Annotated in this window: 40 protein-coding genes and 1 tRNA gene; 31 read left to right on the top strand and 10 right to left on the bottom strand. The window is 72.1% G+C overall.

Annotated elements, in window-relative coordinates; genetic code table 11:
• Positions 1-474: 474 nt before the first annotated feature.
• Entirely contained in the window at positions 475-1,401 is a 927-nt protein-coding gene (locus Voc01_RS51170; protein ID WP_203935090.1) for a hypothetical protein, read from the bottom strand.
• Positions 1,402-1,772: 371 nt separating this feature from the next.
• On the opposite strand from Voc01_RS51170, the gene Voc01_RS51165 reads away from it, so the two are divergent.
• From Voc01_RS51165 to Voc01_RS51155, 3 genes are all read left to right on the top strand, one after another.
• On the top strand, positions 1,773-4,385 hold the full coding sequence (locus Voc01_RS51165; protein WP_203935089.1) for a valine--tRNA ligase: 2,613 nt from the start codon (positions 1,773-1,775) through the stop codon (positions 4,383-4,385).
• A gap of 144 nt (positions 4,386-4,529) precedes the next feature.
• Positions 4,530-5,822 (top strand): bifunctional folylpolyglutamate synthase/dihydrofolate synthase, encoded by a 1,293-nt coding sequence (locus Voc01_RS51160; RefSeq protein ID WP_203935094.1) that lies wholly within the window; start codon positions 4,530-4,532, stop codon positions 5,820-5,822.
• Between the two features lie 34 nt (positions 5,823-5,856).
• The gene (locus Voc01_RS51155) at positions 5,857-6,216 is read left to right on the top strand and encodes a DUF4233 domain-containing protein (protein WP_239161088.1); all 360 of its coding nucleotides are present in this window, start codon (positions 5,857-5,859) and stop codon (positions 6,214-6,216) included.
• 31 nt (positions 6,217-6,247) lie between these two features.
• Here Voc01_RS51155 and Voc01_RS51150 read toward each other — a convergent pair whose 3' ends face one another.
• Positions 6,248-8,740: a VOC family protein gene (locus tag Voc01_RS51150; protein ID WP_203935088.1), complete on the bottom strand. Its 2,493-nt coding sequence runs from the start codon at positions 8,738-8,740 to the stop codon at positions 6,248-6,250.
• A 339-nt stretch (positions 8,741-9,079) separates the two neighbouring features.
• On the opposite strand from Voc01_RS51150, the gene ileS reads away from it, so the two are divergent.
• Positions 9,080-12,193: an isoleucine--tRNA ligase gene (gene ileS, locus Voc01_RS51145; protein WP_203935087.1), complete on the top strand. Its 3,114-nt coding sequence runs from the start codon at positions 9,080-9,082 to the stop codon at positions 12,191-12,193.
• A gap of 34 nt (positions 12,194-12,227) precedes the next feature.
• On the opposite strand, the gene Voc01_RS51140 is transcribed toward ileS, so the two are convergent.
• Both Voc01_RS51140 and Voc01_RS51135 read right to left on the bottom strand, forming a co-directional pair.
• Positions 12,228-14,957: an Hsp70 family protein gene (locus tag Voc01_RS51140; RefSeq protein ID WP_203935086.1), complete on the bottom strand. Its 2,730-nt coding sequence runs from the start codon at positions 14,955-14,957 to the stop codon at positions 12,228-12,230.
• A 58-nt stretch (positions 14,958-15,015) separates the two neighbouring features.
• Positions 15,016-15,711, bottom strand: coding sequence for a lysophospholipid acyltransferase family protein (locus Voc01_RS51135; RefSeq protein WP_203935085.1), 696 nt, complete (start codon positions 15,709-15,711; stop codon positions 15,016-15,018).
• A gap of 40 nt (positions 15,712-15,751) precedes the next feature.
• Between Voc01_RS51135 and Voc01_RS51130 the strand changes: the two genes are divergently transcribed.
• The 7 genes from Voc01_RS51130 to Voc01_RS51100 all read left to right on the top strand — a co-directional run bounded on the left by Voc01_RS51130 (position 15,752) and on the right by Voc01_RS51100 (position 23,559).
• Positions 15,752-16,795, top strand: a complete 1,044-nt coding sequence (locus Voc01_RS51130; RefSeq protein WP_203935084.1) for a protein-L-isoaspartate O-methyltransferase family protein — start codon at positions 15,752-15,754, stop codon at positions 16,793-16,795.
• A gap of 67 nt (positions 16,796-16,862) precedes the next feature.
• On the top strand, positions 16,863-19,520 hold the full coding sequence (locus Voc01_RS51125) for an Hsp70 family protein (RefSeq protein ID WP_203935083.1): 2,658 nt from the start codon (positions 16,863-16,865) through the stop codon (positions 19,518-19,520).
• 179 nt (positions 19,521-19,699) lie between these two features.
• The gene (locus Voc01_RS51120) at positions 19,700-21,430 is read left to right on the top strand and encodes a vWA domain-containing protein (RefSeq protein ID WP_203935082.1); all 1,731 of its coding nucleotides are present in this window, start codon (positions 19,700-19,702) and stop codon (positions 21,428-21,430) included.
• Positions 21,427-22,410, top strand: coding sequence for a hypothetical protein (locus Voc01_RS51115; protein WP_203935081.1), 984 nt, complete (start codon positions 21,427-21,429; stop codon positions 22,408-22,410). Before Voc01_RS51120 ends, Voc01_RS51115 begins: the two co-directional genes overlap by 4 nt.
• Positions 22,404-22,766 carry a Mov34/MPN/PAD-1 family protein gene (locus Voc01_RS51110; protein ID WP_203935080.1) on the top strand — a complete coding sequence of 121 codons (363 nt, stop codon included), beginning with the start codon at positions 22,404-22,406 and terminating at the stop codon, positions 22,764-22,766. The genes Voc01_RS51115 and Voc01_RS51110 overlap by 7 nt, the downstream gene beginning before the upstream one ends.
• Positions 22,766-23,008, top strand: coding sequence for a hypothetical protein (locus tag Voc01_RS51105; protein WP_203935079.1), 243 nt, complete (start codon positions 22,766-22,768; stop codon positions 23,006-23,008). The genes Voc01_RS51110 and Voc01_RS51105 overlap by 1 nt, the downstream gene beginning before the upstream one ends.
• Positions 23,002-23,559 carry a ThiF family adenylyltransferase gene (locus Voc01_RS51100; RefSeq protein WP_203935078.1) on the top strand — a complete coding sequence of 186 codons (558 nt, stop codon included), beginning with the start codon at positions 23,002-23,004 and terminating at the stop codon, positions 23,557-23,559. The genes Voc01_RS51105 and Voc01_RS51100 overlap by 7 nt, the downstream gene beginning before the upstream one ends.
• Before the next feature lie 3 nt (positions 23,560-23,562).
• On the opposite strand, the gene Voc01_RS51095 is transcribed toward Voc01_RS51100, so the two are convergent.
• Positions 23,563-24,618, bottom strand: a complete 1,056-nt coding sequence (locus Voc01_RS51095; protein ID WP_203935077.1) for a hypothetical protein — start codon at positions 24,616-24,618, stop codon at positions 23,563-23,565.
• Between the two features lie 77 nt (positions 24,619-24,695).
• On the opposite strand from Voc01_RS51095, the gene Voc01_RS51090 reads away from it, so the two are divergent.
• The 19 genes from Voc01_RS51090 (at position 24,696) to Voc01_RS51000 (ending at position 46,768) form a co-directional block, all read left to right on the top strand.
• Complete coding sequence (locus Voc01_RS51090; protein ID WP_203935076.1) at positions 24,696-26,669, top strand: TIGR03960 family B12-binding radical SAM protein; 1,974 nt, start codon at positions 24,696-24,698, stop codon at positions 26,667-26,669.
• A gap of 41 nt (positions 26,670-26,710) precedes the next feature.
• Entirely contained in the window at positions 26,711-27,454 is a 744-nt protein-coding gene (locus Voc01_RS51085; protein WP_203935092.1) for a TIGR03936 family radical SAM-associated protein, read from the top strand.
• A gap of 418 nt (positions 27,455-27,872) precedes the next feature.
• Complete coding sequence (locus tag Voc01_RS51080) at positions 27,873-31,187, top strand: Rne/Rng family ribonuclease (RefSeq protein WP_445009839.1); 3,315 nt, start codon at positions 27,873-27,875, stop codon at positions 31,185-31,187.
• A gap of 156 nt (positions 31,188-31,343) precedes the next feature.
• Complete coding sequence (locus tag Voc01_RS51075; protein WP_203935075.1) at positions 31,344-31,937, top strand: Rv2240c family protein; 594 nt, start codon at positions 31,344-31,346, stop codon at positions 31,935-31,937.
• A gap of 130 nt (positions 31,938-32,067) precedes the next feature.
• On the top strand, positions 32,068-32,382 hold the full coding sequence (gene rplU, locus Voc01_RS51070; protein ID WP_203935074.1) for a 50S ribosomal protein L21: 315 nt from the start codon (positions 32,068-32,070) through the stop codon (positions 32,380-32,382).
• A gap of 7 nt (positions 32,383-32,389) precedes the next feature.
• The gene (rpmA, locus tag Voc01_RS51065) at positions 32,390-32,647 is read left to right on the top strand and encodes a 50S ribosomal protein L27 (protein ID WP_203935073.1); all 258 of its coding nucleotides are present in this window, start codon (positions 32,390-32,392) and stop codon (positions 32,645-32,647) included.
• A gap of 78 nt (positions 32,648-32,725) precedes the next feature.
• A complete protein-coding gene (gene obgE / locus Voc01_RS51060) occupies positions 32,726-34,156 on the top strand; it encodes a GTPase ObgE (RefSeq protein WP_203935072.1) in 1,431 nt (476 codons plus the stop codon).
• A gap of 45 nt (positions 34,157-34,201) precedes the next feature.
• Positions 34,202-35,368 (top strand): DUF1444 domain-containing protein, encoded by a 1,167-nt coding sequence (locus Voc01_RS51055; RefSeq protein WP_203935071.1) that lies wholly within the window; start codon positions 34,202-34,204, stop codon positions 35,366-35,368.
• A gap of 90 nt (positions 35,369-35,458) precedes the next feature.
• Positions 35,459-35,827, top strand: a complete 369-nt coding sequence (locus Voc01_RS51050) for a hypothetical protein (RefSeq protein WP_203935070.1) — start codon at positions 35,459-35,461, stop codon at positions 35,825-35,827.
• Between the two features lie 221 nt (positions 35,828-36,048).
• Complete coding sequence (locus Voc01_RS51045; protein ID WP_203935069.1) at positions 36,049-36,603, top strand: helix-turn-helix transcriptional regulator; 555 nt, start codon at positions 36,049-36,051, stop codon at positions 36,601-36,603.
• Between the two features lie 18 nt (positions 36,604-36,621).
• A complete protein-coding gene (gene nadD, locus Voc01_RS51040; protein WP_203935068.1) occupies positions 36,622-37,224 on the top strand; it encodes a nicotinate-nucleotide adenylyltransferase in 603 nt (200 codons plus the stop codon).
• A 101-nt stretch (positions 37,225-37,325) separates the two neighbouring features.
• Positions 37,326-37,730 carry a ribosome silencing factor gene (gene rsfS / locus Voc01_RS51035; RefSeq protein ID WP_203935067.1) on the top strand — a complete coding sequence of 135 codons (405 nt, stop codon included), beginning with the start codon at positions 37,326-37,328 and terminating at the stop codon, positions 37,728-37,730.
• Entirely contained in the window at positions 37,727-38,365 is a 639-nt protein-coding gene (locus Voc01_RS51030) for a histidine phosphatase family protein (RefSeq protein WP_203935066.1), read from the top strand. The genes rsfS and Voc01_RS51030 overlap by 4 nt, the downstream gene beginning before the upstream one ends.
• Before the next feature lie 12 nt (positions 38,366-38,377).
• Positions 38,378-38,803 carry a hypothetical protein gene (locus tag Voc01_RS51025; RefSeq protein ID WP_203935065.1) on the top strand — a complete coding sequence of 142 codons (426 nt, stop codon included), beginning with the start codon at positions 38,378-38,380 and terminating at the stop codon, positions 38,801-38,803.
• 33 nt (positions 38,804-38,836) lie between these two features.
• Positions 38,837-39,670: a DegV family protein gene (locus tag Voc01_RS51020; RefSeq protein WP_203935064.1), complete on the top strand. Its 834-nt coding sequence runs from the start codon at positions 38,837-38,839 to the stop codon at positions 39,668-39,670.
• 105 nt (positions 39,671-39,775) lie between these two features.
• Positions 39,776-40,600 (top strand): ComEA family DNA-binding protein, encoded by an 825-nt coding sequence (locus Voc01_RS51015; RefSeq protein WP_203935063.1) that lies wholly within the window; start codon positions 39,776-39,778, stop codon positions 40,598-40,600.
• Positions 40,597-42,957 (top strand): ComEC/Rec2 family competence protein, encoded by a 2,361-nt coding sequence (locus Voc01_RS51010; RefSeq protein WP_203935062.1) that lies wholly within the window; start codon positions 40,597-40,599, stop codon positions 42,955-42,957. The genes Voc01_RS51015 and Voc01_RS51010 overlap by 4 nt, the downstream gene beginning before the upstream one ends.
• A gap of 266 nt (positions 42,958-43,223) precedes the next feature.
• Positions 43,224-44,195, top strand: a complete 972-nt coding sequence (gene holA / locus Voc01_RS51005; protein ID WP_203935061.1) for a DNA polymerase III subunit delta — start codon at positions 43,224-43,226, stop codon at positions 44,193-44,195.
• The gene (locus Voc01_RS51000) at positions 44,192-46,768 is read left to right on the top strand and encodes a hypothetical protein (RefSeq protein WP_203935060.1); all 2,577 of its coding nucleotides are present in this window, start codon (positions 44,192-44,194) and stop codon (positions 46,766-46,768) included. Before holA ends, Voc01_RS51000 begins: the two co-directional genes overlap by 4 nt.
• Positions 46,769-46,931: 163 nt before the next feature.
• Here the strand turns inward: Voc01_RS51000 and Voc01_RS50995 are convergent, their stop codons facing one another.
• The 5 genes from Voc01_RS50995 to Voc01_RS50975 form a co-directional block, all read right to left on the bottom strand.
• Positions 46,932-47,249 carry a DUF4097 family beta strand repeat-containing protein gene (locus Voc01_RS50995; protein ID WP_203935059.1) on the bottom strand — a complete coding sequence of 106 codons (318 nt, stop codon included), beginning with the start codon at positions 47,247-47,249 and terminating at the stop codon, positions 46,932-46,934.
• A gap of 17 nt (positions 47,250-47,266) precedes the next feature.
• Entirely contained in the window at positions 47,267-47,674 is a 408-nt protein-coding gene (locus Voc01_RS50990) for a hypothetical protein (RefSeq protein ID WP_203935058.1), read from the bottom strand.
• Between the two features lie 191 nt (positions 47,675-47,865).
• A complete protein-coding gene (gene rpsT, locus Voc01_RS50985; RefSeq protein WP_203935057.1) occupies positions 47,866-48,135 on the bottom strand; it encodes a 30S ribosomal protein S20 in 270 nt (89 codons plus the stop codon).
• Between the two features lie 130 nt (positions 48,136-48,265).
• Complete coding sequence (locus Voc01_RS50980; RefSeq protein WP_203935056.1) at positions 48,266-49,567, bottom strand: L,D-transpeptidase; 1,302 nt, start codon at positions 49,565-49,567, stop codon at positions 48,266-48,268.
• 64 nt (positions 49,568-49,631) lie between these two features.
• Positions 49,632-50,804, bottom strand: coding sequence for a L,D-transpeptidase (locus Voc01_RS50975; protein WP_203935055.1), 1,173 nt, complete (start codon positions 50,802-50,804; stop codon positions 49,632-49,634).
• Between the two features lie 144 nt (positions 50,805-50,948).
• Between Voc01_RS50975 and Voc01_RS50970 the strand changes: the two genes are divergently transcribed.
• A tRNA-Lys gene (locus Voc01_RS50970) sits at positions 50,949-51,024 on the top strand.
• The last annotated feature ends 1,193 nt before the right edge of the window (positions 51,025-52,217 follow it).

Here is a 52,217-nt window from a genome sequence, read left to right as displayed (position 1 = left end):
AACAGCTTGGGCCGCCCCGATTACGGGGCGGCCCAAGCTGTTTATCGCCATGTCCGCACTCGAATCCCCGGGGCGGAATCCCATCCACGCGGCGGCGCGCCCTGCAGGAGCAACTTGCCCGCGGCGTCGACCGCCCACGCCCACGTCGGGTCAGGCAGCTGCGGCCGGTTCGGCTCGGCCGGCGGCGCCGACACCGTCAAGCTGCTGGCTGCGGCTCTCACGATCACCCGCACGCCTCACCGCCCGCGCCGCCCCGGTCGCGGCCTCGCTGCGGGCTGAGTTCGGTGAGGACGGGGACCGATATCGGCCGCAGGTCGTACACAACATCGGCCCGGTCGACGCGCCCGATGCCGAGGCGTTCTCCGCGACCATGAGCGGTTCGTCATCGTGGCGGTGCGTTGTTCATCCGCATCTGTGCCAGACGCGTAGGGCCCGGTACCAAGGCTGGTACCGGGCCCGAAACAACAGAACAGATCAGCCGCGCTTGAGGATCTCGCCGCGGATCTGGCTGAACAGGGTGGCGCTCTCCGACTGGGAGCGGTTCAGGAAGATGCCCAGCGCCAGGCTCCCGCCGTCGGCCCAGCCGCAGACGGTCAGGGCCTGACCGTTGTTCGCGGTGGTGCCGCAGCGCATCGTGCCGCCCAGGGGGCCGGCGTCGACGTCCTGGATGCCGGTGACGCCCATCTCACCGGTGAAGGCGTCCTCGAGCTCGCCCTCCGGGTCGGTGATGCGACCGGTGGCACCGATCAGGCCCACCACCTTCGTCAGGTCGCCGGACGGGGCGTAGTAGGCGGCGATCGCGCTGTCGGCGTTGGTGTCGACCTTGATCTGCTGCGCCGTCTCGTTGGCCGTCTGGTTCAGGGCGGCGTTGTCGGTGACCTTCGTCAGGCCGGCGACGGTGGTCGGCAGGTCGATCCGGGCCGGATACTCCGCCGCCTCGGTGGGCGACGGGCTGGCCGAGGACGCCCCCGGCGTCGGGGTGGCGACCGGGTCGTCGTCGCCCGAGGTGACGGCCAGGCCGACACCCACGCCCACGAGGACCAGCAGGATCACGATGCCGCCGATCACCAGGGCCAGCATGCCGCCGCGGTTGCGGCTCGGCGGGGTCGGCGTGACGAACGACGGGGTCTGCTGCGGAGGCGCGTAACCCTGGTACGCGGGAGGGGGATACGAAGCGCCGTAACCCTGGTCGTACGACGGCTGCTGGTACGGCTGCCCCGACATCGGGGGCTCGGTGGTGTACGACTCCTGCGGGTTGTAGCCGCCAGTCTCGTAGCCGCCCTGGGTGTGGGGCGGTCCGCTGAGCGGAGGAGTGGGTGCGCCGCCGGAGTAACCCCCGTACTGGGGCTGGTTCTGCTCGGGCTGGCCGCTCCAGGACTGGCCGGACGGGGGGTAGGTCACGGGGGCCCTCCACGGGGTTGGTGCATGGTTCCTGTTCGAATCAGCGCCGGCGCACCGAAGGCATGCCGGAAACGGCCGCGGGAAGTGCGTCACGTCACAGATCCCCTGCTCAACAGCAGGATCTACGACGGTAACAACGTGCTGCCAACCTCCCGGTCCAGCGCTTGCGGACGTCCTGTAACGACGGAGGCGTCGAACAGAACGTTAATTCACCTATTGTCGCGGACCGGACCGTGCGCAACCTCGGCCAACTGTGCGCCGGTGGCCAGCCGAAAGACCGCGCGAACCGCCTCGCCGGTGGGCTGACACATGGCCGGGTGGGCGCCCCACCTGGGCGGCAACCGACCCCGCCGGCTCCGTAGACTCGGACTGTGACCGATACCTCGACCACCCAGCGACGCGAACTCTCCGCGCAGTACCAGCCCGCCGACGTAGAGCAGCGGCTGTACGAGGGTTGGGTAGAGGCCGGGGTATTCACGCCGAACGGGGAGGGCGAGCCGTTCAGTATCGTCATCCCGCCACCGAACGTCACCGGGTCGCTGCACGTCGGGCACGCGCTCGACCACACGATCCAGGACACCCTGATCCGCCGGCGGCGGATGCAGGGCTACGCCACCCTGTGGCTGCCCGGCATGGACCACGCCGGCATCGCCACCCAGAACGTCGTCGAGCGCCAGCTCGCCGGCGAGGGCCTGTCGCGCCACGACCTCGGCCGGGAGAAGTTCGTCGAACGGGTCTGGCAGTGGAAGGGCGAGTCCGGGGGCAAGATCCTGGGTCAGATGAAGCGGCTCGGCGACTCGGTCGACTGGTCCCGTGAGCGCTTCACCATGGACGAGCGGCTGTCCCGGTCCGTCCTCACGGTCTTCAAGAAGATGTTCGACGACGGCCTGATCTACCGCGCGAACCGCATCATCAACTGGTGCCCGCGCTGCCTCACCGCCCTCAGCGACATCGAGGTCGAGCACACCGACGACGACGGCGAGCTGGTGTCGATCAGGTACGGCGACGGAGACGACAGCATCGTCGTCGCCACCACCCGGGCCGAGACGATGCTCGGCGACACCGCCGTGGCCGTGCACCCCGACGACGAGCGGTACCGGCACCTCGTCGGGAAGACGGTCGAGCTGCCGCTCACCGGCCGGCGGATCCCGATCGTCGCCGACGAGCACGTCGACCCGAAGTTCGGCTCCGGTGCGGTGAAGGTCACCCCGGCGCACGACCCGAACGACTTCGAGATCGGCCAGCGCCACCAGCTGTCCAGCATCACGATCATGGACGAGCGTGCGGTGATCACCGCACCCGGTCCCTTCGAAGGGCTCGACCGGTACGAAGCGCGACCGGCGGTCGTGGCCGCGCTGCGCGAACAGGGCCGGATCGTCGCCGAGAAGCGGCCCTACGTGCACGCGGTCGGCCACTGCTCGCGGTGCTCGACCACCGTGGAGCCGCGGCTGTCGCTGCAGTGGTTCGTCAACACCGGTCCGCTGGCCAAGGCCGCCGGCGACGCGGTGCGCGACGGGCGCACGCGCATCGAGCCGCCCGAGCTCGCCAAGCGCTACTTCGCGTGGGTCGACAACATGCACGACTGGTGCATCTCGCGCCAGCTGTGGTGGGGGCACCGGATCCCGGTCTGGTACGGGCCCGACGGCGAGGTCGTGTGCGTCGGCCCCGACGAGGAGGCGCCCGACGGCTGGACGCAGGACCCGGACGTCCTCGACACCTGGTTCTCCAGCGGGCTGTGGCCGTTCTCGACCCTCGGCTGGCCGGAGCAGACCGACGACCTGAAGCGCTTCTACCCCACGAGCGTCCTGGTGACCGGCTACGACATCCTCTTCTTCTGGGTCGCCCGGATGATGATGTTCGGCCTGTACGCGATGGACGGAAAGCAGCCCTTCGACGTCGTGGCCCTGCACGGCATGGTGCGCGACCAGTACGGCAAGAAGATGAGCAAGTCCTTCGGCAACGTCGTCGACCCGCTCGACTGGATCGAGCGCTTCGGCGCCGACGCCACCCGGTTCACGCTCGCCCGCGGCGCCAACCCCGGCGCCGACGTGCCCGTGAGCGAGGAGTGGTGCCAGGGTTCGCGCAACTTCTGCAACAAGCTGTGGAACGCCACCCGGTTCGCGCTCATCAACGGCGCGACCGTCGAAGGTGACCTGCCGTCCGTCGCCTCTCTCGGCGACAAATCCACTGTTTCAGGGCTGAACACCGTCGACCGCTGGATCCTGTCGCGGCTGCAGACGGTCACGAAGCAGGTCGACGACTACTTCGAGCGGTTCGAGTTCGCCAAGGCATGCGACACCCTGTACCACTTCGCCTGGGACGACGTCTGCGACTGGTACGTGGAGCTGTCGAAGCCCGGCATGAGCGACACCACCCGCCGGGTGCTCGGGCACGTGCTCGACACGCTGCTGCGGCTGCTGCACCCCGTGATCCCGTTCGTCACCGAGGAGCTGCGCACCGCGCTGAACCCCGGCGGCGGGTCCATCGTGGTGGCCGCGTGGCCGCAGGCCGACACCTCGTTCCACGACGCCACCGCCGAAGCGGAGCTGGAGGCGCTGCAGCGGGTGGTCACCGAGGTCCGCCGGTTCCGCGCCGACCAGGGGCTCAAGCCCGGTCAGCGGGTCGCCGCGCGGCTCGACGGGCTCGCGGCCGCCGGGCTGGCGCCGCACGAGTCGCTCATCAGGTCGCTGGCGCGGCTCGACGACGCCGGCGAGGGCTTCGCGGCCACGGCGACGCTCGCGGTCGCCGGCGGGGTCACGGTCGCGCTCGACACGCGCGGGTCGATCGACGTCGCCGCCGAACGCGCGCGGCTCGCCAAGGACCTGGCCGCGGCCGAGAAGGAGGTCGCGCAGTGCCGGGGCAAGCTCGGCAACGCGGCGTTCGTCGAGAAGGCGCCGGCCGCGGTCGTGGCGAAGATCAAGGACCGGCTCGCCGCCGCTGAAGGCGACATCGCCCGCATCAACGCCGCGCTCGCGGCGCTGTGAAAAGCGTCGGGGAGACGCGCATGGTGATGGCCGGGTACGACGCGACGCGCGCGGGCGCCGCACAGCGGCGCGTGCGCGTGAACGGATGCGTGGTTCCCCGTGGCTGACGCACGCGACGAGTTCCGCCGGGTCGACGCCGAACTGATGGCGCGCGGCTACACCCGGATGGTCTTCGACCTCGGCCGCATCGAGGCGCTACTCGACCTGCTCGGCAACCCCCAGCGGGCGTACCCGACGGTGCACCTGACCGGAACCAACGGCAAGACGTCGACGGCGCGCATGGTCGACTCGCTGCTGCGCGCGCACGGGCTTCGGGTCGGCCGGTACACCAGCCCGCACCTGTCGTCGGTGCGGGAGCGGATCAGCATCGAGGGCGAGCCGGTCAGCGAGGAACGCTTCGTCGACATCTACCGCGAGGTACAGCCCGTCGCGTCCTATGTGGACAGTGAGGCCGAGGAGCCGCTGACCTACTTCGACCTCACCACCGCCCTGGCGTTCGCCGCGTTCGCCGACGCGCCCGTCGACGTCGGCGTCGTCGAGGTCGGCCTCGGTGGCGTCGACGACTCGACGAACGTCATCCAGGCGCGCACGTGCGTCATCACGCCGATCGGGCTCGACCACACCGAGTGGCTCGGCGACACACTCGAGGACATCGCGCTGGCGAAGGTCGGCATCGTCCACAAGGGAGCGACGCTGATCTGCGCCACCCAGCCACCGGAGGCGATGGAGCCGATCCTGCGCCACTGCGCCGAGGTCGGTGCGACGATCGCCCGCGAGGGCCAGGAGTTCGGGGTGCTGGGCCGCTCCCTGGCCGTCGGCGGGCAGGTGCTGACGCTGCAGGGCCTGTCAGGCGTGTACGAGGGGATCCACCTGCCGCTGCACGGTGGGCACCAGGCGCAGAACGCCGCGCTGGCCCTGGCGACCGTCGAGGCGTTCCTGGGCGCTGGCTCCAGCCGTGCCCTGGACGCGTCGGTGGTCCAGGAGGGCTTCGCCGGTGTGACGTCGCCCGGCCGGCTCGAGCGCGTGCGCAGCGCCCCGGCCATCCTGCTGGACGCCGCGCACAACCCGGCGGGCGTGGCTGCGCTGGTCACCGCGCTGGGCGAGGAGTTCGACTTCCGTCGCCTGGTGGCGGTGCTCGCGGTGCTGGAGGACAAGGACGTGCGCGGCATGCTCGACCGGCTCGAGCCCGCCGTCGACGCCGTCGTGGTCACGCGCAACACGTCTCCGCGCGCGATGCCGGCGGCGGAACTGGCGAACCTGGCCGTCGATGTCTTCGGCGAAGACCGGGTGCACGCGGTGACCGACCTGCCCGACGCCATCGAGCGGGCGGTGGCGCTCGCCGAGGAGGACATCGAACTGGGCCTGGGCGGCGTCGGCGTCCTGGTGACCGGCTCGGTCGTCACGGTCGCCGACGCGCGGAAGCTCCTGGTGCGGTGAGCACGGTTACCGACGCCCGGAAGCTCGTGGTGCGGTGAGCGCCCCGGACCCTGGCGACGCGCGGCCCTCGGGGCTGCGGAACCCGCCGGCGGCGGTGCGGGGCGCCGGCGCCGGCGCGCTGGCCGCGATGGCGCTGATCCTGCTGATGGGCATCGTGCCGTTGGTGCGCCTCGACGCACCGGCGGCCGCGGTGGTGGTCATCGCGGTACTGGCCGCCCTCGCGATCGTCCTGTGTGGACTCCTCAAGCGCGACTGGGCCTGGTACGCGGCCATCGCCATCCCGGTGACGTTGCTGGCGAGCAGCTTCCTGCACGTGGCGCTCGGCGTGCTCGGGGTGCTGTTCGCCCTGCTGTGGGCGTACATGCTCCACGTGCGGCGGTCCGTGCTCCGCTGACTCCCGTGCCGCTGACTCCCGTGCCGCTGACTCAGCGGCGGATCTCCCAGTGGGTCAGCGCGATGGCGTGCCCGTCGGGGTCGCGGAAGGTGGCGGCCCACAGCTCCAACTGCTCGCCGTGGCTGACCACTCTCGGCCGGTGCACGAACTCGACACCCTTGGCCTTCAGCTCGTCGTAGGCCGCCTGCACGTCGGGCACCTCCAGGTTCAGGTGCACCACCCGCCGGTCGACCGGCCGCAGGTCGGTGACCCGCTTCAACAGGATCCGCGACTCGCCCCGCGCCAGCACCGCGGAGGTCTTGCCGGTGTCGACCTCGGGGAGTCCCAGCACGTCGCGGTAGAAGGCCACCGAGCGGGCCAGCTCGCGCACGAACAGCGTGACGCTGAAGCCGCCCGAGCCGAGGCTCGACAGCCCCGCGGACGGGGCGGCGAGGTAGTTGTCGCCCTCGGCCGCGAAGGTGTCGGCGTCGGGTTCAGCGGCGGCGTCCGGCTCGTCGTCCGGGTCGAGGTCGGCGTGAGCCTCGGCCTCGGGATCGGCGTGGGGATCGGCGCCAGCGGGGGGATCGGTGTCGGGGTCGGTGGCTTCGACCGGAGTCCTGGGGGTCAACCGGCGGACGGTGCCGTTGGACGCCGCGGGCGCGCCGTCGACGCGCAGCGGGACGACGTTGAAGGGGTCGTCACCACTACCGGCGGCTTCGTCAGTGGGGTCGTCGGCGGGGACTTCGTCGGTGGGAATGGTTCGGGCGGCGGCGCGGGTGGGCGTGGAGCCGTTGGAGCCATGGTCGGGCAGGTCGAACTCCAGGGCCCGGAAGCTGCCGCGGTCGAAGGACATGCGGTCGGTTTCACTGCGGTCGGAGTAGGCGTGGTCGTCGACGATGGAGCCGGTCAGCACCTCGCCGTACCCGTTGGAGCCCGCCTCGACCGTGCCGGAGACGATCTCGGTGTAGTCGGGCTCCGGCCGCGACTCGGGACGGATCGGCTGGACCTCGGACTGCCCCGACTGCCCCGACGACGGCGACGTGCCCGACTGGGCCGGCTGCGGGGTCAGCGGCCAGTCGGGTGGCGGCTCCGACGGGGACTCGGCGACGTAGACGGGGTTGATGCCGCCGGACGCGGTGGCCCGGGGGTCGCCGGTCTCGCTGTCGGAGGCCTTGCGTTGGCGCGGGCTCGGGCGGCGCAGGTGCGGGCTCGGGCGGCGGCGGGGGAGCGGCAGGGACACGGCCGGGCCACCGGCTCCCGCGGCCAACGGCGTACCACCGGAGTCGGCGCCGCCGTAGCCGGAGCCACTGGAGCCGCCGGAGGTGCCGGGGCCGCCGGAGGTGCCGGGGCCGCCGGAGGTGCCGGGGGTGCTGGGTGCGCCGGAGTAGGTGGCGCGGGGGCCGGTGCCGGTGGGGCCGGTGCTGAAGGGGCCGGAACCTCCGGGGCCGTCGCCGCCCGGGCCTGCGCCGCCGGGGCCGTAGTCGTCCTCGTCGTCTTCGTCGTCGAGGGCTTCATGGCGGTCGGAGGCTCGGTCAGAGGCTCGGTCGGGGGTCTGGCCCTCGTCGGCTTCCTGGTCGGTGGCCCACAGCACGGGCTTCGGGGAGTCGGTGGCGGGTTCGGCGCGGGCGGCGGTGGTTGCCGCGGAGGACGCAGCGGAGGGCGCCGCCTCGTCGGATCGGTCCTCGCGCCAGTACTCGGGGGTCTCGTCGTCGTCCGGGTCGTAGGTCTCGGAGACGTAGGCGCGGTTGCGGCGGTCACGATCGGCGCGGACGTCGGCACCCAGCGGACCCACCCGGTCGGCGGTGTGGGGCTGTTCCCGGGTCTGGGAACGGGCGTCACCTTCAGGAGCTGAACCGGCGACGACCTTGACTTTCGGCGCGGCCGGCGGGGGTGCGGCCGCCGGCTCGACCAGCAGCGGCGCCGACACCGGCGCGAAGTCCGCGCTCCCGGCGGCGATCGTGGTGGAGCCGGTGGGCATGTTCGGCGGCGGCGTGGGCGGCGGGCCGACGGGAACGGGGGGCAGGTCGTCGTCGAGGTACTCGTCGGGAGGGAGGTCGTCGTCGAACTCGTCGTCGAGGTCGGGCGGGAGGTCCTCCACGTACTGCGGGTAGAGGTCCTCGCCGGCGGCCTGGGCGTGGGTGACGACCTTGTCCCAGAGCACCCGCACTTTGCGAGGATTGTTCGCGACCACCTCGACCGGCAGGGTGGCGCCGTCGTCGGGCCACTTGCTCACCGGGACGGCCGGGTCGAGCACGCGGACGGCGACCCCGTCGATTCCGGTGGCGAACACCGACAGGTGCAGCTCGCAGCGGCCGACCATGCCCGACGACGGCGGCGGCGAGGCGCTGTAGACGTGGGCGGTGCCGTAGATGTACTGGCGGCCGGTGGAGCGCACGGCGGTGAAGACCAGCAGCGCCGGGCCCAGCACGCCGACTGCCACACCCACGGCGATGATCCCCGGATTGCCCAGGCCGATGCCGTAGGACACGATGAACAGACCGACCGCGCCCAGTGCGATGGCGGTGAACTTACGCCCGTACGACATGCTCAGCCGATTGCCGTTAGCCAATGTGACCTCCCACGGGCTTTGTTTGAGGCTAGGCCCCAGGCGCGGGTCGCGAAAGCTGTGGTCAACGGTAATCGCGATGAAGGCTCGCCGTGGGCTCGGGTATCCTGGTCGCACAGGCGTCGACCCGGCCATCACCGGCGAGCCTCCGGAAGAACAGATCCGAAAGGGTCTCACTAGAACCGGACGGGGCGGCCCGTCACAGCCGGCCTAATGAGCGGCCATCCATTCTCGTGGATGGCAAGCGGGGTGGTACCGCGGGCCTCCACCAGGGCTCGTCCTCGCACGTTGGAGCAGTGACAGCGAGGAGCCACCGACATGTCCTACCCGAAGCACGCCGCGGTCGCGGGAGTGCCCGCGAGCCCGGACCTGCCCGCCGTCGAGCGGGGCGTGCTCGAGCACTGGAACTCCGACGGTACGTTCGAGGCCAGCGTGTCCGAACGGCCGGCGGGCGAGAACGGGTCGAACGAGTTCGTCTTCTACGACGGGCCGCCGTTCGCGAACGGGCTGCCGCACTACGGCCACCTCTTCACCGGCTACGTCAAAGACGTGGTGCCGCGGTACCAGACGATGCGCGGCAAGCACGTCGAGCGCCGTTTCGGGTGGGACACCCACGGCCTGCCGGCGGAGGTCGAGGCCGAGAAGCAGCTCGGAATCACCACCAAGGCGGAGATCCTCGCGCTCGGCGTCGACAAGTTCAACGCCGCCTGCAAGGAGTCGGTGCTGCGCTACACCAACGAGTGGGAGCGCTACGTCAACCGGCAGGCCCGCTGGGTCGACTTCGACAACGACTACAAGACGCTCGACCTCCCGTACATGGAGAGCGTCATGTGGGCGTTCAAGACCCTGCACGAGAAGGGTCTGGTGTACGAGGGCTTCCGCGTGCTGGCGTACTGCTGGCGCTGCGAAACCCCGTTGTCCAACACCGAGACGCGCATGGACGACGTCTACCAGGACCGGCAGGACCCGGCCCTGACCGTGGCGTTCCGGCTGGAGACCGGCGAGAACCTGCTCGCCTGGACCACCACCCCGTGGACGCTGCCGTCGAACCTGGCGCTGGCGGTGGGTCCGGACATCGAGTACGCGGTCTTCGCCGCCGACGACGGCCAGAAGTACGTGCTCGGTGCCGCGCGCGTCGGCGCGTACGAGAAGGAGCTCGCGTCGATGACGCGCGTGGGCTCGGTGTTCGGGCGCGAGCTCGTCGGGCGCAGGTACACGCCACTGTTCGACTTCCTCGTGGAGCCGGGCGGGGAGAACGCGTTCCAGGTGCTCGGCGCCGACTTCGTGTCCACAGAGGACGGTACGGGCGTCGTCCACATGGCGCCCGCGTTCGGCGAGGACGACCAGAACGCCTGCAACGCCGCCGGAATCCCGACCGTGGTGACCGTCGACGACCACACCCGGTTCACCGCGCTGGTGCCGGCGTACGAGGGCATGCAGGTCTTCGAGGCGAACAAGCCGGTGACCCGCGACCTGAAGGAACGCGGGCTCGTGGTGCGCCACGACTCCTACACCCACTCGTACCCGCACTGCTGGCGGTGCAGCACGCCGCTGGTCTACAAGGCGGTGTCGAGCTGGTTCGTGGCCGTCAGCACGTTCCGCGACCGGATGGTCGAGCTCAACGAGCAGGTCACCTGGGTGCCCGGGCACGTCAAGGACGGCTCGTTCGGCAAGTGGCTCGCCAACGCCCGCGACTGGTCGATCAGCCGCAACCGGTTCTGGGGCTCGCCGATCCCGGTGTGGAAGAGCGACGACCCGAACTACCCGCGCGTCGACGTCTACGGCTCGCTCGACCAGCTCGAGGCCGATTTCGGCGTGCGCCCCGACGACCTGCACCGGCCCGGCATCGACGAGCTGACCCGGCCGAACCCCGACGACCCGACCGGGAAGTCCACCATGCGCCGGGTTCCGGAGGTGCTCGACTGCTGGTTCGAGAGCGGCTCGATGCCGTTCGCGCAGGTGCACTACCCGTTCGAGAACCGCGACTGGTTCGAGCACCACTACCCGGGCGACTTCATCGTCGAGTACATCGGGCAGACCCGCGGCTGGTTCTACACCCTGCACGTGCTGGCGACGGCGCTGTTCGACCGGCCGGCGTTCCGCACATGCATGGCGCACGGCATCCTCCTCGGCGAAGACGGCCGGAAGATGTCGAAGAGCCTGAAGAACTACCCGGACGTCCAGGGCGTGTTCGACACCTACGGCTCCGACGCGATGCGCTGGTACCTGCTGTCGTCGCCGGTGCTGCGCGGCGGCGACATGCCGGTGAAGGACAGCGGCGTGCGCGACTCGGTGCGCCAGGTGCTCCTTCCACTGTGGAACGTCTGGTCGTTCTTCACGCTGTACGCCAACGCGGAGGGCTACGAGGCCGTTCGCAGGACGGACTCGAAGCACCTCCTCGACCGGTACGCACTGGCGAAGACCGCCGACCTCGTCGACGCGGTCACCGCGCAGATGGACGCGTACGACATCTCGGGTGCGTGCGCGTCGGTGCGGTCCTACCTCGACGCGTTGACCAACTGGTACGTGCGCCGGTCGCGCGACCGGTTCTGGGCCGGCGACCGCGAGGCGTTCGACACGCTCTACACGGTGCTGGAGACGCTGTGCCGCGTGGTCGCGCCGCTCGCGCCGCTCACGGCCGAGGAGGTGTGGCGCGGGCTGACCGGCGGTCGGTCGGTGCACCTGGAGGACTGGCCCTCGGCCGATCTTCCCGCCGACGCCCAGCTGGTGGCGAGCATGGACGCCGTCCGCGACGTCTGCTCGGCGGCGCTGTCGCTGCGCAAGGCCAAAGGGCTGCGGGTGCGCCTGCCGCTGCCGGCGCTCACCGTGGCGACGCCGCGGGCCGAGGAGCTGCGGCCCTTCCTCGACCTCGTCGCCGACGAGGTCAACGTGAAGAAGGTGGACCTCACGGTCGACCTCGCCGGGCACTGCGAGCAGGTGCTGACGCTCGTGCCGCGGGTGCTCGGTCCGCGCGTGGGCAAGCAGGTCCAGGCCGTGATCAAGGCGGTCAAGGCCGGCGACTGGCAGCTGGTCGACGGGCAACCGGTGGCGGACGGGGTCACGCTGCGGGAGGGCGAGTTCGAGCTGAAGCTGGTCGCCGCCGACGCCGACCACTCGGCGCCGCTTCCCGGCGGCGAGGGGGTGGTGGTGCTCGACACCGCCGTCACCCCGGAGCTGGCGGCGGAAGGGCTGGCCCGCGACGTGGTCCGGGTCGTCCAGATGGCCCGGCGCGACGCGGGGCTGGCCGTGTCGGACCGGATCACGCTGACCGTCGACGCCGACGGCGAGGTCGCCGACGCGGTGCGTACGCACAGCGCGTTCGTGGGCGCCGAGACGCTGGCCGGGTCGGTGTCGGTCGGCACCGTCGAGGGCGGCTTCGAGGGCGAGGCCGGCGACGGCGTGGCCGTGCGGGTGCTGGTCCACAAGATCTGAGCGAAAGAGAGGGGACGGCCAGGGCCGTCCCCTCTCAGCTCTTGTTGACCTTCCAGACGGCGAACGCGTTGCCCTCGGTCGCGCAGGCGAGCCGGAAGTAGTCGGCGTGGCAGGTGCCCGGGCGCACCGTCTCCTCGCTGGCCTCGGTCTTGCCCTCGTCGCCCATGTAGATCGACTCGATGGCGACCTTGCGGGGCTCCATCGGGGCCGTGCCCGTGGGCACGAACACCACGTGACCGTTGCCGATCGCCCAGATGCGTCCGCCGTACTTCTTCGCCGCGCCGTCGGCGGTCTCGACGGTGGTGGTGAACGTGACGTCGCCCTCGGTCGAGGTGACCAGCAGCCAGCCGAACGGGCTGCTCTTCTCGTCGGCGACGACGCCCGGGACGTTCGCGTACGGCACCTTGGCGCGGAAGGTCCTCTCGGAGCCGGCGAACGTGGCGAGCTCCCGGGTCGACGCGTCGTCGCCCTTCTGGTCGATCACGCAGCTGATGCCAGGGTTCTGGTTGCAGCTGCCGATCCAGAGCGGCTTGCGGTCCGCCGGGCCGCGGGTCAGCTGCGGGACCGCGCCGTTGAAGATCTGGTACTCCGCCCTGTCCTCCGTGTAGTACAGGCGGTTGTCCTGCGGGTGCATGTGGACCAGGTTCGGCGGCGTGCCCGGCGGCACCTTCTCCACGGCGTACGCGATCTTGTTCTTCGCGGTCTCGTAGAGGTACAGCACGCCGTCCTTGTCGAGCACGCCGACCTTGTCGGCGGAGACGCGCAGGTCCGAGAGCAGCCGGGCACCGGCCGGCAGGTTCTGGGGAGCGTTCTCCTTCGGGGTCTTGCCGGCCGTTCCGGACCTGATCTTGCCGACGCTCGGCGCGTAGACCACGTACTCGAGGTCCTGCGTGATCCGGTCGACCCGGGACAGCATGACGCCGTCGTCCTTGCCGAGCGTCAGCGTCGTGTGCAGGTCGTCGACGCCGTTGGTGAGCTCGACGTACCTGGTGCCGTTCGCGGCCGGCTTCGAGAACACGGCGATCCAGTTGTCGATCTGCCGCGCGCTCTCCCACTCGCCGGTGACCGTCGACCGGTGCCGCCGCTCGGCGCCGGTGGCCAGGTCGATCGTGACCACCTCGACGGTGCCGTCGGTGCGCTGGCCGATCGCGTACGCCTTGGTCTCGGCGGCGAACGCCTGGCGGAAGCCGTTCGGGGCGAGCTCGCCGATCGTCGTGGTGCGGGGGTCGGACAGGGTCGGCGTGACGAGGAAGCGGTTGTAGGCGTAGTAGCCGGTCGCGACGACGCTGAGTACGAGCAGGGGGACCAGGACCGCGGCCACCCAGATCCACTTCCGGCCGCCGCGGGAGCGCCGGCCGCGCCGCGGCTGCTGCGGCGGTGCGGAATGGGGCGGCCCCCCGTGCGGCGGCCCCCCGTGCGGCGGCCCCCCGTGCGGCGGCCCGCCGTGCGGCGGTGCGGAGTGCGGCGGTGCGGAGTGCGGCGGGTAGCCGGGTGCGGCGTGCGGCTGGGGGAACCCGGGCGGGCCGCCCGGCGCGGTCGAGACCGGCATCGCCGAGACGGGCATCGCCGTGGGCGGCCCGGACGACGGGACGGCCGACACCGGTACGCCGCCCGACAGCGACGTCGCCGTCACCGATGCGGCCCGCTGCACGGGGATGGCCGGTGCGGCGGCGGCCCGCTGCGCCGACACCCCCGGTGCCGCCGCACCCGCGACGGCGCCCTCGGCCACGGGCAGCTCGGGCTGCTCCAGCACCGTCGGCGCGATGCCCGTGTACGTGTGCAGGAGCCGGCTGACCAGCGGCACCCGGCTCGTGCCGCCGACCAGGAAGATGCCGGTGAGCTGGTCGGGCTGCAGGCCGCTGTGGCGCAGGGCGGCGGTGAGCTCGCCGGTTGCCCGGTTGAGCAGCGGCGTGGCCAACTGCTCCAGCTCGTCGCGGGTCAGGTGCAGCGACGCGCTCACGCCGGGCACCGCGATCGGCGCGGTGGTCGCCCGGGACAGCATCTCCTTAGCGGCGCGTACGTCGTCCCAGAACGCTCTTCTGTGCCGTCGGCCGAGTTCGTCGGTGGGCTGGCTGATCTGCGCCCACACCTGCGGGTGCTGCGCGGCCAGCAGCTGGCCGAGGTGGTTGACGATCGCCGCGTCGATGTCGAGGCCGCCGAGGTCCTCGGCGCCGCCGCTGCCGACGACGGTGAACGTGGCGCCGTCGTTACGCACGAGGGCGACGTCGAGCGTGCCGCCACCGAAGTCGAAGATCGCCAGGACGTGGCCGGGCGGCACCGGGCGGCGGAGGGTCTCGGTGAAGTAGCGCGCGGCGGCGATGGGCTCGGACATGAGGTTGACCGGCGGCCATCCGGCGGCCGCGGCGGCCTGCTGGAGCCGCTGGCGGCGGTGGGTTCCCCAGGCGGCCGGGCACGTGATCACCGCCGGTGGCAGGTGACCCACCGTGTCGTGGACCGCCCGGGCGACCGCCCGCAGCGGTGCGGCCAGCACCTCGATGACGGGCAGTTCCCGGTCGCCGAGGAACAGGACGTCCTCGTCGATGCGGCGCTTCGGGTTGGGCTCGAAGCGGGCCGGGTCGAGCTGGGCCATCCGCTGCGCGTCGCGGCCGACGTGCAGGGTTCCGTCGTGGTCGAGGAACACCGCGCTGGGCAGCACCGGCTGGCCGTCGAACAGCACCGGCCGCGTCCGGCCGTCGGGCCAGCGGACGATCGCCACCGTGTTGGACGTCCCCAGGTCGATACCGACCGCATATCCCGTGCTCATGACGCCTCCCCCGCGCAGCACAGACCGCGCGAGCATAAGGGCAGGCGGGGCGGAACTCCTATTCGGCCTTCGGGCTCTGCCCGTCGGCGGGGGACCGCTCGGCCTTCGGGCGCTGTGCGTAGCGGGCGACGTACTCCTGGCCGGTCAGCTTGGCGATCTCGCGCATCAGCTTGAGAGTGATCTCGCGGAGCAGCTTCGAGTTGGCCGTCTCCCGCTCGTACGCGGAGAGGTCCAGCGGCTCGCCGAAGATCACCTCGCACGAGGCCGGCCGGGGCAGCCGCGCACCGATCGGCTGGATGCGGTCGGTGCCGATCAGCCCGACCGGCACGATCGTGGCGCCGGTGTCGAGCGCGAGCTTCGCCGTGCCGGGGCGGCCCCGGTGCAGCCTGCCGTCGGGCGAGCGGGTGCCCTCCGGGTGGATGCCGAGCACCTTGCCGGCCTTGAGCACCGGCACGGCCGCGTCGATGGCCAGCAGCGCCTCGCGGCCGACGCCGCGGTTGACCGGGATGTTGTTGAGACCGGTCAGCAGCGGCCCGAGGATCCGGTGCTGGAAATACTCGTTCTTGGCCAGGTAGTACACCGGCCGCGGGCACACGATGGGCACCACGATCGAGTCGACCACCGAGAGGTGGTTGGCCGCCAGGATCACCCCGCCGTCACGGGGGATGTTGTCGAGCCCACGGACCTTCGGACGCCACAGCAGCCGCAGGGCCGGCGCCAGCGTCACCTTCCCCACCGAGTACAGCGTCGACACCCAGCACCTCCAACAGCGCCAATCATGGGATCGTGACACTGTGACCGATGACCGGCTGCACCGGTATGCGACGAACGTCACCGCCGGCGTCAGCGACCGGGCCGTGGTCGACGCGTTCGCGCGCGTCCCGCGGGAGTACTTCGTGCACAGGGTGGTCGACCCGGACGGCCGGGCCACCGCCGTGACGCCGGAGCAGGTGTACACCGACGAGGCGCTGGTCACCCGCGTCAGTGACGGGCGGCCGAGCAGTTCCAGCTCGCAGCCGTCGCTGATGGCCGACATGCTCGAGAAGCTGCGGCTGCGGCCCGGTCACCGGGTGCTCGAGGTGGGCACCGGCACCGGCTACAACGCGGCGCTCATCGCCGCGATCACCGGTGCGCCGGTGGTCACCGTCGACGTGCAGCCCGACGTGGTCGCCGACGCCACCGCCGCGCTCGCCCGCGTCGGCGCCGACAGCGTCACCGCGGTGAACGCCGACGGTTACCTCGGCGCGCCCGACCACGGGCCGTTCGACCGGATCATCGCCACCGTCGGGATCGGCGGCGTGCCGCCCGCGTGGTTCGACCAGCTCGCCCCGGACGGGATGATCCTCGCCCCGATCGAGCACGGCGGCATCCAGCCGTGCCTCACGGTCACCCCCGACCTGGCCGGCCGGGGCGCGGTGCGCTCGGGGTTCATGCTGGCCGCCGGCGCGCTGCACCCCCGGGCCACCGCGACCCTGCCGATGACGCTGCCCGATCCACCGGACGCGGTGCCGGTGCCGCCGCTCGACCCGAACCGCTACTACGCGTTGTGGTTCGGGCTGGCGGCCCGCGACGACCGGGTCGAGCGCCGCACCGTCGACGGCCTGTTCGAGAAGCCCTGGCAGACGGCGTGCACGGTGACCGAACCGGGCGGCGGGTCCGTCGTGGTCGGGCTCGACGCGCTGTATCCGGTCGGTGCGGACGCCGGTCTCATGACTCAGGTGCGCGCGCTCGTCGGGGAGTGGCACGCCGCTGGTGGGCCGGAGGTGTGGGACTGGCACTGCCGGTTCACTTTCGGCGACGGTCTGTGGCTGCCGACCGGGTGGCGGCTCGAGCCCTGAACGCAAACGCGCCGGCGTGCGCCGACACCGTAGGATCGCGGCCGTCGACGTACACCGGGGGGCGTGCATGAGCGGTGGGTACGCGGTCGGGATAGATCTGGGGACGTCCAACACGGTGGCGATCCTCCGCTTCCCCGACGGCCGCACCCGACCCGTGCTGTTCGACGGCCAGCCGGTGCTGCCCAGCGCGGTGTTCCTCGACCACAGCGGCACCCTGCAGGTCGGCCGCGACGCGCAGCGGATGGCCCAGCTCGACCCGGCCCGCTTCGAGCCCAACCCGAAGCGCCGCATCGACGAGGACGTGCTGTTCCTCGGCGACCGGGAACTGCCGATCGTCGACGTGCTCGCGGCTCCCCTGCGTACGGTGGCCCGGGCGGTGACCGACACGGTGGGTCACCTGCCACCGGCGGTGATCACCTGTCCGGCCGCGTGGGGCTCGGCGCGGAAGGGGCGGCTGCAGCAGGCCGCCGCCCGGGCCGGCTGGCCGCCGGTCCACCTGATGGCCGAACCGATCGCGGCCGCGCGCTACTTCACCGAGACCCAGCGACGGCCGATCCCGGTGGGCCGGACGCTCGCGATCTTCGACTTCGGTGGCGGCACGCTCGACGTCGCCCTCGTCCGCAACGACGGCGCCACGTTCACCGTCGTCGGCAGCGGCGGCGCCGAGGACCTCGGCGGCCTCGACATCGACGCGGCGATCGTCAACCACCTCGGCCAGCTGCTGGCCGCGCAGCACCCGCAGGTGTGGGCGCAGATCAGCCAGCCCACCGACGAACTCGGCCGGCGCAACCGGCGGATGTTCTGGGAGGACGTGCGGGCCGCGAAGGAGATGCTGTCGCGCTCGACGGCCGCGCCGGTGGCGGTGCCCGGGGTCAGCGCGTCGCTGCACGTGACCCGCGACGAGCTGGAGCAGCTGGCCACCCCGCTGCTGCGGCGGGCCACCGGTGAGCTGAGCCGCGCGTTGCGGCAGGCGAACCTGACGCCCGGTCAGCTCTGCGGGATCTTCCTGGTGGGCGGCACGAGCCGGGTGCCGCTGGTCAGCCGGTTGTTGCACGCGGAGACGGGCGTCGCGCCGACGGTGCTGGAGCAGCCGGAGCTTCCGGTGGCCGAGGGCGCGGTCGCGGGATCCGTCGGAGGGCCGGCAGCGGGGCCGGCCCCGGCTCAGCGCGCGGCGTCGGCGCCGGTGTCCGGGTCACCGGTGGTGCCGGTGTCGGGGACGCCCGTGAGCGGCATGCCGGTGTCGGGCTCGCCGGTCTCGGGGTCGCCCATCTCGGGATCGCCGTCGGGTGCGCCGGCGCAGCGCGTCGCCCCGCAGCCGCGGGCGTACACGACCGTGGCCCCGCCGCCGATGCCGCCGCCGATGCCGGTCCAGCAGCCGATGCCGGGGATGTGGGTCACGTCCGGGCCGCCGCCGCGGCCGCCGCGCCGGTACCGGGCCTGGCCGTGGCTGCTCACGCTGGTGCTGGTGTTCGGTGGGCTGTGCTACGGCGGCTACCTCGTGGTCAAGGCGAACACGACCGATCCGCTCACCGAAGAGCTCACGATCACGATCGACGACCTGGCCCCGACCGGGCTGCACCAGGCGATCGTCACGTCGAGCTGGGCGCACGCCGTCGGGCAGCACACCGACGGCACGGTCGAGGTCGCCTCGGTCAGGCACGGCACCGACACGACGGTGCGGCACCGCTCGACCAAGGGCGGCGGCTGGACCGTCGCGTTCCAGGTCGGCGACTGGGTCGCGGTCATCGCGGCGCCGGCCGCCGACGGCACCCGCACCATGCTGGTGTCGAACGCGGCCAGCAACACGTTCGCCGAGACCGCGCTCGGCGCCGGCGAGAAGGTGACGCTCACCGGGGTCGACGCGGGCGGCGGCCTGGGTTACATCGCCTACGCGGAGCCCGCGAACACCGTCCGGTACGGGGTGGTCGGCGGGCCGACGCCCGCACCGGGCCAGCCGTTCCGGCTGCCGGCCGGTGCCCGTCCCCTTCCCGGCGAGCAGGGCGACGACCACCTCGACGTCATCGACGGCGCCGGCAAGATCTCCCGGTACACCCGTAAAGGGCTGCAGGAGGGCCTCGGGCAGGCGGCTCCGGGCCACCCGGTCGCGCTGGTGCACTACGACGCGCTCGCCGGCAACCTCTACGTCGCGGAGAACAAGACCGAGTACCAGCTGCTGCGCAACGGGACGCGGATCTACGTCGACCAGTCGATCCGCCGGCCGGTGTGGATCGGGCCCTGCGGCGACAAGGTCTGCATGATCGACGAGATCACCGACGACCCCACCAGCCGGCAGCTGTTCGAGATCACCGAGGCCGGCCCGAGTGACACGCGGGCGCAGGTGCCGTACGCGGCGGTGCCCGGGAGCCTGGCGCGCGCGGCGGAGTTCGTGATCGTGCCGACGCTCGAGAACGACAAGGCGGGGGCGGCGGTCGCCAACCTCAAGAAGGGCACGTTCAACCGGAACTACTACGACGTGCGGCTGCGCGACGACCCGAAGCTCAGCGGCGACGTCGACGCGGTGCTGCTGCCCACCCGGCCGGCCGGTGCGGCCGCGGAGTGGGCGGGTACGGCGCAGCCCCTGGCCATCGAGGGGGTCAACTTCGGCGACGGTGCCAGCACCGACCTCGGCACGGTGACCGTGATCCCGGCCAGCTGCGACGTCGGTGGCAGCCGCTTGGCCTGCGCCACCGCGACCGACTTCCGGGTGTGGACGATCGACAGCTAGCCGTTGCCGGCAATGGCGTTGACGACGGCTGTTAGGTTGACTCACACTGGTTGACGGCCATCCGGCCGACGAGGCCTTACACGCAGCCCTTGGCAAAGGGCCAGATTGAAACTCTGGTTTATCCAGGCTTCGTCACTCGGGTGGCATTTCTTTTGCCTAAACGGGGTCACGACGTCCACATGAACCTGCCAGCCGAAGACCGCGGCGCCGCCGACCGCCTGCTGCACCTGGTGCTCAACTCCGGCGCCCACCTGTGGCACAACCGGCCTGGTGTCGATCAGAACGGCGAATGGCTTCCGGCCACCCCGGGCAGGGTGCAGCGTGGCGTCCGTCGGGTGGCTCCTGGGCTGTTCGTGCCCGCCGCGGCACACCTGTACGGCACACTGCTCGATATCTACCGCCTCGACCCCGAACTCGCCGCCCGGTTCGCCAGCTACGCCGCCACCGAGAGCGACTGGCGTGACCTGCAGGTGTGCCTGTCCGCACTGATGCTGGTGCAGCACCGCACCGGCGCGCCCGTGCACGACGACGACGGCTCCGTCGCCTTCCACGACGACGACTACCGCGCCGTGGGCGCCGCGATGATGCTGCGCCTCGGCCAGCGCGCGATGACCCCGAAGCAGGTGCTCCGCGTCGCCCAGTTGCTGGAGACGCCCGAGATCGCCGCGCTCAACCGGTCCGCTGGATTCGGCGACCCGGCGGGCCGCAAGCCGCCGCTCGGGCGGTGGCCCGCCGCCGCCCGACGCTGGCTCGCCCACCGCGAACGCAACACCCCGCTCCTCGACGGTCTGGTCACCGCCGGCTACAAGGAGACGATCAAGGCGCTGGCCCGCAAGTGCGGCTACAAGCCCACCACCGAGCGGTTCTTCAGCGTGCTCGGCTGGGCGCAGAAGCAGGCCGCCGGCGGGCACCGCACGGTGGGCGTCGGCGGCACCCTGGTGCTCCAGCGCCGCGAGCGGTTCGACGGGCTCACCGAGGCCGAGATCTGCGAGCGCATCGTCACGGAGAAGCTGTCGTTCAAGGACGCTGTCGGCCGGCTGCCGGCCGGCGTCGGCCTCACCCCGGCGATCATGGTGGCGCTGCTGCCCTCGCTGAGCGACCAGGACCTGCGCATCCTCACGCCCACGCTGGAGAGCCTCGGCCTGCTCGCCGACGCCGAGATCCGCGCCCGGTGGGAGCAGGCACTGCTCACGGCCACCGACCAGCGGTCGCTGAACGTCGCCCGCAACGTCCGCGGCGCCGCGGTCCGGGAGGCGTTGGAGGCCGCCGCCGAGGTCGCGGTCTCCACCGCCGTGGGCGACGAGGACGTGCACGTCTTCTTCCTCATCGACAAGTCGGGCTCGATGCAGGGCGCGATCGAGAAGTCCAAGGAGACGCTCGTCCGCATCCTCGCCGGGTTCCCGCCGGAGCGGCTGCACATCGCGACGTTCGACACGATGGGCCGGGTGCTGCGTCCGAAGGCGACCAGCCGGGCCGGCATCACGCACCTGCTGTCGGTGGTCAACGCCGGCGGCGGCACCGTGCACGGCGCCGCGCTGCGCGCGTTCCGCGCAGAGAAGGTCGACGTGCCGGACGGCGCGGCGCTGATCGTGATCGTGGTCGGCGACGAGGCCGGTGAGAGCGGATCCGGGTTCGCCGACGCGTTCCGGGAGTACGGCTACCGGCCGGCGGCGATGGCGCTGATCGTCAACGTCGACCGGGGCTGGGAGCGGGGGAGCACCGTGCGCGACGCGTCCGCCGATCTCGGTGTGCCGTTCAGCGAGGTCGAGGTGCGCCAGTTCGACGACCCGTACCAGGTGACGCGCGTGCTGAAGACGCTGCTCGACGCGCCCGTCGCCGTCCGGGTGGGCCCGGCCGCCTCGTACCCGTGGCTCGACAAGGTGCTGGCAACCCCACTTCTGGCGACATGACGGACTATCGACGCTTTCTGCAACAGGCTTCCGAGACGATGGTGCTGCCGTACCTCGGTGGCCCGTACGTCGACGCACCCGACCGGCGGCTGCGGGCGGTCGGTCCGACGGCGACCGGCTGGTGGCGGTTCGAGGTCAGCGGCCGCACCGCCACGGCGGTGGAGCCGGCCGACCCGCCCGACCTCGGCGACCTGCCCGCGGTGCGCGGCTACTGGGTCGCCGGGTACCTGGTCGGCGACCGGGCGGTCGCGTACCGGCTCGCCATGGGTCCCGGCGCCCGCGCGAGCGGAGCGAGCGCCATCGTTGCGGAACCGATGCGGTTCGCGCCGGTGATCGCGCGGCGCTGGCACGGGGGTGCGCTGCTGTACGACAGCGAGGACTTCGAGACCGGCGTCGAGGACAAGGTGCGCGCGGTGTTCGAACAGAGCACCGAGCACGGCGCCAACGGCGCGCTCGCCGCGATCTCCGGGGTGCCGGCGCCGCTGCGCGCGGCGTTCGGGTACGCGGTCATGCTGCGGGTGGCGACCGCCCTGGCCGTGCCGGTGCGGCCGGTGCAACTGCGCTGGCACATCGGCGAGCTGGTCGCGATGGGCGACGCCGCGGCGCGGCGCATCCTCACCGGTGCGCAGGAGCGGCGGGCCGCCGAGCCGAACCACGTCGAGCGGTGGCGGGCCGAGCGCACCGACGCGCGGCTGCGCCCGGCGTCGGCGCGGGAGCGGACGCTCGACCGGGCCGAGGCCGCCCTGTACAGCGCCGGAGCGCTGCTGCGCGACAGCCGTTGGCTCAGCGGCGACCTCCTCGAGGTGCGTTACGACTTCATGGACGACCGGTTCGTGTCGGTGGTCGACGGTGAGACGCTGCGGGTCGTCGACGCCGGCATCTGTCTGGCCGGCGCCGACGAGCGGCTGACGTTGGAGAGCCTTCCGGGTGTGATCGCCGAGGCGATCCGCACGTACCAGCTGGAGATCACCGCGTGGTGACGCTCACCGAGGTGTGCTTTCTTCTGGACGCACGGGGCGCGGTCCTGTGGAGCGACTCCTCCAGCGACCCGTCGGCACTGCCCGACTCGCGCGACCGGTGGACCGCGATCTGGGCGCACCGCGACGCGCTCGCCGAGGTGGCCCACTCGCACCCCCGTGGCCCGTTGGCGTTCTCGGCCACCGATCTGTCCACAATGGACGCTCTGGACGCCGCCCTCGGCCGCCCGCTCGGCTACGCCGTGGTGACACCCGAAAACCTGCTGCGCCGCCGGGCCGATGGCACCACGCTGATCGAGGAACATGAACCGGCGTGGGTCGCTCTCCTGCGCGGCGCATCGGGATTGGAGGCTCGGTAATGGCGATTCTGAACGTGACGTACGGCGGCCGGTCGGCCGACGTCCCCTGGGACGTCGACGACGCGCTCTCCGACGCCGAGGTGAAGCGCCTCGCCGCCGAGGCGGTGAACCAGGCGCCGCTGCGTGGCGTCCTGCGGGTCGCCGACCCGGTGGCGTTCACCCACTTCGTGGTCGACCGCATCCATGGTCCCGACGGCGTACTCCGGCTGTACCTGCGTCCCAAGGTTCCGTTCGGGTGCTGATCCTCTTCTGCGGCGTCGGCGCGCTCGGCTCGACCGCGGTGACGTTGTGCCGCACGCTGCCGGCGAAACTGTCTATTGTGGACTTCGACCGGGTCGAGTCGAAGAACCTGCTGTCGCAGGCCTACACCCGGCAGGCGGTCGGGAAGAACAAGGCCGAGGCGCTGAAACTGCAGCTGCGCACGTTCTACGGCGTCGACGCCACGGCGTTCCCGGTGCGGCTCACCGCCGACAACGTCGCCACCGTGGCCGCCGGCGCCGACCTCCTCGTCGACTGCTTCGACAACGCGGCCTCCCGCCTCGTGGTCCGCGACTTCGCGGCGTCGACGGGGGTGCCGTCGGTGCACGCCGGGCTCTCCGGCGACGGAACGTTCGGGCTGGTGCGCTGGGGCGAGCGGTTCGTTCCCGACGAGTCCGACGAGCCGGGGCAGGCCACCTGCGTCGACGGCGAGCACCTGCCGTTCATCGGCCTGGTCGCGGCGCGGCTCGCCACCGTCGTGGCCCAGTTCGTGCGGACCGGCGACCGCGCCGACTCGCTGGTGACCCTCGCCTGACGGTCACCCACGCTTGAGAACGGCGCCGCGGATGGTGTCGAGCAGCGTCGACGACTCGTCGACCGAACGGTTGCCGAACACCGCCACGGCCAGCGAGCCGTGGTCGGCCCAGCCGCAGACCGCCACCGTGCGGCCGTTGAGCGTGCCGGTGCCGCAGCGCTTGTAGCCGCCGAGTGTGCCGGCGTCGACCGCGGCGTCACCGGTGATCTTCAGGTCGCCGGTGAGGTCGGCGAACCGCGCGGTGAGGTCCTTCTCCGGGTCGAAGACGAACCGCGTGGTGGCCAGGAGCGTGGCGCCACGGTTGCGGTTGTCGGTATAGAGGACGGAGTACGACGCCTCGTCCCACTGCTCCGACTCGACCTTGCCGAGCAGCGCGTCGGCGGTCTTCTGGCGGGAGTCGTCCTTCGAGCGGGTCAGGCCCGGCACGTCGGCCTCCGTGGCGATGCTCGCCGGGTACTGGTCGACGAACGGCCGGGCCCACAGCGTGACGCCGCCGCAGCAGGCCGCGAACGCCAGGAACCAGAACAGCAGCCACCACGGCCAGCGGCGCCGGCGTCGGCGGGGGGCCCGCGGCGGGGTCGGGTACGGGTTGACCGGCGGTCGGTGTCCACTTCGATCTTGACGCTGCGGAGGGCGACCGGGCGGCGGACCGTACGCCGCGGGCGGGCCGTACCACCCCGGCGGCGGCGCGGCGCGGGTGTAGCCCGGCGGCAACTGGGGCGGCATCGACCCGGTCTGCGGGTGGGCCGGGGGCTGCGGCGGCGGCGCGACCTGCGCGGGACGGCGCCGGCCCGACCGCCAGACGCGGAAGCGCTCGCGGAGCGTGGGGCCGTAGTCGTCGTCGACCGGCAGGTCGTAGGTGTCCTCATCGTCGCGGCCGAGCCCCGACCTGCGGCGCGGCGTGCCCGGCGGAGGGACGGTGGCCGACCCCGACCAGCGGTTCGTGCCGCTTTCCCCGTCGCCGGAGATCTGGATCGTGGGGGACTCGTCGTCGCTCGGGTCGGGCAGCGCCGGGGTCACCTGGGCGGCCGGCAGCTTCGGATCGTCCTGATCCGGCATGGCACCCCCCTCGGCCGTGGCTCGCGCGCGTTGAGCAATTCGAGAGTACGGCGGGGGTTCACGTAGGCTGGTCTCCCGTGACCGTTACGAGCGTCTTCCCGCAGCTCGAACACCTACTGCCGCTGGTCAGCAAGCCGATCCAGTACGTAGGTGGAGAGCTGGGTGCCGTGGTCAAGCCATGGGACGAGGCCACCGTGCGCTGGGTGCTCATGTACCCCGACGCGTACGAGGTCGGCCTGCCGAACCAGGGCGTCCAGATCCTCTACGAGGTGCTGAACGAGCGGCCCGACGTGCTGGCCGAGCGCACCTACGCGGTCTGGCCCGACCTCGAGAAGCTGATGCGCGAGCACGGCGTGCCGCAGTTCACCGTCGACAGCCACCGGCCGGTCGGCGCGTTCGACCTGTTCGGGATCTCGTTCGCCACCGAGCTCGGGTACACGAACCTGCTCACGGCCCTTGACCTTGCCGGTATCCCGCTGCTGTCCGCCGACCGCGGCGACGACCACCCGGTGGTGATCGCCGGGGGACACGCGTCGTTCAACCCGGAGCCGATCGCCGACTTCATCGACGCCGCCGTGCTGGGCGACGGTGAAGAGGCCGTCCTGGAGATCACCGACATCGTCCGCGCCTGGAAGGCCGACGGCTGCCCGGGCGGGCGAGACGAGCTGCTGCTGCGGCTGGCCCGCACCGAGAGCGTCTACGTGCCCCGGTTCTACGACGTCGACTACCTGCCCGACGGGCGCATCCAGCGGGTCGTGCCCAACCGCCCCGACGTGCCGTTCCGGGTGCACAAGCGCACCACGATGAACCTCGACGAGTGGCCGTACCCGAAGAAGCCGATCGTGCCGCTGGCCGAGACGGTCCACGAGCGCTACGCGGTGGAGATCTTCCGCGGCTGCACCCGGGGGTGCCGCTTCTGCCAGGCGGGCATGATCACGCGTCCGGTGCGGGAGCGGTCGATCACCACCGTGGGCCAGATGGTGCGGGAGGGGCTCGAGTACTCCGGGTTCACCGAGGTCGGGCTGCTGTCGCTGTCGTCGGCCGACCACTCGGAGATCGGCGACATGTGCTCCGGGCTCGCCGAGCAGTACGCCGGCACCAACGTCTCGCTGTCCCTGCCGTCGACGCGGGTGGACGCCTTCAACATCACGCTGGCCGAGGAGCTGAGCCGCAACGGACGGCGCACCGGCCTGACGTTCGCGCCCGAGGGCGGGTCCGAGCGGATCCGTCGCGTGATCAACAAGATGGTGTCCGAGGAAGACCTGATCAGGACCGTCGTCACCGCGTACTCGAACGGCTGGCGGCAGGTGAAGCTGTACTTCATGTGCGGCCTCCCCACCGAGACCGACGAGGACGTCCTGCAGATCGCCCGCCTGGCGCACGAGGTGATCAAGGCCGGGCGGGCCGCGACCGGGTCGAAGGACATCCGGTGCACGGTGTCGATCGGCGGGTTCGTGCCGAAGCCGCACACCCCGTTCCAGTGGGCCCGGATGGAGCCGCCGGAGGTGATCGACAACCGGCTCCGGCTGCTGAAGCAGGAGATCAACTCCGACCGGTCGCTCGGGCGGGCGATCGGGTTCCGGTACCACGACGGCGAGCCGTCGCTGATCGAGGGCCTGCTGTCGCGCGGCGACCGCCGGGTCGGTGCGGTGATCCGTCGGGTGTGGGAGGACGGGGGACGCTTCGACGGCTGGTCGGAGCACTTCTCGTTCGCCCGGTGGGTGACGGCCGCCGCCGACGTGCTGCCCTCCTTCGGCCTCGACCTCGACTGGTACACCACCCGCGAGCGCGGTGAGGCCGAGGTGCTGCCCTGGGACCACCTCGACTCCGGGCTCGACAAGACCTGGCTCTGGCAGGACTGGCAGGACTCGATCTCCGAGTACGAGCAGGACGACTGCCGCTGGACCCCGTGCTTCGACTGCGGCGTGTGCCCGAGCCAGGACACGGAGATCCAGATCGGCCCGACCGGGCGCAAGCTGGTCCCGTTGACCTTGAACAGCACTCTCCGGGTGCCGGCTCCGGAGCCCGCGCGAGCGGAGCGAGTTCATTGAGCAGGGCCAAGAACCAGCCGGCGGGCGGGCAGGCACCGGTCGTGCAGCGGGTGCGGATCCGGTACTCGAAGCGTGGGCCGCTGAGATTTACGTCACACCGTGACTTCGCCCGGGCGTTCGAGCGGGCGATCCACCGGGCCGGCGTGCCGATCGCGTATTCACAGGGGTTCACGCCACACCCGAAGGTCTCGTACGCCTCGGCGGCACCCACGGGGGTCGCGAGCGAGGCCGAGTACCTCGAGATCGGGCTCCGCGAGGTCGTCGACGTGACCCTCCTCGCGCGGGCGCTCGACGCGGCGCTGTCGCCCGGTCTCGACGTGCTCGACGCGGTGGAGGCGCCGCTGGCCGGTGGCGGCTCGCTGGCCGACCGGATCGACGCCGGCTCCTGGTCCATCGACCTTCCCGGGGTGACCTTCGAGGCGGCCTCCTCGGCGGTGGCCGCGTTCCTGGCGGCGGCCGAGGTGCCGGTCGAACGGATGACCAAGCAGGGACGCCGCACTTTCGACGCGCGGGCGGCCGTGGCCTCGCTCGCCGTGCGGGATGACGCACCTTCCGGGGTCGACGGCGCACCGTGTGCGATACTCGACCTTGTCGTACGGCAGGTCACCCCGACCGTGCGACCCGATGACGTTCTGTCCGGCCTGCGCGTGGTCGCTGGCCTGGAGCTGCCGAGCCCGCCCCGGGCGACCCGGCTGGCCCAGGGAATGCTCACCACGGAGGGCGAGATCGTCGATCCGTTCGCGGCCGGCCGCGCACAGGAAGCCATCGGCGCCCCGTCGGCCTGACGGGGTGGGCAGACTTCGGTGGCTCGCCGCCCTGTTCTCGTGAGTGGGAGACGGGCCGCCGGTACCACAACGGTGCACCTGCGTGGCTGCGTTGGCACGCGCCCGGGAGCGCCAGAACTGGAGAACGTCCCGAATGCTCGACAACGAGCCGAGCGGCGAGACGGGTGGGGCGCAGTCGCACCCCGACGTTGTCTCAGCCGCCAATGCGCCCGAGACCGACACCGCGACCCCGCGGGCCGAAGAAGCGACAAACCCGGCAGGTGGGCACTCTTTGCCCGATGTGGGGCAGTCCGATCCGGGGCCGCCTGACGCCGGCGCCGCTGAGCTGGCACACGAGCCGGCGGAGCCCGCCGCCGAGCCGGCGAGTGGGCAGGTCAGCGGCCTGGCCGCGGCCCCCGAGGCGGTACTGACCGCCGAGTTGGCCGCCGAAGAGGAATCCGCGGCCGAAGAGGAACCGGCCGCCGAGGACGAGCCGGTGGCCGAGCGCGAGCCGGCCGTGGAGGAGCCCACGGCCGCGGTGCCGCCCGCCGTCGAGGTGCCGGTGGCCGTGGTGGCGGAGCCCGCCGTGGTGGTGCCCGCCGTGGCGGAGCCTTCTGTGGACGAGTCGGTGGCTGCCGTGGCGGCGCCGGTGGTGGTGCCCGCCGTGGACGAGCCGGTCCCGGCGCCGGCCCGGCGTACCCGGCGCCGGGCTACCAAGGCTGTGCCGGCCGGTGCCGCGGCCGAGGTCTCGGCCGGTGCCGCCGCCGAGCCGGGTGCCGCCATCGAGGCCGGCGCCGCGGTGGACGCGGCCGAGCCCGCAGCCGACCCCGCAGCCCAGCCGGTGGCCGAGGCCGCCAGTGAGCCGGCACCCCGTACCCGTCGGCGGCGGGCAACCAAGGCGACCGCCGCCGCTGCCGCCGAGCCGACTGCCACCGCCGAACAGACCACCGCCGAACAGACCACCGCCGAACAGGCCGCTGCTGAACAGGCCACCGCTGAAGCGGGCAAGTCGCCCGAAGCAGACGCTGCCGGCGTATCTACCGAAACGGCGCCGGAGCCGGCACGGCGCACCCGTCGCCGGGCGGCCACGGCCAGCACCGCCACGGCCACGGCCGGCGCGGCGGCGACCAGTCCGGCTGCGTCAGCGCCGTCTGCGGAACCGGCGGACGCGGTCGCTTCGGGCGCCGGCGTCCAGGCGGGCGTTCCGGGTGACGGTGTCGACGCGGGCACCACGGTCGACGGGGGTGCCGGGCAGGCGGCCCGGCCCGCGCCGGTGGAGGTCGCGCCCGTCGCGGCCGTCGAGGAGGCCCCTCCGCGTTCGCGGCGGCGGGCGGCACCGGCGGCGAGTGTGCTGTTCATGGCGCCCGAGGCGACCGAGGAGGAAGCACCTCCGGTCCGTACCCGGCGGGGTCGCACCACAGTGCCGGCCGTTCCCCCGGTCACCGAGGAGGAGCCGCGGCCGCGTGCCGAGGACGGTGCTCACGAGGTCACGGAAGAGGCTGGTGCCGAGACGGCCGGTGAGCCGCCGGCGCGCAGCAGGCGGCGGCGGGGCCGGCGCGGAGCCGAGGCCGAACCGGTCGTGGCCGAGGCTGACGCCGACGACACCGCGGCCGACAACGCGGCCGACACCGACGAGGGCGCCGACGACGGCGCCGACGCCGAGGTGGGCGACGAGGACGACGACGACCTGACCGCCGGTGGCCGGCGCCGCCGCCGCGGGCGCCGGGGCAGGGGCCGGGGCCGGGGTGGCGCCGACGACGGCGACGACGTCGAGGGCGACGCCGAACCGGCCGCCGACGCCGAGGAGGCCGCGGCCGACGACGACGAGGACGACGACGGGTCCACCACCCGCCGGCGGCGCAGGCGGCGGCGCAAGGGCGCGGCCGGTGCCGACGACGGGGGCGACGACCCGAACGTGGTCGTCAAGATCCGGGAGCCGCGGGCGGCCCGTGACGAGGTGCAGGGCGTCTCCGGGTCCACCCGGCTGGAAGCCAAGCGGCAGCGCCGGCGCGACGGCCGTGAGCAGCGGCGGACCCGGCCGCCGATCCTGAGCGAGGCCGAGTTCCTGGCGCGCCGGGAGGCGGTCGACCGGGTGATGGTCGTGCGCCAGAAGGGCGAGCGCACCCAGATCGCGGTGCTCGAGGACGACATCCTGGTCGAGCACTACGTCACCAGGAGCACCTCGCAGACGCTGGTCGGCAGCGTGTTCCTCGGCCGGGTGCAGAACGTGCTGCCCAGCATGGAGGCGGCGTTCGTCGACGTCGGGCGGGGGCGCAACGCCGTGCTCTACGCCGGCGAGGTCAACTGGGACGCCAGCGGGCTGGAAGGGCGCACCCGCACGATCGAGCAGGCGCTGAAGTCGGGCGATTCGGTCCTGGTGCAGGTGACGAAGGATCCGATCGGTACCAAGGGTGCCCGGCTCACCAGTCACATCGCGTTGAGCGGTCGGCACCTGGTGTACGTGCCGAACGGGAACGCGTCCGGCATCAGCCGCAAACTGCCCGACGTCGAGCGGAAGCGGCTGCGCGACATCCTCAAGAACCTGGTGCCCGAGGGCGCCGGCGTGATCGTCCGCACCGCCGCCGAGGGCGCCAGCGAAGACGAGCTCAGCCGCGACGTGGCGAGGCTCCAGGCGCAGTGGGAGGCGATCCAGAAGAGGGCGTCGTCGGTGAACGCGCCCGCGATGCTCGACGAGGAGCCCGACCTGGTGATCCGGGTCGTGCGTGACCTTTTCAACGAGGACTTCAAGGACCTGGTGATCCAGGGCTCCGACGCGTACGACATGGTCGAGCCCTACCTCCAGCACGTCTCGCCCGACCTGGTGCCGCGGCTGCGCCGCTACACCGGCACCGGCGACGTCTTCCACGACATGCGCATCGACGAGCAGCTGATGAAGGCGCTCGACCGGAAGGTCTTCCTGCCCTCCGGCGGAAGCCTCGTCATCGACCGCACCGAGGCGATGACGGTCATCGACGTCAACACCGGCAAGTACACCGGTGCTGGCGGCAACCTCGAGGAGACCGTCACCCGCAACAACCTCGAGGCGGCCGAAGAGATCGTGCGCCAGCTGCGGCTGCGCGACCTCGGCGGCATCATCGTGATCGACTTCATCGACATGGTGCTGGAAAGCAACCGTGAGCTGGTGCTCCGCCGCCTCACCGAGTGCCTCGGCCGCGACCGCACCAAGCACCAGGTCACCGAGATCACCTCGCTCGGCCTGGTGCAGATGACCCGCAAGCGGGTCGGCCAGGGCCTGCTCGAGGCGTTCAGCGAGACCTGCGAGCACTGCCGCGGCCGGGGGCTGATCATCCATCCGGAGCCGGTCGGCGACAAGCGCGGCGGCGGTGGCGGCAACGGTCACGGCGGCGGCGGCGGTGGCGGCCGGTCGGAGCTCGCGAAGGTCGCGGCCGCCTCGTCGGCGGCCGGGTCGGTGCAGGCCGCGGCGAACGGTTCCGGCTCGTCGGGGTCGGGCGCAGGCGAGGGGACCGGGACGCGCGCCAGCCGTCGCCGCGGGCGGCGCGGGTCGGGTGCCGCGGTGGCCGAGGCGCCGGAGGTCGAGGCGCCCGAACTGGTCGAGGCCGTCGAGGTCTCCGACGCCGACCTCGAACCGGTCATCGAGGACATCGAGGACCCGACGGTCGAAGCCGACGAGGCCGCGGTCGTCGAGGACACCGACGGCGACACCGACCCGGACGCCGGCGAGGGTTTGCGCCGACGCACGAGGCGCGGCACGAGGCGCCGCACCCGCCCGTAGTCAGGGGATCGTGAACCCCTGTACGCGCAGGGGTTCACGATCGTTACCTGGGTGCCAGGTTCATCGAATACGGTCGCATCGAGGGGCACCGGTTCGGGTAAGCGACGTACTGTGTCCCCGCGGAGACCCCGTACGTTCGACCGAGGAGCCGCCCTGATGCTTGCCCGCACCGGTCTGGTCCTGTTCGCGCGTGTCACGCTTGCTGCCACGCTCGCCTTCGGCCTCGCCGGATGCGGCGACGACGAGCCGAAGCGATCCGGCTCGGGCGCGCCGAAGGCATCGGCGTCGGCATCGGCGTCCGGGTCGGGGTCGGCGGCGCCGGTCGACCCGTCGGCGACCGCGGGCACCGCCACGCCGGGAGCACCCGGCGCACCCGGTGACCCGGGTGTGACCGGCGAGGGAGGCACCGCGACCGGTGCCGACAAGCAGGTCTGCGCCGACCAGGAGAAGCTGGTCGCCGAGTCGACCCGGAAGTTCGGCGAGGCGGTCGTCCAGGCGTCGCAGGGCGGCAACGAGCAGGCGACGGTCAACGCGGTCAAGACGCTGTTCAGCGAGTGGGCGGCCGGCATGCGCACCCAGGCCGGCAAGGCGCAGAGCGCCGAGCTCAAGCAGGCGCTCACCGAGTACGCGCAGGGTCTGGAGAAGGTCAACTCCCAGATCAACGGCGTGGCCGACCTCGACAAGCTCGGCGACCTGAACACCAGCGAGATCGAGGCGGCCACCGACAAGGTGCTGCGCATCTGCGGCTGATTTTGGCTGGCGCCGTCGGCGGGGTAAGCTTGCCGACGGCGCATTTCTGTGCGCCTCGTTGCTGTGTGCCCCTTGTCTGGGTCGCGCCGGCAACCCCAAGGTGTAACAGCTACGACAGGAGTCCGCGTCGATGTACGCGATCGTCAAGACCGGCGGCAAGCAGTACAAGGTCGCTGAGGGTGACGTGATCGAGGTCGAGAAGCTCGCCGGTGCGCCGGGCGACTCGCTGTCGCTGGCCGCGGTTCTCCTGGTCGACGGCGACAACCTGGTCACCGAAGCGGCGAAGCTGGCCAGCGTCGCGGTCACCGCCGAGGTGGTCGCCCACACCAAGGGTCCGAAGATCCGGATCCACAAGTTCAAGAACAAGACCGGGTACCACAAGCGTCAGGGTCACCGCCAGCCGCTGACGCAGGTCAAGGTGACCAGCATCAAGTCCGGAAAGTAGGCAGGCGATGGCTCACAAAAAAGGTGCTTCCAGCTCTCGCAACGGGCGCGACTCCGCGTCGCAGCGGCTGGGCGTGAAGCGGTTCGGCGGTCAGTTGGTCGGTGCCGGCGAGATCATCGTCCGCCAGCGCGGTACCAAGTTCCACCCGGGTGAGCTCGTCGGTCGCGGTGGCGACGACACGCTGTTCGCCCTGGCCGCCGGCAACGTGCAGTTCGGCAAGCGGCGCGGCCGCAAGACCGTCAGCATCGTGCCGGTCGAGGCGTAACACACAGCTTTCGGTCGACGGCGGGCCGGCGCGTGAGCGCCAGGCCCGCCGTCGCTCTTTGTCTTCGAAGGGATCACTGTGGCCAGCTTTGTCGACCGGGTGGTGCTGCACGTGCGGGCCGGCGACGGCGGGCACGGCTGCGTCTCCATCCACCGGGAGAAGTTCAAGCCGTTCGGCGGCCCCGACGGCGGTGACGGCGGGCACGGCGGCAACGTGACGCTCGTCGTCGACCCGGGCGTGCACACGTTGCTCGACTTCCGCTTCCGTCCGCACGTCAAGGCCGGCAACGGCAAGGGCGGCATGGGGGGCGACCGCGACGGGGCCAAGGGCGAGGACCTGATCCTGCCGGTGCCGGACGGCACCGTCGTCTACTCCGAGACCGGTGAACTGCTCGTCGACCTCGTCGGCGAAGGCACGTCCTTCGTGGTGGCGAGCGGCGGCCGGGGCGGGCGCGGAAACGCCGCACTGGCCAACACCAAGCGCAAGGCGCCCGGCTTCGCCGAACTGGGTGAGCCCGGCGAGCAGTTCGACGTGGTGCTGGAGCTGAAGAGCGTCGCCGACGTGGGCCTGGTCGGCTTCCCGTCGGCCGGCAAGTCGTCGCTCATCGCGGTGCTGTCGGCGGCCCGTCCGAAGATCGCCGACTACCCGTTCACGACGCTCACCCCGAACCTCGGCGTGGTGCGCGTCGACGACCACACGTTCACGATCGCGGACGTGCCGGGGCTCATCCCCGGTGCGGCGGAGGGTCGGGGGCTCGGGCTGGAGTTCCTGCGTCACATCGAACGCTGCGCTGTGCTGGTCCACGTCGTCGACACGGCCGCGCTGGAGACGGAGCGCGACCCGATCGCGGACATCGACGCGATCGAGGCCGAACTGGCCGCCTACGGCGGCCTGGAGGACCGGCCGCGGCTGGTGGCGCTGAACAAGGTCGACGTGCCCGACGGCCGCGACCTGGCCGAGATGGTGCGGCCCGACCTCGAGGCGCGCGGCCTGAAGGTGTTCGAGGTGAGCGCGGCGACGCGGGAAGGCTTGCGGGCGTTGACGTTCGCGATGGCCGAGGCGGTCGAGGAGCACCGGAAGTCGGCGCCGCCGCCGGAGCGGACCCGCATCGTGATCCGGCCGACGGCGGTCAACGACGCTGGCTTCACCATCGAGCAGGACGACGAGGGTGTCTACGTGGTGCGCGGCTCCAAGCCGGAGCGCTGGGTGCGCCAGACCAACTTCGACAACGACGAGGCGGTCGGATACCTGGCCGACCGGCTCGCCCGGCTCGGCGTCGAGGACGCGTTGGCGAAGGCGGGCGCCGAACCCGGCTGCCCGGTGCGCATCGGCATGCGTGAATTCGACTGGCAGCCGACGGTTCCGGTGGGCGACGACTACGTCCCCAGCGCACGCGGGACCGACTCCAGGATCGAGGGGGACAGCGGTCGGGTGCCGGCCGCCGAGCGGCTCGCGGCACGCAAGGCGCGGCGGGTGCGCGCGGACGTCGAGGACGAGTGGGCGGACTGAGTTCGGTGCTCTTACCAACGCTCACCTGCGTGTAGTCTCCCCGACGTGGACGCCAGGGAGAACTTCGTCGCCGAGGTGCTCTCGGAGATGCGGGCGCAGGGAGCCTCCGACGCCCGCTTCGACGAGGAGCGCTTCGCCGTGGCGTACCAACGCGATGCCGACGCGACGCAGCCGGTCTGGATGTACCTGGCGACCCTGTTCGCGGAGTGCGAACGCGAGCCCGAGACACGCACCGACCGGATCCGCCGCTACGTCACCACGCTGCTCGGAACCCAGGAACCGCCGGCCGACTGGCCGTCGGTGCGGCCGTTGCTGCGTCCGGTGCTGCGGGGCGCCATGTTCGGCCGCAGCAACGAGGCGAACAGGCCGGCGGTACTGCGCCGGCCCGCCCAGCCGTACCTCGACGAGCTCGTGGTCGTCGACCGCCCGACCTCGATGTCGTACGTCACCGCGGCGATGGCGTCGAACTGGGGGGTCGGCGACGAGGAGGTGTTCGGCGCCGCGCGGGCGAACCTGGCCGCCGGCGGCGTGCTGCCCGAGGCGGAGCCGGCCGAGGGGCCGGTGCTGCTGCGCTTCGTCGACGACGGCGACGCGTACTGGCCGTCCCATCTGCTGCTCGACGGGTGGCTGGCGAGCCTCGCCGGCCGCGTCGGCGGGGCGCCGATCGCGTTCGTGCCCGACGTGAACACGCTCATGGTCACCGCGGCCGATCCCGACGGGCTGGCACCGCTGCTGGAGCTGATCGCCGACGAGTACCTGGAGGCGCCCCGGCGGCTGTCACCGGTCGGCTACACCGTCGACGCCGTGGGCCGGGTGGTGCCGTACGCGGCGCCGTCGAACCATTCGGTGACGGCCGTGCTCGGCCGCGCCGAACGGCTGCTCGCCACCCACGAGTACGCCGCACAACGCGAGCTGCTCTCCGAAGCGGAGCTGCCCGAGTTCGTGGCGAAGCTGGAGCTGTTCGCCCGCGACGACAGCTCCGTGTTCACCGTCACCGCGTGGACCACGTCGTTGCCGACGCTGCTGCCCCGGGCCGACTACGTGGGCCTGGTGGTCGACGGCGCCGAGCCGTTCTTCGTGCCGTGGCCGGTGGTGCTCGGAGAAGGCCTGTGCGCGGAGGCGGTGGAGTACCGGCCGGTGCGCTTCCGCACCGTGCCCGACGTCGACCCGCAGATCGTCGCGGTGCTGCGGCAGCAGGCGGTCGATCCTTAGGGCCGGCGAATGGCCCCCCTGCTGGCCCCTCCCATCCCTCGTCGCAACGGGTTGAATGGGTGGGCGGACAAGCCGACGGGGGGAATCGGCATGGCTATCGACCTGCTGCGGATCGCGGCGGAACAGGGACTACTCGTGGCCGGGCTGGCGGGCGGTCCCACATCGGATCAGCTCACATCGGGCCAGCTCACATCGGGCCAGCCATCGGGCCAGCCATTGGGCCAGCACGGCTGGCGGTTGGCGTGCCAGCGCTGCCGGGGCTGGCTGGCGCTGCCGGCCCGGCCGCCGGAGCCGGCCTGGTGGCTGCGCCGGGTGTACGCGTTCGTGGTCCGGCACCGTCATCCACCGGCCCGCCGGCCGGGTCACCCGTCCGATCATCCACCCGCGCGCCCCTCCGGCCACCGGGCGGGCGGTCCGGTCGGTGACTCCCTGGGCGGCGCGCGGAGGGCGGCACGGTGACCGTCTTCCAGTTCGGTATCCGGGTCACCGCGTCGCGCGGACCCGGGTCAGCGGCGCCACCCGTCACGGCGCCCGACACGGTGCCTGACATGGGGCGCGGCACGGGGCGCGGCGGGGGGCGCGGCACGGAGCGCGGCACGGAGCGTGGCACGGAGCGTGGTACGCAGCGCGGCGCTGGGCCTGGGATGTCGCACGGGATGGCGAATGGGATGGCGAGTGGGATGGCACGGTGGATGCCGGCCGGAGCGGCGCGGGCGGGGCCCTCGGTGCGCGAGCGGTCGGTGCTGGCGCCGCTGACGCACGGTCGGTGCACCGACGCGGTGGTGATCGGTGGCACGGCCCCGAACCGGGCGCTGGTGTACTTCGACCGGGAGGCGGCGTCGCTGGCCGCCGCCGTGGTCACCGCCATCGCCGACCTGGAGCGCAGCGGTCTGGCGTGTATCGACGTCGTGCCCGACGACGACCTGGTGACGATCGGGGTCCTCGCGCCTCGGCTGGGAGTGCCCCCGCGCGGGCTCGGAGAGCTGCTGCGAGACGGTCCGCCACCGGTGCGCCGGTGCGGCGGCGAACTGATCTTCCGGTGGAGTGACGTCCTGGCCTGGCTGGACACCGCGCCCGGTGAGGCGGCCGGTCCCGCACCCGGTCCTGCGTCCGGTCCTGTGGCGAGTCCCGCGTCCGAGGCGGTGCTCGGCGTGCTCAACCTGGCTCTGCGGCTGCGTCGGCTCGTCCGGTCCGATCCGGCCACTGCCGCCGCCGTCCGTGACCTGCTGGCGTGATGATCTACGATGCCGCAGATGAACAGTCGGCGGGTCGGCATCATGGGTGGCACGTTCGATCCCATCCATCACGGCCACCTGGTGGCGGCCAGCGAGGTGGCCGACCGGTTCGAGCTCGACGAGGTCGTGTTCGTGCCCACCGGCCAGCCCTGGCAGAAGGCCGACACCGAGGTGAGCCCGGCCGAGGACCGGTACCTGATGACGGTGATCGCCACCGCGTCGAACCCGCGGTTCACGGTGAGCCGGGTCGACATCGACCGCACCGGTCCGACGTACACGATCGACACCCTGCGTGACCTGGCGAAGGCGTACGGCGCCGGTACCGGGTTCTACTTCATCACCGGGGCCGATGCGTTGGAACGCATCCTGTCGTGGAAGGACGCCGACGAGATGTTCAAGCTGGCGCACTTCGTCGGCGTCACCCGGCCCGGGTTCGAGCTGAGTGACGCGCACCTGCCGGCCGACACGGTCAGCCTGGTCCAGGTGCCGGCGATGGCGATCTCCTCGACGGCGTGCCGGGCGCGGGTGGCCGACGGCAAACCGGTCTGGTACCTGGTCCCCGATGGGGTGGTTCAGTACATAGCCAAGCGTGGTTTGTACCGTTTGTCTCACACCGACTGAAACGAATGCATTCGATTCAGCCGGGGGTGTAACGGAGAAGCGGCTTTCGCGTCGCGCGTGAGAGGCTTGACCGGTCCGGACAGACCGGAGAGAGGAGACAGGTGCCCGCTACCGAGCGTGCCATCGAGATGGCACAGACCGCAGCCCAGGCGGCGGCCGACAAGAAGGCCCAGGAGATCGTCATTCTCGATGTGGCCGACCAGCTCGTCATCACAGACGCGTTCCTGTTGGCGTCCGCCCCGAACGAGCGTCAGGTGCTCGCGATCTCCGATGCGATTCAGGAGAGCCTGCTCGAGCTGCCAGAGAAGGCCAAGCCCGTCCGCCGGGAAGGTGAGCGGGCCGGCCGTTGGGTGCTGCTCGACTACGTCGACATCGTGGTGCACGTCCAGCACTCCGAGGAGCGCGAGTTCTACGCGCTCGACCGGCTGTGGAAGGACTGCCCGACGATCCCGTTCAACGACCGCGACCTGGAGCCGGCCGAAACCGGCGAACCCGGTGCCGCGTGACCAAGCGCTCGACCCGCGTCGTCCTGTGGCGACACGGCCAGACCGCGTGGAACGCCGAGGGCCGCATACAGGGCCAGTACGACGCGAAGCTCGACGACACCGGCCGGGGGCAGGCGCGCGTCGCCGCCCGTGAGCTGGCACTGCGCCAGCCGGTGGCCATCGTGTCGAGTGACCTGTCGCGATGCGCCGACACAGCCGCCGAACTCGCCGCGCTCACCGGCCTCACGCCGTCCTACGACGTGCGGCTGCGCGAGCGCGGGTTCGGCGACTGGGAGACCCACACGCGGGCGGAGGTCGCGGTGCGGTGGCCGCTCGCCTTCGCCCGGTGGCGGCGGGGCGAGCCGATCGAGGCGGCCAACGTGGAGACCACCGAGGCGGTCGGCGAGCGCGTGTCGGCCGCCCTGGTCGAGATCGTCGAGGCGTACGTGGGGGCCACGGTGGTGGTCACCACGCACGGCGGGGCCGTGCGGCACGCGATCGAGGCGCTGCTCAAGTGGCCGCACGACATGGTCTACTCGATCGCCCCACTGGACAACTGCCACTGGAGCGAACTGCGTCACCAGCCTTCCCGGGGGTGGAGGCTGCATTCGCACAACGTGGGGGCCACGGCGACGGAACCGGGTCCGGCGCGCTAACGTCCGACTGGTATGCGTGCGCGACTGTCTTTCGTGGCTCTGCTGGCCGGGCTGGTCCTGGCCGGGTCGGTGCTGGCCGGCTGCGGCGGCACCGACGGCTCCGGAGACGGTTTCGGCAGCTCCACACCCGACTCCTCCGCGACGGGAGGGCCCATGGTGTCCGGTTCAGCGTCCAGTTCTCCGTCCGCGAACGACCCGGCGGCCACCGGGAAGAACCCCGGTGGCGTCATGACGATCACCGGCACGCCCACCGAGGGCGTCGAGAACGGCTGCATCGTGATGCAGTCCGGTGACACCCTCTACCTCCTCATCGGCGCCGAGCCGGGCGCGTTGATGACCGGGCGACCCGTGGTGGTGCGGGGTACCCCCGAGCCGGGGCTCATGACGACCTGCCAGCAGGGCACGCCGTTCCGGGTCACCGAGGTGCGGCCGGCCTAGGGTTCGGCCCCCGGCGTCGGCTACCGTGCCGGCATGCCTGTCGCCGTGGTCACCGACTCGACGGCCGCGCTGCCGCCGTCCCTCGCCGCTGGTCTCACCGTGGTGCCGCTGACAGTGATCATCGACGGGGTCGAGGCCCAGGAGGGCATCGGTGTCGCGCCGGGTGCGGTCGCCGAGGCGTTGACCGCGGGCAAGCCGGTCAGCACGTCCCGGCCCGCTCCGTCGACGTTCGCCATCGAGTACGAGCGACTGCTCGCCGCCGGTCACGACGCGGTCCTGTCGGTGCACCTGTCGTCGAAGCTGTCCGGCACGTGGGAGTCGGCCGCGCTGGCCGCCAAGGACTTCGCCGACCGGGTCCAGGTGATCGACTCCGGCGGCGCCGGCATGGGCATCGGCTTTCCGGCCGTCGCCGCCGCGGCCGCCGCGTCGGCCGGCGGCGATCTCGCGGCTGTCCGGGCCGCCGCACTGGCGGCGATAGACCGGACCACGACGCTGTTCTACGTCGACACGCTCGAGTTCATGCGCCGCGGCGGTCGGATCTCCGCGACGTCGGCCGCGGTGGGGACGGCGTTGGCGGTGAAGCCGATTCTCGGTATGCGCGACGGTTCGGTGGTTCCGCTCGAGAAGGTGCGCACGAGCAGCCGCGCGATCGCGCGCGTGGTGGAGCGCGCGGCAGACGCGGTCGGCGACGCGACCGTCGACGTCGTGGTCCAGCACGCGGCGGCCCCGGAGCGCGCGGACGCGCTCGCGTCGGCGTTGTCGTCTCGGTTGAGCGTCCGGGAAAGGTATGTCGGGGAGGTGGGCGCGGTGCTGGCCGCGCACTCCGGTCCGGGCCTGGTGTGCGCGGTGCTGCACCGCGTCCCATAGCCGGGTCGGCCGGTGGTGGGAAGCTTGTCCACAGGCGGATCCGGATATCCACAGAACGGAAATGACCGGTGCGCCGGGGGATGACGGCGACATACGTTGCCCGGCATGCCGTTCCGTCGCAGCCGTTCCGCTGTCTCCGAGGTCGACGCCGATCCTGTTGTCGCCGCGCGTCTCACGCGGGTGGTGGGTCCGGAGAGTGGTGTATTCCGGCTCGTCGCTGACCAATCCGACGCTGTCGGCTCCGTCGGTTCCGTCGGCTTCGCCGACGGGCCGCGGTTCGCGGGTGAGGCGGCGCTTCCGGAGGACCCGCCGGATCCCGCGAAAGCCAGCCGGGCGCTGGCGGCCTTCGACCCCGGCCGCAGGGCGGTCCGGGCGTTGGGGGTGTGCGCACTCGTCGTGGCGCTGGTGGTGGGTTTCCTCGTATGGCGTTCCCGACCGAGGGCCGAGCCGGTGGCGGCCGGCGCCGACGCGGCCACCGTCGCGCCGGCGCCACCGTCGTCCGCGGCGGTCGGCATCGTGGTCTCGGTGGTGGGCCGGGTGCACCGCCCGGGCCTCGTGCGGCTGGCGCACGGATCCCGGGTGGCCGACGCGATCGAGGCCGCCGGCGGGGTCCTCCCCGGCACCGACCTCGGTTTCCTGAACCTGGCCCGCAAGGTCGTCGACGGTGAGCTGCTCGCGATCGGCGTCAGCGCGCCACCGGTCGCGCCCGGCGCCGGTCCCGCCGCGGGGGCTCCCGGCGGCCTGGTCAACCTGAACACCGCCACCGCCGCGGAGCTCGACGCGCTGCCCGGCGTCGGTCCGGTGCTCGCCCAGCGCATCATCGACCACCGCACCCGCACCGGTGGGTTCCGGTCGGTGGAGGAGCTCCGCAAGGTCGAGGGCGTCGGTGATGCCCGGTTCGAACAGCTCAAGGACCTGGTGACCGTGTGAGCGCCCCGACGCCGACGAAGGCGCCGCCCGACGTGCGGCTGGTCGGGTTCGCGGCCGGTGTGTGGCTGTCCGCGCTCGTGGCGCTGTCCCTGTCGGCGAGCGTCGCCGGGGCGGTGGCGCTGGGCGCGGCGGGTGTCGCCGCTGCCGTCTGGCGGTGGTGGCCGGGCGTCCGACCGGAGACCCGGCCCGCGGCGGGGGCAGCCGGCCGGGTGCTCGTGGCCGTGCTGCTCGGCGGTGGGCTCGGTGCGGCCGTCACCGCGGCGCGGGTCGCCGAGCGTGACGCCGACCCGATCCGCGACCTCGCGAACAGCCGGACGGCCGTGCGGGTCGAGCTCGTCGTGAGCGACGATCCGCGGGCGATCAACGGCCGGCCAGCCACGTACCTGCTTCCCGCCCGGCTCCGTCTCATGTGGACGGACGAGGTCCGGGTACGGTCAGGCGCACGGGTTCTCGTGCTGGCCGGGCACGCGGGGTGGCGCGGCCTGCTTCCGGGTCAGGTGGTGCAGGCCCGGGGACGGCTGCAGCCGTCGCGCGGTGGCGACCTGCGCGCGGCGGTGCTGTCGGTCAACGAGGCGCCGCGGCTGCTCGGTCGGCCGTCGGCCGTGCAGCGCGCGGCCGGGCGGCTGCGCACGGGATTACAGAAGGCCTGTACGTCGTTGCCCGCCGCGCCGGGTGGGCTGCTCCCCGGGCTCGTGGTGGGCGACACCAGCCGCCTCGATCCGGCCGTGGAGGCCGACTTCCGCACGACCGGGCTCACCCATCTCACGGCGGTGTCGGGCGCGAACTGCGCCATCGTGGTCGGCGCGGTGCTGCTGCTGGTCCGGGCCGCCCGGGCCGGGCCGCGCGTGGCGGCGGTGCTGTCGATGCTCGCGCTCGTGGGGTTCGTCGTTCTGGCCCGGCCGTCGCCGAGCGTGTTGCGGGCCGCGGCGATGGGGGCGGTCGCCCTGATCGCGTTGGCGTCGGGACGCCCGCGCGCCGCGCTTCCGGCCCTCGGCGCGGCCGTGGTGGTGCTGGTGGTGGTGGATCCGGAGCTTGCCGGGTCACCGGGTTTCGCGTTGTCGGCGCTCGCCACGTCCGGGCTCCTGCTCCTGGCGCCGCGGTGGCGCGACGCCCTGCGCCGTCACGGGGTGCCGGCCGGGGTGGCCGAGGCGCTGGCGGTGCCGGCGGCGGCGCAGGTGGCGTGTGGACCACTCGTGGTGGGGCTGTCGGGAACGGTCAGTATCGTCGCGGTCCCGGCGAACCTGCTCGCCGGGCCGGCGGTGGCACCGGCGACCGTGCTCGGGGTGGGCGCGGCCGTGCTGTCGCCGGTGTGGGCGGGTGGCGCGGAGTTCCTCGCGTGGCTCGGGTCGTGGCCGGCGCGGTGGCTGGTGCTCGTCGCCCGGTACGGGGCGGAGGTGCCGTCCGGGGCGGTGCCGTGGCCCGACGGTCCGAGCGGCGGGCTGCTGCTCGGCGCGGTCACCGTCGCGCTGCTCGTCACCGGGCGGTGGCCGGTGGTCCGGCGGTTGTCGGTGGTCGTGGCGCTGGCGGCGGCGGTCACCGCGGTCCCGATACGGGTCCTGACCACGGCGTGGCCGCCGCGGGACTGGCTGGTCGTGGCGTGCGACGTCGGCCAGGGCGACGCCCTCGTGCTGGCGGCCGGGCGCCATGCCGGGGTGGTGGTCGACGCGGGTCCCGATCCGGTGGCGGTCGACCGCTGTCTGCGCCGGCTCGGGGTCCGATCGGTGCCCTTGCTGGTGATCAGCCATTTCCACGCCGACCACATGGGCGGGGTGGCCGGGGTGTTCCGGGGACGGTCGGTGGGGGCGGTGGTCGTGCCCGACCACGCGGAACCGGCCGCGGGACGGGCCGCCGTGGTCACCGCGGCGGCCGGAACCCCGGTGGGAGTGGCCGGTCCGGGCTGGGCCGCCGCCACGGGCCGGCTGCGGTTGGTGGCACTCGGTGCGCCGGAACCGTTGCGCGGCACCCGGTCCGATGTGAACAACAACTCGCTGATCGTGCGGGCGGAGTCGGCCGGGTACGTGTTCCTGCTGGTGGGTGACGCGGAAACCGAGCAGCAGCACGCCCTCCTGGCGCGGTACGGGCCGGCCGGCCTGCGCGCCGATGTCCTGAAGGTGGCCCACCACGGGTCGGCCTTCCAGGACCCGGAGTTCCTCACCGCGGTCGACGCGTCGGCGGCGCTGGTCTCGGTGGCGACGAAGAACGACTACGGGCACCCGAACGCGGGCGTGCTGGCACGGGTGGCGGCCGGCGGCGCACGGGTCATGCGCACCGACCGCGACGGCGACGTGGCGGTGGTGACCGACGGACGGCGGCTCGCGGTGGTCGCCCGCGGGGTGGAGCCGGGACGCCGAACATGACCGGTCACATGCGGTGGGGGAGGGGAGTTCCTATGGGTTTCTCAAGCGGCTTGGCGGGGTCCGTCCGTTGGCTTCTGCTGGCAGAGGTTCCGCGCGTCTGCGGGCGTAGTAGGCGTGGAACGGCGGATGGACAAGGGACGCGCGACGGGGGCAGGCGGTCATACCGGGCCGGGCGACCGAGGCATCTCTGGTTGGGATCGGGCCGGCCCCGAGGTGTGCCAGGGCGGGCCGGTTCGTATGTCTCAGGCGCGTGGCAGCATGGCGCCATGGCTGACGCTGCGAACGTCCACTTGGTGGTCGGTGACGAAGAGCTCCTCGCGTCCCGGGCGGTGGCCGGGATCGTGGCGGCCGCCAAGGCTGCCGACGCCGACGCCGAGGTGCGCCAGTACGAGGCGGGCAGCCTGGTGCCGGGGGAACTGGCCGAGATGCTCAGCCCGTCGCTGTTCGGGGGGAACAGGGTGCTGGTCGTACGGGCGGCCCAGGACGCCAAGAAGGACGTGATCGCCGCGCTGGTCGGGTACGCGAAGTCGCCGGAGCCCGATGTCACGTTGGTGCTGCAGCACAGCGGCGGCGCGAAGGGCAAGGCGCTGGTCGACGGGCTCAAGGCGGCCAAGGCCACGGTCACCGCGGTCGTGAAGATCACCCGTGCGCGGGAACGGGTCGAGTTCGTCACCGCGGAGGTGCGTCGGCTCGGCGGCCGGGCCAACGAGGATGCCGCCGAGGCGCTCATCGCCGCCGTCGGCACCGATCTGCGTGACCTGGTGGCGGCCTGCTCGCAGCTGGTCGCCGACACCGGCGGCACCATCGACCGGAAGATCGTCGCGCGGTACTACCAGGGCAAGGCCGAGGTGAGTGGCTTTCAGGTCGCCGACGCCGCGATGGTCGGCGACGTCGCGGGGGCGTTGGAGGCGCTGCGGTGGGCGCTGCACATCGGCGTCGACCCGGTCCCGATCGCCGACGCGCTGGCCGATGGCATTCGCACGGTCGCGCGTGTCGCGTCAGCCGGAAGGGGCAATTCGTACCAGATAGCGGGAAATTTGGGCATGCCGGCATGGAAGGTCGAGCGTGCCCAGCGTCAGGCCCGTGGCTGGACGGCCGATGCGCTCGTTGATGCCATGCGAGTGGCCGCTGAATGCAACGCGGCCGTCAAGGGCGGATCCGACGACCGGGAGTACGCCCTGGAACGTGCGGTGTTCGCCGTCGCGGCGGCGCGTCAGGGAGGTGGTGGTGCTCGATGAGTACCGATGGGCAGGTGGCCGGGCGCGCCCCGATCTACGCCAGGTTGTTGCGGCTGCGCCGTATCAAGATCACTGGGCTGATGAGTTTCCTGCTCCTGGAGTGCACGATCGCGGTGGCGATCCTGCTCGCACTCGCTGAGCTGGTCAGCTGGTGGGCAGTGCCGCTGCTGCCGATTCTCGTGGCCGTGATGGTGAAGGTCAACGACATGGTCGGCGGGCCGGCGAAGACGCCGGTCGCGGCCGCCGTCGGGGGCGCGCGTGCGTCGCGGGTCCCCCCTCAGCGTGACGAGGTGAGCGAGCAGTTCTTCGACGACGAGCCGCTCCCGGACGAGGTCATGCACGCCGATCTTCCCGACGCGCGTCCCGCGGCGCGGTTCGAGGCGCCGTCCGCCGCTCCGTCCGTGGCGCCGTCCGTGGCGCTTTCCGACGCGCGCGAGCCGGCTCCGGTCGAGCGCGAGCGGGTCGAGGTGCGCACCGGCGGGTGGACCGTCGACCGCCCGACCGAGGAGATCATGCTCCCGGCGGCCCTGACCGGTCGGCCGCGCCAGCGGCAGGCGGCCTGGACCGAGCGCGCCGCGATGGAGCACGCCGCCACCACCGAGTTCCAGATGATCACCGACGACCCGGCGCCGGAGCACGGCGTCGACGCGCGCGGCTACGCACAGGACCACTCGCGGGCCGCGCGCGCGGTGAACGAGGCCTACGCCGCGTACGAATCGCCGGACGACGCGCCCGCCGGACACGCCGCGCGGTCCTCCCGCGAGGTGTACGAGACGCACGAGTTCCCGGGCGTCCGCGACACGGCCGACGGATACGGCCGCGAGGTGTACGAGACGCACGAGTTCCCGAGCGTCCGCGACACCGCCGACGCGTACGGTGGCCAGACCTACGGCGCGCAGCAGGCGGGGTACGGGTACGGGTCCCGGCAGTACGACGGTCGCGACGAGCGCGCAGACCGGGAGGCGGGTTACGGCTACGCGGCCTCGTCCGGGTCCGAACACGGGGCCGGCGAGCGTGCACAGTCGGAGGCACACGGATACGCCGAGCACGAGCACGAGCATGGCGCCTACCAGCGGTACACGGCCGGCGGCCAGGCCGGTTACGAGACCGCCCACGAGCACGCACCGGCAAACGGATACCCGGAGGGCTACGCCGCCCAGGGCTACGGCGAGCAGGGGTACGGCGAGCAGGGGTACGGCGAGCAGGGGTACGGCGAGCGGGGGTACGGCGCGGGCGGGCACGAAGCGGCCGTTCCCGACCACAGGCATGCCGCGGCCGGATACACCACCCGCGAAGCCACCGACTCCCGGTACGCCTCCGGGGAGCACGAGGTTCACGGGTACGCCACCCACGAACACACCGCGTACGCGTCCAGCGATTACACGTCCCACGACTACACGTCCGGCCAATACGCCTCCAACGGGTACGCCGACCGCGCACACGCCGCCAGCGCACACACGGCCAGCGAATACGCCGCCAGCGAATACGCCGCCAGCGAATACACCTCCAATGAGTACGCCGCCGGCGAGCACCGCGCCGACGCGCACGACTACGACTCGGGGGAGCGCCGGCACGCTGCATCCGAGAACGCCTACGAATACGAGGCGGCGTACGGATACACCGACCGGGAACACGCCGGGAACCAGCGCGTCGCGGCGTACGAGCAGTCGGGCCGCGACACGTCCAACTCGGGCCGGCACGCCGCGCTCGCGCCGTCCGCGCAGTGGTCGGGCGACCCCGCCGCGCTCGCGCCGTCCGCGCAGTGGTCGGGCGACCCCGCCCCGGTCGCGCCGTCCGCGCATCGGTCGGGCGACCACACCCCGGTTGCGCCGTCGGCGCAGCGTTCGGAGGACTACGCCGACCGGGCGGAGCCGGTGTGGCCGGCAGAGGTCGTCGCGGCCGGGAACACCTGGTCGATGGCGGAGACAGTCCCGGCGGTGCCGGTGGTTCCGGCGGCTCACCCGGTTCGGGAGGCTCACGCGGTTCGGGAGGCGGGGGCGCACGGGGTCCCGGCGGATTCGACCTCGCGCACGACGCCGGCCGCCGCCTTCCCGGCGCAGGCGGCGCCGGTGGCCCGGCCGATGTCCGCGGGTTCGCTTGCGGCGGCGGGCAGTGCGCTGACCGCGCGCGGCCGGTCGGCCGGTGAGGCGCCGCAGCGTCCGACGGAGCAGGCCCGCGCCGCCGCTCCCGCGCGGGGAGCCGACGACCGGCCGCAGCAGCCGGCCCGGCAGGGCGCCAGCCACGCGGCGAGCTACTGGAGCCGGGTCGCGGCTGGTCAGGGTCCCGGCATGGCGGCGGCGCGGCCTGAGGGTGGGGTCCCGCCGAACCTGCCCGGTGCGGCGGCGCCCCGGCGCGCGCAGCTCTTCGGCGCCGCGGTGCGGCGGTCGATGGCGGCGCAGGCGCAGCAGATCGGCATGAACGCCCTGGGCGGCACCACCCGGGGGGCCAGCACCCGCCGGACGCGGGACGCGGGGAGCGACAGCGGACGTCACTCGCGGGGCGAGGGCAACGGCACCGGGCGACAGGGCATCCGTTTCAACGACAGGGGTTTCGGCCGCCTGCGGGACGCCTGACCGTTCAGGAGAACCGTGACTGGTGACGCCGCCCGGAGCTTTCGGGCGGCGTCACCTGTTATTGCGGCCGCGTGGTGCGCGGAGCGCGGTGTGCGGTCGCGGCCGTGCAGACAGGCGGTGTCGCGGATGGTGCCGGGCGGTGCGGGCACGAGGCGGCGTGCGATCAGGTTGGCTTCACGGTGACGTTGCCCGCTTCCGACTGCGCCGTCACCCGATGACCCGACCCCGGGTCGACAGCGACGCTGACCTCCCGGTCGCCGGCGTCGGTCGTCGCGTCGACCGCGTACGTGCTGCCACCGGGGAGCCGGACGGTCACCGTGCCGGCGTCGGTGCGGGCGGACGTCTGTGCCGGGGCCACCTGGTGTGCCAGTGACACCTCGCCCGCCTGGGTGCGCACGTCGACGTGCTGGCTGCGGAGGTTGCTGGCGTCGATCCGGCCGGCGGTGGTCTCCACCTTCAGGTCGCCACCCAGGTCGCGCACATCGACGGCGCCGGCCGTCAGCTTGACCTCGACCGCGGTCGAGCCGGCACCCGGATGTCGAACGACACGTCGCAGCGGTCGTGGCGGACGGTCTTGCCGCAGCCGTCCACGTCGATGTAGAGGGTGGTGCCGTCGACGCGGTGGGACGTCGTGGGCTCGTCGCGCGTGTAGGAGATCTTCTCGGTGACGGCGACCGGGCCGTCGCCGGTGTGTACACGGACGGCGCCCTCGGTGCCGGTCAGCACGAGCCGGGTGACGGACCCGGAGACGTCGTAGCTGTCCTGCCGCTGGGAGACCGGCCCGGTCGTGCAGGCGGACAGACCCAGCAGAGCCACAGCCGCGAGCGAAGCCGCAGGAACGGCCGGGCTGCGTACCAGGGAGGTCACGGCGAAGCGGCGCGTGGGCGAGGTAGTTCGCTGATCCATGTCAATGAGCGTCGTCGCCGGGGGTGCCCCGGATCATCCGGGCGCCGCCCTGAGCGGCCCCTGAAAGCCGACCCCGAGACCGTCTGAGGGCGGCCCTCAATCCGAGGGGGAGGCCCGGAAACAGAACCTGGAGGTGCGAGCCCACACGAGGGGGCTCGCACCTCCAGGATCTGACGTGCTTGCGGCCTGGATCAGCCGGCAGTCGACGCGTGCAGCTTCTGCGCGATCGCCGACTTGCGGTTCGCGGCCTGGTTCTTGTGGATGACGCCCTTGCTGGCAGCCTTGTCGAGCTGCTTGCTGGCGGAACGCATGAGGGTCGTCGCCGTGTCGGTGTCGCCGGCGGCGGCCGCCTCGTGGAACTTGCGGATCGCCGTCTTCAGCGAGGACTTGACGGACTTGTTGCGCAGGCGGCGCTTCTCGTTCTGCTTGTTCCGCTTGATCTGCGACTTAATGTTCGCCACGCGACAGCCTTCGTTTGGTCGTTCGGGTTCACTACGGGAATTGCACGGGACGCGATACGCATCACCATGCGCAAGGAGCCAGCCTACCAGCCGACCCCGCGACGGGCCAAAACGGCGCCGTCACCTGCGTTCAGTTGGACGCCGAGGGCGACGCCGACCCGCTGCCGGACGGACCCACGGACGGCGGCGCCGACGCCGGCGGCTGGTACGGGATCGCGCTGCCCTTCACGTACTCCGACCAGGGGCGGTCCCAGTCGGTGTAGCCGTCGCCCCACTTCACGCGCGCCTCGGTGCCCTTGATGATCACCGGGTCGCCGATCTGGGTGAGGTTGTAGAGCCACTTGGCGGCTTCCTCGGGGAGGTTGGTGCAGCCGTGCGACACGTTGCGCTTGCCCTGGTCGGCCTCGGACCACGGTGCCGAGTGCAGGTACTCGCCGCTCCAGGTGACGCGTTGCGGCCAGTACACCTTGGTGCGGTAGCCGTCGGCGGAGTCGACCGGGACGCCGTAGGACGACGAGTCGAACCACTCCCACTCGTTCTTCACCATGACGATGAGGTTGCCGCCGTCGGTGGGCGTCGCCTTCTTGCCGAAGCTCACCGGGATCGTGCGCAGCAGCTGGCCGTCCTTCGTCACGGTCATGTGCTTGGTGGCGTTGTCGGCCTCCATGATGATGCGCGCGCCGACCTTCGCGTTGATCGTGAGGTCCTGCGAGCCGTAGCGGTTGTTGCCCAGGTGCAGACCGCCGATCGCCGCCCGGACCGACAGCTTGGTGCCCGCCTGCCAGTACTCCTTCGGGCGGAAGTGCACCTCCTTGTTGTTCCACCAGTGCCAGATGCCCTCCTGGGCCGGCTCGCTGGTGACGAACAACCGCTTCTGCACAGCGGCCCGCTGGTCCTTCGCGATGTCGTTGCTGAAGCTGACGATGATCGGCATGCCGACCCCGACGGTCTGGTTGTCGGAGATCACCGTGGACGCCTTACCCAGGCTGCCCGGCTTCGCCATCGTGGTGAACGTGACGGTCTTGGCCTCGGACTTGCCGCTGGCCGACGTCGCCGTGATCTTCGCCGTGTACTGCGTACCCCACGCGAGCATCTTGGCCGGGACCCACGACGACTTGTCGGGACGCGGGGTCCCATCGATCTTGTTGCCCGCGGCGTCGGTGAGCTCGACGGTGCTGGAGGTGCCGTCGGTGGTGTAGGCGATCTCGGTGGCCGCCGGGACGTTCGTGGCACCCTCCGCCGGGGCGGTGACGGCCACGTTGACGGGCGCCTCGGCCGGGGTGTCGGCCTTCGGCTTGCCGTCGGCGCCGTACCACTTCGGCTTGTCGCCGCCGCAGCCGGCGGTGACGAACAGCACCGCGGTGGCCAGGGCGGCCGCCCCGTACCGGGTCGCGGCGCGGAATCGCCGTGGCGCCGATGGGCTCGTTCGCATCGTCGTCGTCTCCAAGATCACAAAAGCGGCGGACGGCGACCACATGGATGTGATCGCCATACTTCTAGACGCCGTACTTCTCCCAAGGAACGTCCCAGGCGGTCCAACCGTTACCGTGTTGCAATACGCGTTCGGTGCCGCGGACGATCACCGCATCGCCGATCATCGTTTGTTCGAACAGCCACCGTGCCTGGTCGGGGGCAAGGTTAACGCATCCGTGTGACACGTTTCGCACGCCTTGGTCCTTCACCGACCAGGGAGCGGAATGGATGTACTCTCCGCCCCACGTCAGTCGCTGCGCGTACTGGATGTCGACGCGGTAGCCGTCGGGCCCGTCGGTGGCGCGGGTGTCGAAGACGGTCTGCTCGGCCTTCTCCATCACCACGAGCTGCCCACTCGACGACGGCGTCGACGGCTTGCCCAGGCTCACCGGCATCTCCCGCACGAGCTGCCCGTTCACCAGGACCCGCATCTTCTTGGTCGCGTTGTCGACGTCCATCACCAGCGACCGGTCGGCGATCTTCACCGTGGCCGAGCGGTCGGTGTCGCCCCATTTCGCGCCGATCGGCAGCCCGGTGAGCGCGCTGCGCACCGTGATCGTGGTGCCCGGCTTCCAGTACTGCTCCGGCCGGTACAGCACCATCCGCGACGAGTGCCAGTGCCAACGCCCGGCCTGCGCCGGCTCGGACTTCACGAACAGCCGCCGCGCCACCGACGCCCGGGCCGCCTCCGGAATGTCCGACTCGAACTCGACCGCCACCGGCATCGCCGTGCCGTACGTCTTCCCGTTGAACAGGTACAACCCGGAGCCCACCTTGCCGCCACCCGGCCGGGCCATCGTGGAGAAGGTGGTGGTCTTCGTCTCAGGGGTCCCGTTGGTCGCGGCCGCGGTGACCGACGCTGTGTAGGTCCGGTTGTATTCGAGCGGAGCCCCCGGCACCCACGTGGTTCCGTCCGCGCGGAGCTCGCCGCCGATGTTCTTGCCCTTGTCGTCGACCAGCGTGACCGTCGTGACCTTGCCGCCGCTGACGCGGGTCTCCACCTCGGCGGTGATCGGAAGGCCCTTGGTGCCGGCGACCGGCCCGACCTCGAACACGAACGGCTCCGGCGGCGGGCTGGAACTGGCGGGCGCCGCCGTGGGCGCGGCATCGGCCTTGTCCGGCTCGTCGTTCCCACAAGCGGCCAGACCCAATGGGACGAGTAGAGCTATCGCAACGAGCACTCGCCGGACTACCATCTGTACTCCTATTTCCCCCACACCCCGTGGCGGGGACTCGGACATGGTGCCGTATGGGCGCACGCTTGCGCGACTGCCTGCCCCGGGGGTTATCCGGTTGGGACCGGGGGCGGGGTGCGTGCTAGGGTTTTGGCGTTCCAGTGAGCGCCGCTAGCTCAACTGGCAGAGCAGCGGACTCTTAATCCGCGGGTTCGGGGTTCGAGTCCCTGGCGGCGCACCATCTGACCTGCGAAAACGGGTCTATTATCTGTCCATTGTGGACCTGGGTTGCTCGTAGGTTGCTCGTCTGTTCGGGCGGGGTCGCGTCCGGTTTCATCCGTTCCTAGTGGTGGCGGTGCGCGTACCGTCTCGACCGGTCCTGTGGCGTCCGGGCGCGAGTGCTATTGCGGTGATACGGCGGCGGGGTCGGGGTTCGCCGCATTCTGGCTATGTTCGGGCATCTTCGCCGGGCCGGTAGCGGGGTGCGAACGGACTCGTGGGCCGGTTCTCGTCCAGGCCACCGTTGCGAGCGGTGGTCGTGGCCGCCGGCCCTGCCGTGTCCGCCACCCCGGGGTCCGCCACCTCGAGGCCTCACGTCTCGCCTGCCAGGCCGGGATTGAGCGGTAACCCGGAGCCGAGACGACCACCAGGCGCATCGTGGATGCCTCCACTGGGGGCGACAGGCCGACGCGCTCCTGACCGGGCCTGCATCATCAGGTTCTCGGCACGGGCGACCGCGGCGCGGGGCGGCGGGCGTCCGGCGGGCCGTACGCTGGTCCGGCACCCTGCCACGGTGTGCGATGACGGGCCGGTCCGCCCGATGCACAAACGGGCCGGCTCGTCACGCTTGTCGCGGGAACCGGCCGGCGAGACACATCCGGCCATGCACATCTGAGTCGACGGTTCGACTGTCTCTTGTGGCGCCGACATGAGTTCGCTTGCCCGGGGAGTGAAGACTCGCCGATGACGTAACCATGCCTCGTGGAAGCTCGTGTAAGGGAGCCGGTTCGGCTGGATCCGCTTGGACATCGGCCAGAACTCGTTTCCTCCCGGATACGGCAGAACCACCCAGGAGCCGCCTGCCGGTGATGCGACACCCCTCCGGCTCCGAGCCCGACCAACGGGTCAGCCGTCGTCCTGTCCGCCGTCGGTAGGGCACACGCCGACGTACAACCGGTCCTTCGTCGCCTATGACGACTCCTGACGCCGATGAACAGGACGCCCGGACTGATCGTCGCCCCACGGACCGCCACACCAGCCTTTTCACGGGCGAAGATCCGGTAGCCATGGACGCCACACCAGAAGCCGACAAAGCAGAACCAGATCGTCGCAGTCGACGATGATGTCACCGACCCGGCCTGCCACCGATCGTGAGCCGACAGCGCACTTCACCTCTGGCCAGCTCCACGCGATCTTGGCTTCCGGATCTGCCGA

Origin of the sequence: Virgisporangium ochraceum, from assembly GCF_016863655.1 — a bacterium.
Classification (GTDB): domain Bacteria; phylum Actinomycetota; class Actinomycetes; order Mycobacteriales; family Micromonosporaceae; genus Virgisporangium; species Virgisporangium ochraceum.
This window is presented reverse-complemented; position numbering and strand designations above follow the sequence as displayed.

Excerpts from the sequence above, each read along its gene's own strand:
- Voc01_RS51160 (WP_203935094.1), top strand. The coding sequence starts at position 4,530 with ATGGCGCGCGGCTACACCCGGATGGTCTTCGACCTCGGCCGCATCGAG.
- Voc01_RS51150 (WP_203935088.1), bottom strand. The coding sequence starts at position 8,740 with ATGTCGTACGGGCGTAAGTTCACCGCCATCGCACTGGGCGCGGTCGGT.
- ileS (WP_203935087.1), top strand. The coding sequence starts at position 9,080 with ATGTCCTACCCGAAGCACGCCGCGGTCGCGGGAGTGCCCGCGAGCCCG.
- Voc01_RS51140 (WP_203935086.1), bottom strand. The coding sequence starts at position 14,957 with ATGAGCACGGGATATGCGGTCGGTATCGACCTGGGGACGTCCAACACG.
- Voc01_RS51125 (WP_203935083.1), top strand. The coding sequence starts at position 16,863 with ATGAGCGGTGGGTACGCGGTCGGGATAGATCTGGGGACGTCCAACACG.
- Voc01_RS51120 (WP_203935082.1), top strand. The coding sequence starts at position 19,700 with ATGAACCTGCCAGCCGAAGACCGCGGCGCCGCCGACCGCCTGCTGCAC.
- Voc01_RS51115 (WP_203935081.1), top strand. The coding sequence starts at position 21,427 with ATGACGGACTATCGACGCTTTCTGCAACAGGCTTCCGAGACGATGGTG.
- Voc01_RS51105 (WP_203935079.1), top strand. The coding sequence starts at position 22,766 with ATGGCGATTCTGAACGTGACGTACGGCGGCCGGTCGGCCGACGTCCCC.
- Voc01_RS51095 (WP_203935077.1), bottom strand. The coding sequence starts at position 24,618 with ATGCCGGATCAGGACGATCCGAAGCTGCCGGCCGCCCAGGTGACCCCG.
- Voc01_RS51075 (WP_203935075.1), top strand. The coding sequence starts at position 31,344 with ATGCTTGCCCGCACCGGTCTGGTCCTGTTCGCGCGTGTCACGCTTGCT.
- rplU (WP_203935074.1), top strand. The coding sequence starts at position 32,068 with ATGTACGCGATCGTCAAGACCGGCGGCAAGCAGTACAAGGTCGCTGAG.
- rpmA (WP_203935073.1), top strand. The coding sequence starts at position 32,390 with ATGGCTCACAAAAAAGGTGCTTCCAGCTCTCGCAACGGGCGCGACTCC.
- Voc01_RS51050 (WP_203935070.1), top strand. The coding sequence starts at position 35,459 with ATGGCTATCGACCTGCTGCGGATCGCGGCGGAACAGGGACTACTCGTG.
- Voc01_RS51045 (WP_203935069.1), top strand. The coding sequence starts at position 36,049 with ATGGCACGGTGGATGCCGGCCGGAGCGGCGCGGGCGGGGCCCTCGGTG.
- nadD (WP_203935068.1), top strand. The coding sequence starts at position 36,622 with ATGAACAGTCGGCGGGTCGGCATCATGGGTGGCACGTTCGATCCCATC.
- Voc01_RS51025 (WP_203935065.1), top strand. The coding sequence starts at position 38,378 with ATGCGTGCGCGACTGTCTTTCGTGGCTCTGCTGGCCGGGCTGGTCCTG.
- Voc01_RS51020 (WP_203935064.1), top strand. The coding sequence starts at position 38,837 with ATGCCTGTCGCCGTGGTCACCGACTCGACGGCCGCGCTGCCGCCGTCC.
- Voc01_RS51015 (WP_203935063.1), top strand. The coding sequence starts at position 39,776 with ATGCCGTTCCGTCGCAGCCGTTCCGCTGTCTCCGAGGTCGACGCCGAT.
- holA (WP_203935061.1), top strand. The coding sequence starts at position 43,224 with ATGGCTGACGCTGCGAACGTCCACTTGGTGGTCGGTGACGAAGAGCTC.
- Voc01_RS51000 (WP_203935060.1), top strand. The coding sequence starts at position 44,192 with ATGAGTACCGATGGGCAGGTGGCCGGGCGCGCCCCGATCTACGCCAGG.
- Voc01_RS50990 (WP_203935058.1), bottom strand. The coding sequence starts at position 47,674 with ATGGATCAGCGAACTACCTCGCCCACGCGCCGCTTCGCCGTGACCTCC.
- Voc01_RS50980 (WP_203935056.1), bottom strand. The coding sequence starts at position 49,567 with ATGCGAACGAGCCCATCGGCGCCACGGCGATTCCGCGCCGCGACCCGG.
- Voc01_RS50975 (WP_203935055.1), bottom strand. The coding sequence starts at position 50,804 with ATGGTAGTCCGGCGAGTGCTCGTTGCGATAGCTCTACTCGTCCCATTG.